Source organism: Bacillus sp. FSL M8-0277, assembly GCF_037975305.1.
Lineage (GTDB): Bacteria > Bacillota > Bacilli > Bacillales > Bacillaceae > Bacillus > Bacillus pumilus.
Map to the genome: position 1 here is coordinate 2,358,054 of NZ_CP150255.1, position 57,671 is coordinate 2,415,724.

The following is a 57,671-nucleotide window of genomic DNA, read 5'->3' on the forward strand; positions in this document are numbered from 1 at the left end:
AGTTCGTCGTAAAAGCATTGTAGCCGCCTTCATCTAAAAAGCGTTTGATAGCGATTTCATAGCGCGCTTGCACCTTAACACTTTTTTCCCAATCTTCAACTGAATACGTTCCATAATCCACATCATATTGCGTTAAATACTCTGCAAATAATGCATCTACCTCTGCTTCTTCTACTGCACTCACATATTCGACAAGATCGCCTATGCCAAAGTAATCAACGGTCCACCCTAACTGAATCTGGGCTTCGATTTTATCACCTTCTGTTACAGCCACGTGGCGCATGTTGTCACCAAACCTAGCCACTTTGATCTGAAAGCTTTCATGATAGGCAGCTGCCACGTCCATCCAATCAGCGATTTGCTGCTGCACATCCGGCTTAGACCAATGACCGGCAACAATTTGATTTTGTTTATTTAGACGTGCATTGATATAGCCATATTCTCTGTCTCCGTGTGCCGATTGATGAAGATTCATATAGTCCATGTCGATCGTGTCCCACGGAATCTTTTCATAATACTGTGTGACAAGATGCAAAAGAGGCTTCTGCAAAAGATTGGTCCCGCGTATCCACATTTTTGCCGGTGAAAATGTATGCATCCACGTCATCACGCCGACAACTTCATCACGATAATTGACCTCTTTCATCAGCTTTGTGATTTGATCCGCGCTGACAGCTAGCTCCTGCAAGATCACTGGATAAGGAAGTAAACCGCTCTCATTTAAGGCATCCGTCATTTTTTGTGCATCTGCTTTTACTTTCTGCAGTGCTTCATCTCCGTATAAATGCTGTGATCCGACAATAAACCAGCATTCTTTATGTTGACTTGTTAACATAGATATCCCTCTTTTCTTTATCTTGAAGGTTTTTGTCCGTAATACGCATGTTCGCCGTGTTTTCTTAAGTAATGTTTATCTAAAATTCGCTGCGGAAGAGGTTCTGCGTATTCATTTAATTGCTTTGCGAACAAATTCATTTTGGCAACTTCATCTAAAATCACACTGTTTGTGACCGCACTTTTTGCATCTTTCCCCCACGTAAATGGACCGTGACCTTGAAGCAATACACCCGGCACCGCCATCACATCTAGGTTTCTTTTCTCAAACGTTTCGATGATCAGCCGGCCCGTCTCTACCTCATAACCACGATTCACTTCATCTTCTGTCAGAAATCGAGCACACGGAACAGCGCCGTAAAATGTATCGGCATGTGTTGTGCCCATTGCCTGTAAATCGAGACCTGCCTGCGCCCAAACGGTTGCCCACATGGAATGGCTATGTGAAATACCGCCAATTTCCTCAAAGTGTTTGTAAAGGACAGCATGTGTTGCTGTATCTGATGAAGGGCTGTATTCCCCTTCCACTACTTCACCGTCAAAGTCGACCACAACCATGTCTTTAGCTGATAATTGGTCATACGCTATACCGCTAGGCTTAATAACGAATAGACCGCTGTCACGATCACACGCACTGACATTGCCCCATGTGAATTTCACAAGTCCATATTTCGGTAAATCTAAATTGGCTTCGTATACTTCTTCTTTTAAGCGTTCTAGCATACGGTTGTCACTCCTTTCTTTGGTATCAGATGTGCTACTGCCGCCTCTTCAATCGGAAGGCCGTCTTGATAGCGCTTTAAAAATTCGCCAAAGCCTTTGACATCAAGCGGATCGGGTTCTATCAGTTCTTCTGATGTATGGGCAAACACTTGATGCGTGAGAAATTCAGCCAATGTTTGCTTTTGATGATGGACCATATAGGAAGCAAGGACAGCCATTCCAAACGCACCGCCTTCTCCCGCAGTGGAAACGACTGATACAGGTGTATCAAGCGCTGCTGCCACCATTTTTTGACCAACGAGCGGTGTTTTAAATAACCCTCCATGTGCTAATAAACGATCAATCACAACCTGTTCTTGTTCTTTTAAGCGATCCATCCCTATTTTCATTGCGCCAAAAGCAGAAAAAAGATGGGTACGCATGAAGTTAGCCAGATTAAAGCGGCTTTCAGCTGATCTGACAAAAAGAGGTCTTCCTTCTGGCAGTCTTGTAATATTTTCACCAGAATAATAGCCATAGCTTAAGAGTCCGCCGCCATCTCGATCTGCTTCTAACGCCTGCTGCAATAAGGCTTCGTATACCTTTCCTGACGACACTTGCACGCCTAGTGCGTCAAATGCCTCTCTGAAGATATTCATCCAAGCATTTAAGTCACTTGTACAGTTGTTCGCATGAACCATTGCGACTGGCAGTCCGTCCGGCGTTGTGACCATATCCACTTCTGGATACACACCCTTTAGCTCCTGCTCTAGCACAATCATGGCAAAAACAGATGTCCCAACTGAAATGTTCCCTGTCCGTTTTTCTACACTGTTTGTTGCCACCATGCCCGTTCCGGCGTCACCTTCCGGGGGGCAAAATGGAATGCCTGGCCGCAAATGTTTGCCTTGATCTAAAATGGCTGCTCCTGCTGCCGTTAACACGCCAGCCTCCTCGCCTGCTAAATAAACACGCGGCAGAAGGTGACGGAGCTTCCACGGATAGCCTTTTTCTGCGATCAAGTCTTCAAATTGATGGAGCATTTCTTCATTGTAATCTTTCGTTTGTTCATCAATTGGGAACATGCCTGACGCATCCCCAATGCCAATGGCCTGCTTTCCTGTTAACAGCCAGTGAATGTATCCTGATAGAGTGGTTATATATTCTAAACGGGAAAGGTGTTTTTCCTCTTCTAATATGGCTTGATACAAATGGGCAATGCTCCATCTTTCTGGAATATGAAATTGGAAGACATCCGTCAGTTTTTGACTCGCCTCAATGGTTGTTGCATTCCGCCATGTGCGAAACGGAACGAGGACCTCTCCTGTATGATCACATGCCACATAGCCATGCATCATAGCTGATACCCCAATTGAGCCAATGGTTTGAATGGTCACGCCATACCTTTGCTCGACTTGCTCTTTCATCTCTCGGTACGCTACTTGAAGACCTGTAATGATATCAATTAAGTTGTACGTCCAAATTCCTTCCTGGAGAGAACTTTCCCACTCAAATGCACCTTGGGCAATTGGCTGAAACGCTTCATCTATTAAAATGGCTTTAATTCGTGTTGAACCAAATTCAATCCCTAAAGATGTCCGTCCTTCTTTTAAGGCTTTGGTCGTCTCTTCATGATTCATTCTGCGTTCACCTCCATGAATGATAACGGTTTCAATTTTCGTTTTCTAGATTCATTGATTCTCTGTGCACATTCACAATATAATATTTGTACGTACATATGTCAATAATAAATATAGTTGTACATACACAATATGACAAAAACCTACACTTTTCTAAAGCTGGTACGACAGAAAGGGGAAGCGCCTGTTTTTGATTCGACAACCATGTTAAAATATGTCCATACAATTTCTTCTCAATCCGAGTAGATGATCAACTGAGAAAGAAGTGAAACGATGAAAAAGAAGTACCAGATCATTATCGATGATATAAAAAGCAAAATACTCACAGGGGATTACCGGATCGGGGAACGTATTCCAACTGAATCAAGCCTGCAGGAGATGTATCAAGTGAGCAGGCATACGGTTCGAAAGGCCATCTTAGAATTGTCGAGTGAAGGGTTTTTGCGAAGTGAAAAGGGTTCAGGCACATTTGTGACCAATCAATATCAAACAAAGCCTGCTGGACATACGCATATGAGAACGATTGGGGTTATCACGACATACATATCCGATTACATTTTCCCTTCCATCATTCGAGGCATTGAAAGCCGATTAAACGAAGAGAACTATTCTTTGTTACTGGCGAGTACGAATAATGATGTAGAACAGGAGAAAAAAGCGCTCGAAATGATGCTGTCCTTTGGTGTGGACGGACTCATTGTCGAGCCGACGAAAAGCAATTTATACAACCCGAACATCTCGTACTACCTATCTTTTAAAGAACAGGATGTACCGCTCATTATGATCAATGCCTATTATGAGCAGTTAGAGGTTCCTTTTCTCTGTTTGGATGATGTGAAGTCCAGCTATTTAGCCACAAAAGAGCTGATCACCTCGGGACATCAGCAAATCGGCCTGATCTCAAAAACAGATGATTTACAGGGAAAGTACCGAATGAAGGGCTATATCCAAGCGCTCGGTGAAGCCAAGCTTAATTTCCTGCCTGAGCACGTACTCTTTTTCGATACAGAATCGAAGCAGCATTTGGGGGATGATATTAAAACTTTCTTATTAAAGCATCAGCATGAGCTGACTGCCCTTGTTTGCTATAACGATGAGGTTGGATTAGAAGTTGCCAATGTATGCAGTGACATCGGTCTGTCCATTCCAGAGGATCTTTCCATTATTGGACAGGATAATTCGTATATTGCCCAGAAAAATGCCCATGTGAAGCTGACAACACTGACGCACCCTCAGGAGCAAATGGGCCGGGATGCAGCAGACTGGATGATTAAAAAGGTGCAAGGGAAGAAGAATCTCCCTCATCAAACCTTTTACGAACCTGAATTGGTTCCAGGTGAAACGATCAAACAAATGAATGCAAGAAAAAAATGAGCCCTTTTTGGAGAAGGCTCATTTTTTATATGGTTAGATCTCTTCTTTAGGGGCAGGCACTGCGCATACGCCATCTGCACATGCTGCTTCAAATGAATTGGCAGCCTCTTTCTCAGCTTGAGCTGCTTCTTCTGTCCAAGCCGTTTCAAGTGCACGCAGGAAGGTATCGGCTGGCTGTGCACCTGCCACTGAATATTTGCCATTGATCAAGAAAAACGGAACAGCATTGATACCAAGCTGTCTCGCTTCTTGTTCGTCTTTTCGGACATGATCTGCAAACTCTTCGCCGCCTAGAACTTGCTGTACTTCCTGCAAATCAAGACCTGCTTTTTCTGCAATATCTAAAAGGGTTTGACGATCACCAACATGCTTTCCATCTGTGAAATATGCTTGAAACAGCTCTCCCATGACGAAATCGCCTTTTCCCATTTGACCAGCATATTGCGCCAGCTGGTGGGCATCAAAGGTGTTTGTCAACACGAGTGGATCAAATTGAAAATCGATTCCTTTCTCTTTGCCGGCCTGCTTCACCTGCTCATTCATCGCCATGGCCTGGCTGCGGCTCATCCCATATTTTTTAACGAGCATATCATGGACATCATAATCGACCTGAGCAGGTGCATGTGGATCAAGCTCAAAGCTTTTAAACTCGATTTCTACCTGTTCCTTTTGAGGGAATTGTTCAAGCGCTGTTTCTAGTTGTTTTTTTCCTATATAACAAAAAGGACAGGCGATATCTGACCAGATTTGTACTTTCATGTTCATCTTCCTTTCGTGTTTACGCTTTTTCTTCAACGATGTAACAATTATAGTTACATCAAATCGGTTATGTCAAGATTCTGATCTTGATTGAAATGAAAAAAACCTCTCCTTTTAAGAAAGGAAAGGCTTTGAAAATGACTATTCTAAATTGGCATGGTGACCGTACATTTTATGAGTGTCGAGTTCTTTTATTTCCATTAAACGTAAAATGACCGCATCGTATGTCAGAAGTAGCGCTTGCTCAAATAGCGAGCCCATTGGCTGAATGGTATGATGGCTTCCTTCCTGTTGATCCTTTGGTGCACCTGACAGTAAGATGACTTTATCCGATAGATCAGCTAGAGGTGACTCAGCAGAAAGCGTGAAAGCTGCCACTTTTCCGCCAATTGCTTTCGCCTTTTTTGCAAGGACAAGCAAAGTCTCTGTTCGGCCAGATCCGCTCCCCACAATCAAGAGATCTTCTTCAGTAAAGGAAGGTGTATTGGTCTCACCGACCACATAAGCCTTGACTCCAATATGCGAGAGTCTCATGGCAAATGATTTTCCCATCAAACCAGACCTGCCAGCACCTGCCACAAAGACCTTTCTTGCAGTTAAAAGGCTTGAGACAAGCCGCTCTGCTTGTTCGTCTTGAATAGCGGGCGAGTGCTCAGAAAGCTCATTCAAAATGGCTTTCACATAGTCACTGGTCTTCATGATTGTGCGATCAGCTGCTTCATTTGTGCGGCCACTTCTGCTTTATTGTCCTGGCTTGCGATACCGCCACCGACAATGATCAAATCAGGGTTTAATTTCACGACTTCAGGTAACGTATCAAGCTTAATTCCGCCTGCAATGGCTGTTTTCGCTTGTTTGACGACTTGTTTAATGGTCATAAGGTCAGCAAATGAGTTTTGTCCAACCGCTTGCAGGTCATAGCCTGTGTGCACACAAATATAATCGACTCCTAGCTCATCCAGCTCTTTTGCACGGCCAGCGATATCTTTGATACCAATCATATCCACTAAAATCTGTTTCCCTCTTGCTTTCGCTTCTTTCACCGCTCCTTGAATGGACATATCTTCTGCCGCTGCAAGAATGGTCACGATATCTGCTCCAGCTTCGGATGCCTGCTGCACTTCATAGCCGGCCGCATCCATAATTTTCAGATCAGCGAGTACACGTAAGTTTGGAAATGCCTGTTTGACTTCTTTGACAGCACGCAAGCCTTCGTTGATCACAACAGGTGTTCCAATTTCGACTACATCAATCGATCCTTCTACTTCTTTGATCAGCTCAATCGCTTCTGGTATATTCACTAAATCTAACGCTAATTGTAATTTCATGAACGTTCACTCCCGTTTTTTCATCTCATCTTCAAGAGCTCCGTGAATAGGGCTTCTTGAACGATGAAATGAGTATAACAACAGGATGGAAGCAATCCAAGTACGCACTTTTTTTTTACATACTATACTTTTTCGCATATGGTTACAAAAAAGATACTGTCTTTCGACCAGTATCTTTTGCATGTATTACTATTTATCATCCTTTAAAAAATTGCTGTCGAGATACTGTTTTCCCCAATCATACATCGACTCTAAAATCGGCATTAAGCTTTCTCCTAGTTCTGTCAGAGAATACTCAACCTTTGGCGGAACGACAGGATAAACCTCCCGATGCACAATGTGATCTTCCTCTAATTCTCTTAGCTGATTGACAAACATTCTTTGCGTAATCCCAGGCATTAACGACTTTAGCTCACCAAATCGTTTTGTCCCTTCTCTGCCCAGGTGCCATAAAATCAGCATTTTCCACTTACCGCCGATAATATTTAGCGTCAGCTCTTTTTCGCAATTGAACACTTTATTTTCCATACGTGATGACAACAACATACACTCCTTTGGTACAAACCATTTACGTTTTATCATATACTGCGGCAAAATGGATTGTCGAGCATACAGTCTTTGTTATTGATTTTGTTTGTTCACAAATGTCATAACAGACTCTGTCATTTTTTGCGCTTCTTTTGGCGCCCTCTCTGATCCAAACCATTTATTCAAGTCACTGTGGCTCAGCGAATGGACCCGAAACACAAACTTAGAACCTTTATCATGGTTCAGTTTTTCTGCAAATCGATACACCTCAGGATTTTCCCACCCCGTCACCAAATAAACAGGCGGTACATTCGCTTGATTCATATAAGTGACAGGTGATGCCTTTGTCCAGTTCTTCTCCTGTTTACCAAATACTTTTTTATACGATGGAATGGCTTGGATAAATTGATTGATGTTTAACGGACCATCTAAAATCACGATAGAATTGATCGTTTTTGGCGACAGCCCCACACGTTTTAAGTAAGTCGAATCTGTGGCCACCAATGCCGTCAAATGACCGCCCGCTGAGTGACCCATGACATTGATTTTTGATGAATCAATTTGATACTCATCTGCATGATCCTTGACCCATTTGATGGCGTTTGCCGTATCATCTGCCATCTGCTCATAGTTGGCATCAGGGTGAAGCCTGTAATTCATCGAAACAAACACATACCCTTGACCAGTAAAATAATCCGCCTTTGAAGCGACTCTATTCTTATCTCCGCCTGTCCAGCCGCCGCCATGGAGATAGATCATGACTGGATGCTTCTTCTTTTTGTCTTCTTCTTTTCCCTTTGGCATATATATATCCAGTGTTTGCTGTTTGTTTTGTGTGTCTGCATAATGGATGTTTGTCGTCGGCTTAGGCTGGTTGAAACGGAACACAAAGAATGCGCATACCAATAAGCCAGCGATGACTGCCGCAAATAAAAGCCATTTCATCATTCGATTCAATGTCATTGCACCTTTCTATGTTGGGATGGAGAAGCTTGATTCGCACATATGTAAAGAGACTAGCCCGATTCATTTGATACGACTTGTATGACTTGTACCGTTTGACAATAAAAAGAAAAATACTGTTCTTCAAAATCTTCGACAAAGTAATTCAAATTTCCCCAGCCTCTATCCAAAAACTGTATGTCCAATAAAATATAGTCATCGTTTGTTAACTCCAAATTTTTGATTTGAACAGAAGCGACATTGGTGAATTTTAGATGAATGTCTGCTTGTAGATTCGGGGATTCATATGGGATGTGCAGAACAATACAGTTGATCAAGTCGTAATGTTCATTATACTCTTTAAAGTAGTGAAATTCATTGATTTGCTTTAGATAGTTGATATTGAAATCTGGGATTTGTTTTTGGATTTTTTCATCTAAAAACCATGTCATCGTTTGTCCTCTAAAAGGTTATTGTATAAGTGCAATCATTCGTTTTCTTGTTTCTTCATGGTATTGAACATAGGAATGCAATAAAGGATACGATTCAAGGATCTGTTGATACGATTTGATTTGGGGATATTGCTCTTCAAATGACTGACGTAGCACGTTTAACTGTTTTTTCGGTATTCGTTTATGATCGATCACATAACTTAAGCTGCCTGCAACAAGTGAAAAAAACATATAAAAATCATCTGAACATATACCAGTTTCTTCTTCAAAAGAGACGATCTCATCTGGATAAGCTGAATCTAATAAGTATTGATAACGTTGTTTTAAATCATCGAATAAATCTTGTTTATCACGGCTGATTTTCATGGACCTTTCCCCAATCTCTCATTGTTTTAAATTCTTATTTAGACGCTAATGAGATCTTCCTATACACTGCAGATAAATTCTTGTGAATCGAAACATACGTTTTTCGATTCTATTGCGAGTAACATCCCATTGATGTTAAATAGAAAATTTGCATTTGCTTCAAATTCTTCAAGTAGTTCATTGTTCAAGTTCCCTGTATCATAAAGATGAAAGACAGATTTAAAATTTTCTATTTTACCCCTTCTGTTATTAATTCTTCAAATCTAGAATTACCTTACCACATTTATAAATCGTATTTCATGATGAGTGACATTTTGTAATTTTGATTATTTTATTTTCAATTATTCTCTTGAATTACTTTTTACTTATATTTGTAGAATAATTTTTAATTCTTGGACTTCTTTTGTATTACCTCTATAACAATACACTTACTTTAACTTTCGTAAAAGTTTATAAGGTTTCATAAAACTATATACCCTTTTGGCATATCTTCTCATGTTTAAAATTTGGGCAACAAATAAATAACAAAAAATGCGCCTTATAGTGAATAACATACTAAAAGGCACATTTCTACTAAAGCTATTTATATTTTCTTATCCATTCTTCCAAATCCTCTTCTGTGTGGAAATAGGAATTGGGAGCATCTTTCAAATCAATTCCACTTAGAAGAATCAGCATATCCCAAACTTTTTCATCATCGACTTCAGGATCATCTGCACTAACATAAATCTCAGCCCAATCAGAAACTTCTTCTCTAGTCATAGTCCCATTTAAGACTTTTTGTATTTTATTTATACAGTCTATCATTTCTGGTTCGACCATAAATTACCACTTCCCTATATACTGACCTTTACTGTTAAAGCGGTAATGCACTTTAACTTTACCATTTTGTGGTCTTACTTGTCTTACTTTACCACGATGATCAATAGTTTCATGCCATGTTCTCTTTTTTCCTGTTTTATAATTCCATTCTCTTACTACTCTTCTGCCCGCCATTTCCCCTTTTTTCTTAGCCGGTGTTACGTGGCCATAGTAACGGTAACGTCCCCCAGATAAATGCCTAACTTTTGCCTTGCCATATTTTTGTGATTGCTTATAATGTTCTTTTAATTTGCTATGCCTAGCAGCATTGTGGGCAATATTTGAAGATCGTTTAGCACGCTTTACTACTTTTAACACCTTGAATACCTTCCCAGGTCCAAAATTCGATGCTGCTGCTAAAGCTGCGCCTTTCCAGCCCTTGCCCGATTTATAAGCTTTGTATCCATCATATACTGCAAATCCTGCATTGACAACAAACCATACCCAATGGCCGTCTGGGTCTACATTCATGACTGGGTTGTTGTTTCCATAGGTATATCCGTTTTGATCTAGTGAATCTCCATCGCTTCCTGGATCTGGGTCAAGTGATAGGAATACGCCGTTTCTTGGTTCATAGTAGCGTGCGATTAAATAGTACAGTCCTGTTTCTTCGTCGAAGCGGTAACCAGCATAGCGATATGGGTTGCCTTTTACTTCTTCATCTTCTTTTACCTTTGTTGGAACGCCCCATGTATCGTATTCGTACTCAGCAACGATTTTTCCTGCACTATTTGTGATGGCCATGACATCACCGTGTGCATTGTAGTGATAGAAATATTTGTTTCCATTTTGCGTGAATGCAAGGAGTTGTCCACTGTCACCGTATGTGTATGCTTTTGTGACTTCGTTGTCTCCATCTGTTTCGTATAAAACATTCAGGCTGTCGCCGTCATAAAAGTAATTGGTGACTTTTCCATTCACTGTTTTTTGAATTCTGTATCCACGCTCATCATATTTGTAAGTGACAAATGGCTTGTCTTCGCCTTTTTTCGTGATGGCCGTTATGTTATCTTCTGCATCCCATTCATAAAGGAATTGTCCGTCAGACGTTCGGTTGCCATTTTTGTCATAAGTTAAAGTCTCATCATTTACCTTTGTCAGTTGGTTCATGATGTTGAATGATGCGTTGATTGTTTTTTTAGTGCCATTTTTTTCAGTCGTAACTGTTTTTCTGTTTCCAAACCCATCATATGTGTACTCAATGACCGTGCCATCTGGATGACTTTCTTTGATCAATTGATCTAATTTTCCATATTCATAACGAATCTTCCCGTTGCTTCCTTGATCAACCGTTATTCTGTTTCCATTTTGACCATATTCGTAAGCTTCGTTTAAGATCGTCGTGCCTTGGCTTGTTCCAATGTGCAAATCATTGATTAAGTTGCGCTCATCATAAGCAAAGCTAGCACCACTGCCGTTACCTGTAATAAAGGACTGAACATTTCCATTTTCATCATAATCAAACGAATACGTAGAACTCGAATCCTTCATCTGCGTCATTTGATCAAGCTTATTGTAACTAAATTGGTTCTTCCCTTTTTGATTTCCGTGTGTCCACTCAAAGGATTTCAGTTTATCTGAATCGGCTGGATACGTCCAAGTTTGGCTGCTGCCACGCTCTGTTAACTTTGTGATGCGATTTTGTTGGTCAAACGTGCGATTTTTGGTTGTGTTTTGTTCTTTGTTGACAACCGTTGTTTCGTTTCCGTTTTTATCATAGCTAAAGTGATATTTTTCTGTTCCATTATACGACTTTGATTTCACTCGGTCTGTTCCATCATACGTGAGAGACACTTCATGTCCATTAGCAGAAATGGTTTTGATTAAGTTGCTATTCGCATCATATTCACTTTTTAACACATTTCCTAAAGGATCAATGGTTTTCGTCAATTTGCCCATCAGGTCGTATTCAAATTGATACGTCTGATCTGACTCTGCACGAATCGTTTTCGACTGTTCATTGCCCTCTTTATCATACGTTCTCACAATGGATGTCCCGTTAGATAAAGTGATTTTCTTCAGCTGATCAGCCTGGTCATATTCGAATGTTGTTTTTTCGCCTTTCGCATCTGTTTCAGAAAGCTTTTTGCCCGTTTCGTCGTAGGCAGATTGAGATGAGTAACCAAGTTCATCCTCTTCTTTAACAGCATAGTTCCCTTTCTCATCGTAAGTGGTTTTCGTTAACAGACTACCTTCTACTAGACGGATATCATCAAACCAAGCCGTTCCAGTCGCGCTTTTTTGGAAAACAATCTGAACGTCGACTTTTTTCAAAGGTTTTGTTTTTGGTATGACAACCGCCGCTCGGTTCCACTCTTGTGTACCGGTTGGGAATTTCGCATTAAACGTTCCTGTTGTGCCATCTGTATATGTAACGGACGCTTGAAGTGAGTAATCATTCTCAATTGAGGCTTTGACATTTTCAGCCTTAGACATCCCAGTCAATGTGACATACACAGATTGATCATTCACACTTTGTTCAATCGGTACAGATTGTTTATAGATGGCATTTGCTTGAGTTGTAGAGGTTCTTGTCATTTTTAACGAAACGTCATCGTTAAAGCCTTCTTCATTATCTAATGAACCACCTGTTCCGCTCCAGCTTGTTGTTTTATCCGTAAAGGAATTATTTTTGACTGGATTATAACTTGATGAAACTTCTCCTTTTTCTAGCTGAATCTCATCGAACCAGGCTTTTCCTTTTCCAGCCTTATCTCGATGATCCACTTCCATATAGATTACAGCTTTGCCTGCATGAGATGGCGTCGTAAACGTGACTTGGCGTTTTGTCCAATCGTTTTTGCCTGATAATGTGCTGTAGCCGTTGCTGATCCATTGAATTCGTTTGTTATTTGTATCTCTTAAATCGATGTTAAAAAATGCTCTTGCTTTCGTTAGCTCTGTCTTTATTTTTCCACTAAGTGTATAAGTCGTATTTGGCTCTAGTATTACTTCTTGAGTAGCAGAAGAATAGCCAAGTTCTGTTCCTTCAGTTGTCGATTGTGAACTGATCTCTAATACTCGGCCGCCAGATAAAGCACCACTTTTCCCAGCTGTTTGTGCTAGTTTCCCGTCATCCTTAGATGAGGTAAGCTTCCAGCCAGTTAGCGTATCTTCAAAACTGCTATTTTTTAATATACTCGCACCTGAAGCAAGTTCTTTACTCGTTTGTACCAAATTCCCGTAAGAATCATAAATACTTGCTGAAGACATATTTCCACTTTGATCTGTCTCAGATACAGCATCTAATCCATCATAGGCGATATCTGTGATATCTCCTTCTGTATCTTTCACTTTAGTGACATCATTGTTTTTGTTATACTCGTAGGTTTCTGTGCCATAAGCATCTTTCGCCTGAATGACGTTGCCATTTTTGTCATACGAATAGCTTTCTGTAGCTTTTCCTTTTTCTACATCATTTGGGTCAGTTTCTTCTACGATTTGGTTGCCTTCATATTTCGTTTTAGTGGTAATTTTAAGCCCTTCCGCATCATCTACAACTTGAATTGGATTGGCTGCTTCGTTATACGTATACTGTATTTTCCGACCGTTTGGCTGCGTCAGCATGAGTGTCTTTTTAGATAAATCATATGCGTACTCAAAGGTTTCTTTTTTTGCATTGATTGCCTTGACTAAACGATGATCTTCATATTGGTATTCTGTAAAAACAGGCTGATCTTCTGTGCTGTTTTGAGAGAATTGTTTAATCAGTTTGCCATCTTTGTCGTATTCATACGAGATGCTCGTTCCATCTGAATCAATGATTTTCATTAGGAAGCCTGCATCATACTCATATGAAAGCTTTTTTCCTTTTGGTCCTTGAACCGAGATGATATGACCATCTTCATCATATTCCATTGTTATTTTTCGGCCAGATGCATCTTCTATTGATGTGAGCTGATTGTTTTCGTTATATTTGTATGTCGTTGTATTTTTATGTCCATCTACAACCTTGGTGATTTTCCCACCATTTTTACTAAAGTGTGCAAAGGTTTGATCCTTCGTTTTTAACATGTATTCATCTTTTGATTCCGTTAATTCAAGGAAAATACCTGTTGGTGGTTGATACGTACCATCTGTTTTTTTTGTAAAAACATGAGTTGTGGCATCTTCATCAAGATAGATGGCACCTTCTTTTGTTGGCGTGATACTCGTTTCTACATCTGCGTACCACCCTTGACCAAACAGGTGGTCAGCTGCATCTAAACTATTGTATGTGCGACCAATTCCAAGTCCCGGTCCTCTTCCATCAATCGACATTTCTTCTTCACTGACAATCACATTACCAGTCGCACCATTTAGCTGGCCGTCTGGTATATCAATAATCGACCAGTAATCCTCTGTTCCAAGGAATTCAGCCCCTTCATGGAATGTCGGGTTAAAGGCTGGTGTCGGAATGGTTTCTCCATTTGCATCGTAGGCGGAAAGAGTAAAGGAGTAGTTCTTGCGTCCTTTATAATTTCCATTCGCATTTTCATATACTGGTGATGGGTCTAGCGCTAATTCTCCGCCCTTTCCATCTGTATGAAGCACATATTTCCCACTTTTAACTTCAGTAGGAGTCGGCCAAATGTTCTTGTTTTGTGTAGTCCAATGATCGACATCACCAACATCAAATGTTTGATATGCCTTACCATTATAGATGTTAATTTTATACCCTTTTGCATTTTTCACTTTGTCCCAATGTAAATTGATATAACCTGTTTGGCTCTCTTTTGTATTGGTATAAGCATATCCAGATAAAGCTTTCGGTCTAGATAAATCAGGTAAAGTTGGTCCAGCTGGCGGTGAAGCAATGGCTTCTCCATCTTTATTATAGGCAATCACTCTGAAGGAATAATGTTTTTGAGCCCCATCTCCTCCAGCATTTTTGTAAGTCGCACCAGGATGAATTGGAAGCTCAGCACCTTTTCCATCTTGGAGGTGCAATGCATATTTACCTGCTTTAATCTCAGCAGCTGTCGGCCATACTTTTTTCCCTTTTGTTGACCATGATGTTTGATTCCCAAGATCCAATGTCTCATAGCTTTTCCCATTAAACATTTGTATTTTATAACCGGTCGCACCGGATACTGAATTCCAAGAAAGATCAAAGTAACCTGTTGCGTTATTATTATTGAATCCTTTTGTACTAGGTGCTTTCGCTCTAGCCACATTCGGCACGACAGGTTTTACTTTTGCGGACATTGCGCCTTCACCTTGGTCAAAAATCGCACTTACAGCTACCCAATAATTTTTACTTGCCGCATAATTGCCGCCTGAGTTTTTGTAAACCGGGGAAGGATCAACTGCTAATTCAGTCCCGCCTTTTCCATCTAAATGGAGTTTGTATTTTTTTGCTGCAATCTCGCTTGCTGTCGGCCATATATTCTTTCCTTTTGTACTCCATGATGCCACATTTCCAACTGAAATGGCTTCATACTCTTTTCCGTTGTACAGCCATACTTTGTAGCCTTTTGCGCCAGACACCTTTTTCCAACTTAAATTGAAGTAGCCTGTCCCATTTCCATTACTAAAACCTTTTACAGTTGGTGCATTTGCCTGCGGAATGGTATACGTTACTTCAATGACTGGTTTATTGGTAGAGTTTGTTGATGAGATTATTTTTTTCCAATGGTCTTGCCCATTTCCATTTGCATGTAATTTAAATCCATAGTTAGCTGTTCCGCTATTCCAAGCTTTGATGGTCGATGTCACATCATAGCTCGCCCATTGTCCTTTATATACATTGGCTTTGCCGATATTTTTGGAGCTTGGTTTATTATTCCATGTTAGTTTTGTATGATCATAGTTGGCATTCACTGTATCCAGCCAAAGACCAGTAGCCTTCGTCCCGTAATATGAATGAGCAACATACGTTTTGAGCGTCGCTTTCGTTACATTCATATTTTGAATCGGCTTGAATGAATTAAACTTCATAAACGCATAGTTTGTACCAGTTGTTTTATCATAATAACCTGTTTTCAGTACATAACTTTTAAGTTTAGCATCCCATTTTTGCGTAGAGGATGAATAATTTGTTGTTGGGTATTTACTCATGATAAATGTGTCTGCTGACACAGATAAAGAAGTCGAAGGATCGATAGACACAGGATAAACTCGTTCAGGATCTTTTAGCCATTTTTCATCTGCTGTCACACGAAGTAAATAGCCATCATCTTCTTTTTCTAATTTAAAGCTCACATCTTCTGAGCGAGCCACTTCACCTGACTTTTCATCTAAATTAGAATCAGTCATAAACGGTTTTGGGACTTGAAAAATGGTCCGTTTCTTCTGATCATGAAATGTGATAGAACCGTCTTCCTCGATTTCCCCAGTTAGATCAGTCTTTATTTTAAATGTAAATGAATTGTAGCCATCATATCGATTGAGTACAATATCTTCTTTGATATTTTCATTAAAGGTAAATGAACGTAAATCTATATTTGGAAATACCTCTTCATATGTAAGCTCGTTGGTGTTCTCTTTAAATTGTGCAGATGAATCTTTGGAATCGATTTCTGATTTATTTTTCCCTGAAGCTTTTAAAATTGAAAATTCAATTTGATGCTTCTTGTGTTCAAATGTGGCATATAGCCCTTGTTTCATTTGCTTTTGAAAAGTTGATTCTAATCTTGCATTTTCTGTTTCTATTTCTTTTTTCGAGCTCGTCTTTAATTCAGGAGAGATATCCTCCCACTCAGCATCTGGGGTCTCTTTTATATGAATTGGATCAGGATATACCTCTTGTGTAAATACACCCTCTCCTTCATAAAAAAGCTTGCTGTTTTCTGTTCTTTCTGAAAGAATTTCTCCGTCTTTTCCAATTTCATCTTCGTCAATACCTGCCATTTCTAGGGCTTTTGAATTATCTAATTCTTCTAAGCTGTTATGACTTGGTTTTGTATTTTCGTCATGTTCTTCTGCAAAAATATCAGAAGGAAACATTGATAAAAGCATCACAAACGATAGTAGTGCTGCAATATTCTTTTTCCAATTTACTTTTCTTTTTAGATTCATATTAATCTCCTTATCATATATTTGTAACATTTGTAACATTACGCCATATATAATAATACATTTGAAATGATACTTCAATATATTTCAATAAATATATCATTCTTTCAAACTAAACCATATATCATCAACTTATCAATAAATCCCCTTTTTCACATAAAAAAAGCACCCTAAACGGATGCTTCAATCAAATGATATTTTTTCAAAATGCGATAGGTGATGTCTTTTGCTTCTATGCCGGTGCCTTCGATATTTGTGGCGAAAATGTAGGTTTTATTTTCATGTTTGATGAAGCCTACGTACCAGCCGATACCTGATCCAGAGCCTGTTTTTCCGTATAGGTTGGCGTGTTTCTCTTCTTCTTGTACCATCATTCGTTTAACTGTTCTCATGTTCTTTAGGTCAAATGGAAGAGTCTCTTCATATAGCTGTTTGAGGAAACGAACTTGTTCGATAGGAGAAATTCGCAGGGTACTGCTTAACCAAAATTGATCGATTCCGCCAGATATGTCTTTGTTCCCATAATGAATGGCTTTCACCCAATGATTCATACGTTCTTCTCCAATGTCACGTGCCATGGCTTGATAGTACCAGACGACTGAATCTCTCATGCCAGATCCTAATGTATGATCCCTATTCCAGCTGTCAATCTCTCTTTTTACGCCATCCCAATATTTGATGTCGTATTCATCTCTCACTGCGCCCGTTTGGAGTCCGATTAAAGCATTTGCTACCTTAAATGTCGATTGAGGTGCAAAGCGCTCTTTCGTTCTATTTTTGTTATACACCCAAGGAGACTTTTCTTTTACTTCTTGAATCACAAACGTGCCTTCCCGATTTTTAAAGAATTCATCTACTGACCACGCTGGTGATCTTGCTTCAGTTGATGAAGGCTGGCTGATACAAAGTGCCATCAGCATGATGCTAGAAAACAGCCATTTTATATACTTTTTCTTCAAGACAACCGCTCCTTTTCCCATGATTGCCATGATTGTAGCATGTTTAAGCGATGGGATATAAGGTACGCTTGTCCTCTTTTCTTTCAAATAAAAAAAGCCGGTTTATATCCGGCTTTTTGCTATATATATTAGCTCTCTTTTTTCTCTTGAATGGCCTGTTTCGCCATTTTTGATATCGTCATATCGTCCATTGGCGGGTTATGGAGCCCGGCACGAATATCTCGATAGTAACGCTGCAGTGGACAGTCTAGGCTTAAGCTTTTCGCACCCACTAAACGCATAGCTTTATCGACAACTTGCAAACTATGATTAACGACGGTATGCTTCACAGCACCAAATTCATTGATTAACAGCTCTCTTTTTTCTGGCTTTTCATACAAAGTGGTCGTTGAGTAGATGACGTGGCGTGCTTGCTTTAATAGTAAGTCGATTTCGCCAATCAGTGTTTGGACATTTGGCAGATCACTAATTGTGCCGGTGATGCTGTTCGGTGAGTGTGTGATGGCATACTGAACAGCATAGTCTCTTGCCGCTTGCGCAATCCCTAAATAGCAGGAAGGAATATGTGCAATCCAAGGATTTAGCGTAACACCCCGCGGCCCTTTTTGCACCTCCACAAGCATGTCATCTGAAACCTTCACCTGATCTAAGATTAAATCATGACTTTCAGTTCCTCTCATGCCCACAACATTCCACGTTTCTTCTATTGAAACACCTTCTGTCTCACGATGAATTAAGAAGAAGCCCATGGCCTCTTTTTCCTCGATCCATACGCCGACTAAAAAGTATGTAAGCGCCGGTGACATCGTTGTGAAAATTTTACGTCCATTGATGATCCACTCATTACCTGATCTAGTGGCTGTTGTCCCAGGCTTCCCGCCTCTTGTTGGACTGCCTGTCTGCGCCTCGCTCACGGCACGGTTGACAAGGGCGCCCTTCTTCACTTCTTCCGCAAAGAATTGCAGCTGCTGCTCATTCCATTGTTTCTTTTCGTAAATTTCGCCTACAACCCCTTGGTGCCAGCCGATTGATAAAGCGGTCGCTCCGTCCATACTGCCGAGCGTCTCTTGAAACAGAACCATATCCTTCACAGATTGACCTCCGCCTCCATATTCAGCAGGAAGAGACAACGTCGTATAGCCCATCTCTACTAATGATTCAATATTTTTTTCAGGAAAATAAGCGCCTTCATCATGTTCTTTTGCCGTTTGTTCGATCGTTTCACGAAGAGATTCTAGTTGATTGAGCCATGTTTTTTGAAAATCGGTATCGACAAATAATGCTTTAGACAAAACGTATCCAACTCCTCTATATCTCACAATCTATCATATCTGATTTTTCCAATCGGAATAAATAAAACACACTTTACTTATAGGATTTAATGTGTTAAATTTTATCAATATTAAGTACATATGTCAAAGGAACGTGATGCTTTTATGATTTCAGCTACTAATCTACATAAATCTTATGGGCAGACCCATGTGTTAAAAGGCATTGATTTCACCGTACAAGAAGGTGAAGTGGTCGCCATTATTGGACCGAGCGGGTCAGGAAAAACAACACTTCTTCGCAGCTTAAACAGCCTCGATATTCCAGACAATGGTGAGCTGACGGTTGGTGAAGCCACGATTCAATTTGAACGATATCATAAAAAAGATCTGCTAAAACTCAGGCAGCAATCCTCCATGGTGTTTCAGCATTATCACTTGTTTCAGAATAAACGAGCACTTGAAAATATTACAGAAGGATTGATCGTGTCTCAAAACATGTCTAAAAAAGAAGCTGAAAAGGTAGGGGAGCAATTTTTAACGCGGATTGGACTGCTTCATAAAAAAGATGCATTTCCGAGTGAATTATCCGGCGGTCAGCAGCAGCGAATTGGCATAGCCCGCGCACTTGCGATGAACCCTTCAGTGCTTTTGTTTGATGAACCTACGTCGGCACTGGACCCAGAGATGGTAGGAGAAATTCTAGAAATGATCAAAGATATTGCAAGTCAAGGCATGACGATGGTCATTGTGACGCATGAAATTTCTTTTGCAAAGGACGTGGCGGATACGGTGATCTTTATGGCAGATGGCGAAATCGTTGAAAAAGGCTCACCAGAAGACGTCCTATTGAAGCCACAGCATGAACGAACGAAACAATTTTTATCAAGAATTCATCGCGGCATGTGGCAAGAATCGGAGAAAGACAAATGAAACAAAAGACAGCATTCATGATGTCCGGTGTCCTTCTGCTTTTTCTTTCTCTGATGGGCTGCAGCAGTGTGAAAACCACGACCGACGATGGCAGAAAAATTGTAAAAGTCGCACTGAGTGCAGAGGTCAATCCACCCTTTTTAGCAACAAATGACCGAAACGAACCGATTGGCTATAACATTGATTATTTAAATGAAGTGGAAAATAGACTTCCTCACGTACATTTTGATTACATTTTTGGCGAGGAAGAATCGAATTTAATTGGTGTAGGCGCAGGGAAGTTTGAAATGGCGGCTAATTGGTTTTTTAGTAATCCTGAACGTGAAAAGCGTTTCCTTTACCCTAAGGTTCCGTATGGTTATTCGATGACAGGTTTAATTGTGAATGAATCAGACAAAGAGATTCGATCGCTTGATGATATGACATCTAAAAAGCTGGCTCCTGTCAGCCCTAGCGGAGGCTTGCGTTCGATATTAAATCAATATAATAAAGAGCATGATCCGGATATTCCGCTGACGACTATTGAGAGTCCTTCAAATGAACTTAACTTAAAGCGCGTTGAAAGCGGACGGTCCGATGCAGCTTTTATGAACATTTCAACCTTTGATACCATTCAAAAACATTTAAACCTAAAGGTCAAAGTTGGCGGCATTGTGTCAAAGGAACCTATCTTTCTTGTCTTACAGCCAAGCGAAAAGCAGCTTGCAGCAGATTTGGACCGGATCACACAAGAGATGATTGATGATGGAACACTGCCTAAGCTGGCGAAAAAGTGGTTTGGGATTGATTTCTTTCAAGATATTGATGACATCTCAGAGCAAGGCGATCAAAATGAAGGAAGGAATGAAGCGTCATGACGTTTACAGCTGGAGATTGGCTGCGCATTTTTTTACAGGTGCTTGAACGCCTGCCACTCACTTTTCTCATTATTATCGTGTCATTGTTTTTTGCCATCATCATCGGCTTGCTATTTGCATGTATTCGCATCAAGCAAATCCCAGTGCTGAAGCAATTGGCTGTTATTTATTTATCTTTTACACGGAGTACACCTTTAATTGTTCAGCTTTTCTTGATTTATTTTGGACTGCCTCAGCTTTTGCTTGTGGCAGGGATTCAAATCAATCATTGGGATCGTGTGTTATTTGTGATGATGACGTTTTCTTTACATACGGGCGCTTATTTATCTGAAGTTTTTCGCAGTGCGTATTCATCTGTCGGGAAGGATCAGCTGGAGGCCGCCTACATTGTTGGGATGACAGATACACAAGCGTTGATTAGGATCATTATCCCGCAGGCCTTCCTCATTGCACTGCCGAACCTCGGAAATTACACCATTGATCTCGTCAAAGACACGGCAATTGCCTTTACAATCGGACTCATTGATATCATGGGGCAGGTGAAGATCATTTTAGGAAATAACTACGGAATCGGTCTGTTTGAGGTGTATGTGATCATTGCGATTGTGTATTGGCTTATTTGCATGAGTATTGAACTGATCACCATGCTGCTTGAAAGGAAATTTGTAAAAGGCCGCACCAGCCTGTCACGTTAAGGAGGCGATTTGATGCAAACCATTGATATTCAATTTGCGATTGACCAAGTACCTCATATTCTAAAAGGCGTTCCTTTTACATTATTGATTGCACTCGTTTCCATGGCTGTAAGCCTGATGATTGGATCTGTTTTTGCTTTCATTCGTCTCTTCCGCATTCCTGTACTCAGGCAGCTTGTGACGCTCTATGTCTCCTTTTTTAGAGGAACGCCTCTTATTGTTCAGTTGTTCGCTTTCTTTTATGGACTTCCTTTTGTTCTAACCAAAGTGAGCGGTACATTCGGGCTGACCTTTCATCCAGATATGGTCTCTCCATTAGCTGTTGCCCTTATTACATTCAGCCTTCATTCAGCCGCCCATTTAACAGAGGTCGTTCGGAGTGCACTTCTTGCGGTAGACAAAGGACAGCTTGAAGCGGCAAAAATTGTGGGGATGACGACACGCCAAGCGATGATGCGCATTATTTTGCCGCAGGCATTTGTGGTAGCCCTGCCAAACTTAGGCAATCAGCTCATTCAGCTATTAAAAGCCACCTCTCTTTCGTTTACGATTGGAGTACTTGAGATCATGGGGATTTCCCGAATCATTGCGAACGACGGCTATCAGTTTTTAGAAACGTATCTCGTCTCTGCTTTGATCTATTGGCTGCTGAGCATTTTCTTTGAACTCGCTTTTGCCTTGTTAGAGAAACGAGTCAGCGTGTACGGAAGATCTCTTGGACGATAAAAAAGTCGATCAGGCACGAGAACCTGATCGACTTTTTTTGATCCATTTATTCACCTTTTTTTAAGTGTGTTAAAGGAAATTGTCCTGCTCTTTCCATTGATTGATCACTATGAATAGAAAAGAGAATGGCTTTTGCCATTCCCCTTCGTTGTCTTACTATTCAGCACTAACTAAAATTTTCACTTGATCTTTTTCATTGATTAATGCATTGAAGCCATCCTCGATTACATCGTCAAGCTTGATTTTTTTCGTAACGAGTGTATCAGCAGAGAAATAGCCTTTTCTCATTAAGTTTAATACAGATGGGAATACGTCTCTATAGCCGATGATCCCTTTAACTGTACGTTCTTTAATGACGATGTCATTTGGCATAATTTCTGCGCCTTTTTCCCAAATGCTTACAATGACTGTTTCACCTGAAATTCTAGTTGATTGGATTGCTTGCTTCAATACAACAGGTACACCTGTCACTTCAAAAGAAACATCGACGCCACCGTTTGTACGGCGTGCAATTTCTTGAACAACATCTTCATATTGAGAAGGATCAACAATGATCGCTCCAAGCTCTTTCGCTTTTTCTTGGCGTTCTTTAGATAATTCTACTGCGTAAATATCAGTAGCACCAGCTGCTTTTAATGCTTCAATAACAAGCAAGCCAATTGGTCCGCAACCAAACACAGCCGCTGTATCCCCAGCTTGTACTTTACTAGAACGAACCGCATATAAAGCAACTGCTGAAGGCTCTACAAGTGCCCCTTGCTCATATGAAATTTCGTCTGGTAATAAATGAAGTAATTCTTCATCGACAGATACATATTCAGAGAATCCACCGCCGCCTCCGGCAAGTCCTAAAAAGCCCATGTTTTCATCTAAGTTGTAAGCACCTTGATGTCCGTGAGTTGCAAAAATAGGCTCAACAACCACTCGGTCGCCTACTTTGTAATTGCTGACGTCTTCTCCTACTTCAACAACCTCACCAGAAAATTCATGCCCCAGTGTAATAGGTGCTTTTTCTTTTGTCAGTGGATGAGGTTCATTCACTGGAATGAAGATAGGTCCTCCTAGATATTCATGTAAATCACTACCACAAATGCCGCACCATTTCACTTTAAGTTTCACTTTTCCTGGAGCAACTTTTGGTTCATCAATTTCCTCTAGTCGAATGTCCTTTTGATCGTGCCAGCGTAGTGCTTTCATGTGTAAGACTCCTTTTCTCATCAATTTAATTAACTTACTTAAATAATCATAACATAATTTTTTTAATTTTCTAAGTAGGATGCACTATCTTTTTGCCAGTCAATGGACGAAAGATGACAAAACATAGCAATAAACAGACAAGAAGCATACATAGACTCCCGGTGACAACGGAGGTTCGGATTGATAAAACATGTGCAAGCCCACCAGAGACACCTGTCAGCATGATCGTCAGAATGGCTTCAACTAAAGCATAAAAACTGGCTACCCTCCCCATCACCTCTATCGGGATATTCGTTTGATAGAAAGTCATAAAACCTGTGTTCGCAAATGCTAAAAAGAATGCTAATATAAAAAATCCAACAGCGGCTATAAACAATGTGCTGGAAAAAGCATAAATGAGATAGCCACATGCCACCAACAAACTGCCAATCCCAAGCATGATCGAAACAGGCAGCCTCTCCACAATCACCGAATTGAGACCTGCGCCTGCGATAATGCCTGCCCCAGCTATACTCACAAGAAGACCATATTGTGTATCAGTTAGCAGAAGCACTTCTTTTGCAAAGGCTGTTTCAAGAGAGTCAATGGCAGTAGGAAGTACCGTGATAGCGGCACTAAATAATAAATACACCGCCATAATTTGGCGTGATGTCAAACTAAATCGAAGAACAAGCCTCGCATCCTCTTTTAACATTGAAAGGGTAAAACCCTTTTGGCCAGCATCTTGTTTGAGCAAATTCGGTAAACACATTGTTAACAGAGCAGATACCAACAAGCAGATCGCATTTATATAAATTGAAAAAACAGGTGTACCGACTAAAAAAAGCAGACCTGCTGCAGCGGGGCCAAGTAAAAACCCACCCGATTGTAATAATGAGCGAATGGCATTAAACCGTTTTCGGTTATTCGCCGGGATCAATCCTGTCATATAGACCATCGACGCTGGATGAAACATCGCTTGTGCCATTTGAATGAGAAACACCATCACATACAGGATGAGCAGATGTCCTGAAAATAACGCAAAGGCTATGCATGCGATCAGGATAGCTCGGCTGATATCTAAGCTGATCATCACTTTCCGCTGATTCAGCCTGTCAATCAAACTGCCAGACCAGCTGTTTGTCAAAAGAGCCGCAGCCGGTCTCAGCATATAGACAGCTGTTACAGCCAGCACAGAGCCCGTTTCTTGAAAAATGAGCAGATGGAGAGCAATCATATAAATCCATTCTCCTATGTTCGCAATTCCGATGGCTCCAAGCAGCAAACTCATATCCCGCCAATGTTTTTTCATCACTTTTCCCCCTATTTGTCATAAAAAAATCCCGCCCCCAAGACATTTCTGTCTTGAGGACGGGATTTACTCCGCGTTGCCACCTCAGTTTATTCATCTGTTGCCAGATGAACCTTAGCAGGTCATCATGAACCCATCTCTGTAACGGGAGAATATCGCTGCACCATCATCTGAAGGAATCCGGTGCAGAGCTAAGAGGCTTGGTTCCATCATGCTGCCCGGCTCCTTCTCAGCTTCACGGAGTTCTCTGTGCGGGACAGCTCATGATGTACTCTTCTCTATTTGCGCTATGTCTTTATTTCATCACGATCTTCAGTTGAATTGTTACATATTGTACTGCGCCTTGATCAAAGCGTCAATGTTTTTTCAAGTTAATCAGCATAGATCATCTTTCTGGTCATGCCGCCATCAACGACTAAATCTGTGCCGGTCACAAATTGATTCTCCTCATCGGTTAAATAAAAGCAGGCCTTCACAATATCCTTTGGCGTGCCGACTCGATTGGAAAGATGCTGTTGGTGATCGATCTCTCGAAGATTCTCCTCATCCTTCGTTTCAATCCATCCAGGTGAAATGCTATTCACCGTGATATGATCCGAACTAAAAGAAGCCGCTAAGGCATGAGTCAGCGCAGATATTCCGCCTTTTGATGCGGCATATGCTTCTGTATGAGGCTCTGACATGGTCGCGCGGGTGGATGAAATGTTCACAATAGAACCGCCTTTTGGATTCTCTTTTATATAACGTGCTGCTTCTCTTGCACATAAAAAAGTCCCTCTTAGGTTCGTCTGTAACACACGATCCCACTCATCAAGCGTTAATTCATAAGGCGATACTGTGCACATGACACCAGCATTATTAATGAGAATATCAATCGTTTTACAGCGCTCCGCCGCAAACGACATGAACTGCTGAATCTCCTTTTCTTGCGTCACATCCGTTTTCTTAAAATAAGCTTCTAATGATTCTTTTTTTAGCTCTTCCTCCAAGCGCTTACCCTTTTCTTCATCTATATCCGCAAGCACCACTCGTGCTCCTTCTTTTGCATAGCCCCAGGCGATCATTTCACCAATTCCATTGGCTGCGCCTGTGATGATAACGGTTTTATTGTGAAATTTCATTGTTTATCCAACCCTTTCTCCATCAGATGTTGTCGTCTATCATACCACTCATATATAGACGATACCTAGCCACATGAAACATAAAAGAACACCCTCCAAGTGATCGTGTCATGAAGAGGGTGTTTCTTTGGAATTCATTGATTCTATTTTTCTATATGGTGATTTTAAAAAGCAGCCTTTAAAATATCTAAGTAGTCGGCTTTCGTAACAGTACGAACATTGCTTGATGTAGAGCCGTTTTGTTCTGCTAATTCAGCCATTTTTTCAAAATCCTCTTCTTTTACATAAGATAAATCTTTTAGTGCTGGAATACCTAATTTTTTTGTGAATGTATACATGCCATCAATTAATTTTTGAATCGCCACATCATCTGAATCCGTTTTATCTGCAAAGCTCATTATTTTGGCAAGCTCTGCGTGTAATACCTTGTTTTCGACTGCATTGAATTGCATAACATAAGGCAAAAATACCGCGTTTGCGATACCATGAGGTGTATCATAAAGACTACCAAGTGCTTCTGCTAAGCAATGAACGGCTGCGACATCGGCTGAACCGAAGCATAAGCCGGCTAGTAAGCTCCCTTCCTGCATTTTGTATCTCGCTTCTAGATCAGATCCATTTTCATATGCCTTGGGTAAGTATTTCACAATTATCTCCATTGCACTTGAACCCATTGCTTTGGAAATAGGATTTGTTACTTTACATGAATAGCCTTCAATAGCATGTACCAATGCATCCACGCCTGTTGCGGCTGTTATGCCTTTTGGCACCGTCAATGTAAGAGCAGGATCTAAAATCGCAATGGTTGGCCGAAGCAAGCCATGCTTTAATGTGATTTTTTTATGTGAAGCAGCTAACGTAATGACAGATGAACGGGTCACCTCAGAACCAGTACCAGCCGTTGTTGGAATACAAATTAATGGAGATAGATTAGCATACGCCTTCTTTCCTGATATATAATCTTCAGGAATGCCGCCATTTGGACCTAATAAAGCAATCGCTTTCGCCGTATCCATTGGACTTCCGCCACCAATCGCAATGACCGCTGATGCTTGTTCTTTTCTAAAGAGCTCTGCACCAGCTAGACATTCACTATCTCTAGGATTTGGAGATACTTGATCAAATACAACGACAGGATAACCAGCTTCCTGCAAATACGCTTCAATAGGCTGAACGAGCCCTGCGCTCTTCACACCAGAGTCCGTCACCAGCATAACTGTGGCACCCGGCAATACAATATCTTCTACTATAGAACCGATTTCTTTTGATTGACCAGTCCCCATCATCATTTTTGTTTGGCAATGATATTCAAAATTCATCATGATTTTTCTACTCCTTCATTTGTGTTTATGGAGTTAGCAGTTTGTTTTTCTGCTCCCCACCATTCTATTTCTTTTAAACCTGGTATGCTAGATGCATAAAAGACAGGATCTTTGCCTAACAATCTTTGTTGAATGTAATCATCCAAAGCGGCAAAAGCGAACTTGCCTAGAATTGCAATCGCAATCAAGTTGACAATTGCCATAATGGCCATCGACAAGTCGGCCAAAGTCCAAACGATTTGTATGTTGGCCACAGCCCCAAACATGATCATCATTAATACCATAATTCGATACATCAATAGCGCTGTTACACTTTTATGGATAAAACCGATATTGGCTTCACCATAATAGTAGCCACCTACAATAGAACTAAAAGCAAAAGTAAATATAGCAAATGCTAAGAAAATACTAGCCCAAGATCCAAAATGCTGTGCCATTGCTGCTTGTGTAATTTCGATACCAGATAATTCACCAGCTGTTTCTACTGTCGATAGCATAATAATAAAGGCAGTACAGCTACAAACAACTAATGTATCAAAAAATACACCTAATAATTGAACAAACCCTTGTTTTACTGGATGCGAAACATTAGCGGCAGCAGCGGCATTTGGAGCACTTCCCATTCCTGCTTCATTGGAAAAGAGCCCACGTTTTACACCGTTCATTATCGCAGCACCAATCCCGCCCCCAACGATTTGCTCTAACCCAAACGCACTTTTCATAATACTTGTTAATGCCGCGGGTACAGCACCGATATTTGTGACAATCACATAAAGTGCTAAAATGATATAAAATGCCGACATAATTGGCACAATGATTTGTGTAAAATTAGCGATTCGCTTGACACCACCAAAAATGATGCAAGCAGTAAAAATTGTGACAAATAGCCCCATGGCAATTGGGCTGATCCCAAATGAATATTGAAAGGCATTTGTAATTGTATTCGTTTGTACAGCGTTAAAAATTAAGCCGAAACTAAGAATAACAGAAAAGGCAAAAACCCTGCTTGGCCACTTCATTCCGAATTGCTTTTGAATATAGTAGCCTGGTCCCCCTTTAAATCCATCATTTGTTCTAATTTTATAAATTTGAGCTAGTGTACTTTCAACAAACGCAGAAGCTCCCCCTAAAACGGCCGCAAACCACATCCAGAAAATAGCTCCTGGACCGCCCACTGTGATGGCAATCGCAACGCCTGCCATATTTCCAGTACCAATTCTTGTAGCAGCTCCAATAAAAAAAGCTTGCATAGATGAAATTTCATGACTTCCCTTTTTGGTTTTGGGCGCTTTTTCAAAAATAGAACGGAAAATCTCTTTTAGTAAGACAATTTGCATAAATTTCATTCTCACTGTAAAGTAGATTCCTATGCCGATTAACATGACTACTAAAATATATGTCCATAAAAAATCATTCACTGAATTGACAATCATTTCAAACAAAGCCATCTCCCCTTTGCAAATCTGAATATTTGAAATAACACAACTTGCAAGCGCTTACTTTTATGATAGTAAAAATGTTATGATCAATCTATAGAGGTTTTCTGATGATATCAATCGGCTGATCCGATTTAGGGAGGCTTGAAGTTGGAGATCAAACAACTGATGATGTTCCAAACAGCATCAAAAGTATTAAACTTTACAAAAACTGCACAAATGCTTGGTTATGCTCAATCTAGCATCACAGCAAATATTGTTGCACTGGAAGAAGAGCTAGGAACCCCTCTATTTGAAAGGCTTGGAAAAAGGGTGGTCTTAACAGAAGCTGGCAAACAATTTCAACATTATACGGATAAAATTTTAGGCTTAACTGGGGAAGCATTAGAGGCTGTTGGCGGAATGAATGAGCCAAGCGGCATTTTGAGAATATGTGCATCTGAAACACAATGCACCTACCGGCTTCCTCACATTTTAACGGACTTTCAAACAAAGTATCCAAAAGTCGAACTGATCTTCCGCCCAGGAATAGCGGAAAAGGATGTTCTAAATCTATTATTAGAAGGACAAATTGATGTCGCTTTATTGTCCATGAATCCTGTAGTATCCTCACATTTACTTGTAAAAGAATTAAAAGATGAACCGATGGCCATTGTATGCTGCCCAACAAATCCTTTGAGCAAAAAACAAAAAGTATATCCAATTGATTTGAACGAGCAAAGATTGTTGTTAACTGAAGACTGTGATTATCGCTACGCCTTTGAACATTCATTAACACAAGCGGGAGCAAAACCGAGAAGTAAACTAGAATTAGCAGATGTAGAAGCCATAAAAAAATGTGTAATGGCTGGCTTAGGAATTGCTGTACTTCCTGAAATTTCTGTGAAAAGAGAAATTTTAGAAGGCAATATCATCAAAATCAATTGGGTGGAACCCAGTTTCTCAACAAAAATTCAACTATTTTGGCATAAAAACAAATGGATGTCCCCTGCTTTAAAAGCATTTGTGGATTTAACAGAGGACTACATACTCTTGCATGGCTAGCAGAGATCAACTCTAGATTAAATAAAAGAAGGACTGTTATAACAACTTACTGAGAGATTTGATCATTCTAAATAACTAAACAAAGCTAATCAGTGGCTGTGTAAGTTTTGTTTCTTATATTTAGAATGGAAACCTCTGAATCTTAAAAGTCTATTTACACAAAAAAACTTACAGGATATAATCTCCCGTAAGTTTTTTCGATTATTCTCATTGATTCATTATTTAGAAATCACCCCATGCGGGTCAATGACAAATTTCTTCGCTACACCGGAATCAAAGTCGCTGTATCCTTGAGGGGCTTGATCAAGGTTAATGACGGTTGCATTCACCGCTTTGGCGATTTGTGCTCTTCCGCTTAAAATGGATTTCATTAGACTGCGGTGATATTGCATGACAGGGGTTTGGCCTGTCACAAAGGTATGGGCTTTTGCCCAGCCGAGTCCAATTCGCACTTTCAGTGATCCAACTTTTGCATCAGCATCCACTGCACCTGGGTCTTCTGTGACGTAAAGCCCTGGGATTCCGAGTTTACCGCCAACTTTGGTAATATCCATAATTGTATTTAAAACGGTTGCAGGCGCTTCTCCTTGATCTCCATGACCTGAAGCCTCAAAGCCAACACAATCGACGGCACAGTCTACTTCTGGCTCTCCTAAGATATTGGTGATTTGTTCGCCGATTCGATCATGTTTTCTTAAATTGATCGTCTCACAGCCAAAGCTTCTGGCCTGCTCCAGCCTTTGTTCATTCAAATCACCGACAATGACCGTAGAAGCGCCAAGAAGCTGAGCGGAATGCGCTGCGGCAAGACCTACTGGCCCTGCACCGGCAATATATACGGTTGAACCAGGCTTTACTCCAGCCGAATATGCACCGTGAAAACCTGTCGGGAAAATATCGGAAAGCATCGTCAGATCAAGTATTTTTTCCATCGCTTGATCTTTGTCTGGAAATTTCAGCAGCTGGAAATCTGCATACGGCACCATGACGTACTCGGATTGGCCGCCAACCCATCCGCCCATATCGACATATCCATAGGCAGAGCCTGGACGGTCCGGGTTTACATTTAAGCACACATGGGTTTTTTGTTCCTTACACATGACGCATCGTCCACAAGCAATATTAAAGGGAACGGACACAAGGTCTCCTTTTTGAATAAACTCCACATCTCGTCCAACCTCAACGACTTCACCTGTAATTTCATGACCAAGGACTAGTCCTGCAGGCGCAGTGGTACGACCTCTCACCATGTGCTGGTCACTTCCGCAAATATTCGTCGTCACTACTTTTAAAATGACGCCATGCTCACATTTGCGCCCCACATTGGCTTTCGGTACACCCGGGCCATCTCTTAAAATCAAATCAGGGTATCCAATATCCTCAACTGCTACATTTCCTGCTCCTTTATAAACGACACCTTTGTTTCCCGACATATTTTCATTCCTCCCTTTTTGTTTAAAAATGAAGTCTCTACAATTTTCTCTACTTCTGAAGCAATTCCCTGCTCCAAATGGCACAATTGATAAAAAAAAGCGAAAAATGTCTATCACGGAGAGAAAAATGTATCTTCCAGTCAAATAAAAAAGAAAATATTGAAAAAAAAGCTAAACTTTTGAAGAACGGTGTCGATATAATAAATAAGCCAGACAGGTATCCTTAATCGACAAACAAATTCCTTATATATACTATCATTCCTTACACACCTGGCTGGCGCCTACATCATATACAAAAGTCTCTTCTGGTGAAGAGACTTTTTTTTAATTCGTTCAAACATGATTCAATGACACGCAAAGAAGCTCCTCTCACGAAGAGCCTCTTTTAGAATGCTTGTTCATTACCTGGGAAATATTTTCATCATTTTAACGCTTTGATACAGATGTATGTATCATAGTGATAAACCGAAACTTCTCTAAAGTGATACGCTGAAAATAGGCGGCTGATCTCTTGTTCACTATACGATGAAAAAGAATGTGACCGCTTTTGTTCCTTCATCAGTTCCTGCTGTTGGAATGATAAGAATACTTCTCCATCCACTTGAAGAACGCGGTACACTTCCTTCATGACTTGCTCAATATCCTTCAAGTAATAAATGGTCTGCACCGTAAATAATTTATTGAATGATCTGTCTTCAAAAGGTAAATGCTCGGCTTTACCAAGAGTCACAAGGGCTTTATCCTGTTCCACAAGCTTCTTATGTTTTCTTTTTGCATATTTGATCATATGGCGAGAGGCATCCACTCCATATACTTTACCGCGATCAAGTTTCTCTGCTACCTTCGATAATGTCATGCCTCTTCCAGTACCGATTTCTAAAATCCGGTCATTTTCTTGTATATTTAAGAGTTGAATCGTCCATTCATTGATATTATGATGATTTTTTTCCATATAGCGGGCAACCCATTTTGAGAACAAGCCTTTTGGTTCCCTCATTTGTTTTCCAATCCAGCTTTGAATCAATGTTAACACCTGCTTTGCACCAGTAAATAAAACTATTTACGAATTTTCTTACTTTTCATATCGGCTCACACCTAACAAAGTTTAAGACCTAGTCCTAATCATTTGTTATTGATTAGACGGCATCTTTTCAGAAAATGTTTCGCAGAACTTCAAAAAATTTAATCCGAATAGGCGTTTTCATTAATTGTGCTCAGATTGATTTCGTTTTCTGCATGAGCTGCATATTTTATGAATGTATCTTGATTAGATAAAGGTGGTGCTAGATTATGGGCTTTGGTGGAGGTTATGCTGGAGGCTGCGGTGGTTACGGTGGCGGCTTTGCAGGCGGATTCGCATTGCTTGTTGTACTGTTCATTTTGTTGATCATCATCGGTGCAAGCTGGATTTGCTAATGTAAAAGGAGCAGGAAACGATAACGTTTCCTGCTCCTTTTCTTTAATACCAATAAGCTCGGTACTGATACATATATTGTCTGAGCATTTCCTCTTGCTCTCTTTGCATTCGGTACGGATTGCCGTATCCATGCTTTAAGGAATGCGGAATGGATGCATATCCGTGCCCCACTGACGGAAACCTCATATATGGTGACATCGACATTCGTTGATCACCTCACAATCTCCTTTTACGGATATCATATGTGCAGATGATCAATGTGGAGCGTGTCTAAACCTGGTCCTTCTCCATAGTATAACAATCAAGTATTGCAAGCATCATAAACATGTCAATCTCCTCCTTTTCGCATTTTTCTTTTCGTATTTTAGTTCATGTACTTTAGTTGTTTCTGCTTCATTTCTTCATAAAATGTTTCGACTTGTTGTTCATAAAGAACTGTTTCAATGTCTTTGTATTTTCGTCGGATCGTCAATGTGATAAAAAATAAATGGATTGTCATATACGCTCACCTCCCTTCAGTTCGCAGCACGCGAAATAGCCCGCAGATCTTCTTTGTCAGTTGACCTGTGGGCACACAAAAATGCAGATCAAAAGACAGTGTCTTCCAACCTGCAATGGATGATACGTAAAATCCTCGTTTACTTTAACAGTTTTGAAGCGTGTGCACCGTATAAGGTAAAGGAAGGACACGAGCTCTTCCACAGGCTGATGACATGATGAAATTGTTGGTTGAATTGTTCACAAGTAGATACGAATAACATATTCTTCAGCCTCCTTTACGTTTTTAATTACTTTGTTAGTATATCCAGCAAGCACCATTTTGTAAACCTGTTTTTAGTAAAATAGATGATTTTTGTGTGTTTGACTAAATTTCTACATTTATTCTTGTCCGATTGTCCAATACAATCAAAAAAGCCCCCTCACGTATATGAGGAGACTTTTCGAATTAATCTTCATCTAGTTCTTGCAGTTTCTTTTGAAAAAAGATCGCGCGTCTCACACAAAGAAAAGCTGCTAATAAGAAAATACAATCAATTCCCATCATCAGCATTTTTGGAGATGCTTCGATGTGTTGGCTTGGTATGATCGTACCAATATATAAAAAGGTGCTGACAGCAAGCAAAATAAAAGCGTACTGCTTGTAATCTGTCACTAAACCACTCCACTTTTTCTTCACTTGAATCACCTTCCTGTTTAACATGTCTATTGATAGCTTAACATAGTAAAAGAAAGGTAGTGGCATGTAAATCTATCCATTCACTAGTGCGTTTAGCCCCTGCTTCATATCATTCAGTAAATCATCCACATCTTCAATCCCGACGGATATACGAATTAACCCATCAGTGATGCCAAGCTCCTCGCGGCGGTCTTTTGGAATGGACGCATGAGTCATTCGAGCAGGAACAGAGATTAAGCTTTCAACCGCTCCAAGGCTTTCTGCGATCGTAAACAGCTTAAGCTGACTTAAAAACACATCGACATGTTCTTCTTTTCCAATGTCAAAAGAGATCATGCCGCCGTAGCCTGATGCTTGCGTTTTTGCAAGTTCATGTCCAGGGTGAGCATCAAGGCCTGGGTAATAAACACGTGTGACTGCTGGATGTTGTTCTAAAAACTCAGCGATTTTCTGTGCATTTTGCTGATGTGCTTCCATTCTTAGTCCAAGCGTTTTGATTCCTCTCATGAGAAGCCATGAATCCTGCGGTCCAAGAATTCCACCAGTAGAATTTTGAACAAAATGCAGTTCTTCCCCAAGCTCTTCCGTCGCTGTTACAACTAGCCCGCCTACGACATCACTGTGGCCGCCTAAATATTTAGTGGCACTATGCAGGACAATGTCCGCCCCATATTCAATCGGCCTTTGGAAATAAGGTGTGAAAAATGTATTATCAACAATCATTAAGATGTTGGCTTCTTTTGTCAATTGGCCGATCGCTTTGAGATCAGTCATTTTCAGTAAAGGATTGGTTGGTGATTCAATGTAAACCGCTTTTGTTTCGGGTAAAATCGCCTTTTTCACTGCTTCAGGATCACTTGTGTCAACAAAGGTCGCTTGAATGCCAATACGGTTGAGTACCTTTGTGATGACGCGGTACGTTCCGCCGTATACGTCATCTGTCAGGACAATATGATCTCCGCTGTTAAACAGCATCATCACTGCCGTAATGGCAGCCATTCCTGAACCAAATGCGTAGCCGTTTGCTCCTCCTTCAAGGTCACGAATGACGGTTTCTAGTGCCGTTCTTGTTGGATTCGCAGTTCTTGAATATTCATATCCTGTATGTTCGCCTGCTTTCGGCTGCTTATATGTGCTCACTTGATATATCGGCACAGACACAGCGCCCGTTTTTTCATCACCAGTTGTTCCGCTGTGTATCATCATTGTTTTTCGTTTCATTTTATTTTCCTCCCTCATAAATTCCTTTACTTAAATACCGTTCACTGCTGTCAGGAAAAATGGTGACGATGACTGTCCCAGGTGCTGCCTTCTTCGCTTCTTCTAAAGCGGCAAATAACGCTGCACCCGAAGAACTCCCGATGAGAACGCCTTCTTTTTCAGCAGCTACTTTCACCATTTGGAAAGCATCATCATCACTGACGGTATATATCTCATCGAATAAAGCAGATTCCATATAATCTGGGATAAATTCAAGGCCGATTCCTTCCGTTCTATGCGGACCCGGATCTCCTCCATTTAAAATCGATCCTTCAGGTTCGACAACAACTGTTTTTAACGCAGGATGCTGCTCTTTTAAATAGGCAGCACACCCTTGAAAAGTCCCGCCAGATCCCGCTCCTGCCACGAATACATCGATATTTCCTTGCAAATCGGACCATAATTCTGGGCCAAGTGTTTTATAGTAAGTCAATGGATTTACTTGGTTTTTAAATTGTAAAACGCAATAGGCATTGTCAAGGCTTGCCTCTAGTTCAAGGGCTCGATCAATCGCACCCTGCATGCCCTCTTTTCTTGGTGTATGAATAATCTCTGCACCGAGCGCTTTCATGAGCTGTTGTTTTTCTTGACTAAAATGTTCTGGTACGCAAAAAATGGTCCGCAATTGATGCTTTCTTGCACTGAGGGCAAGCCCAATTCCTGTGTTTCCAGCAGTTGCTTCAATGATGGTTCCACCAGGGCGCAATTTGCCAGATGCTAATGCTTCTCTTATGAGCATATCACCTAAACGATCTTTAATACTTCCACCCGGATTCATCATCTCAAGCTTTGCATATACCTCTACACCTTCCGGGATGCCGATTCCTGACAGTTTTAAAAGCGGTGTGCGGCCAATTAATTCTGTAATATCCTTTATGACAGCCATATGATTCCCTTCCTTTGTATGGAAAAGAAGGGGGAATCCCCTTCTTTTATTGAGTTTGCTTTATCATACGCAAGACAAGGTCGGTTGAGTGAATCGCTGCTTGTTCAAGAAATTGATCAAATGAGACATTGGATTCTTTCCCTGCAATATCAGATAGCGCTCGAACGACAACAAATGGCGTTCCAAAGAGCTGGCAAACTTGTGCAACGGCTGCGGCTTCCATTTCCACCGCATATAGCTCTGGAAACTTCTCTCTCACAAACGCTACACGATCCGGATCATTCATAAATGAATCTCCGGTTGCAATCGTTCCTTTTGCCACTTGGATATGATCGATCTCTAAAGCCGATTCCTCTGCCAGCTTCACAAGCTTTTCGTCTGCAACAAAAGCAGCTGGCAATCCTGGTACTTGTCCGTATTCGTAATTAAAGATCGTGACATCCACATCATGATGTCTAACATCAGTAGAGATGACAATATCCCCTACATTTAATGTGTGATGGAAACCGCCAGCTGATCCTGTATTGATCACATAATCCGGCTGAAAGCGGTCAAGCAGAAGTGTTGTGCTGACCGCTGCATTCACTTTTCCAATCCCTGATTTTAATAAAATCACTTCTTTATCTTCATAAACACCTGTTGTGAATTCACACCCAGCGATGTTTTCTTGTGTAGCATTCTTTAGTTGATCTCTTAATATCGTCACTTCTTCTTCCATTGCACCTATGACTGCGATTTTCAAATCAAAAACATCCTTTCATTCCCTTTTCTTCGCTTCTACGATCCAAACAAAATCATTCATTTGATGAAAGGACGTACTAAAACCTTCTTCTTCAAAGATTTGCTTTAGCACATCGATGGATGGATAATATTCTGTTTCTAAATCTTCAGCAAGCTGATCGAATCCTGCCGCTTTCGCTTTGTCAATTTCAGCTTGATGTGCTGCTTGATTTTGAAACATTGTATCAGCAAAGACTATTTTACCATCTGAGTGAAGGATGTTGCTATAGGTGTGAATGGCTTGTTTTTTTTCTTCGTCCGTTAAATGGTGGAAAGCATATGAACTGACGATTGTATCCGGCTCAAATGGCAGCGCTGGAAATGATAAAAAATCCCCATCATGAATCACATCGGGTATTCCCTTTTGAAGAGCCGCTTTCTTCATGGCGTCTGAAGGTTCAACGCCAAATACGTTCTTATCAGCTGCGAGCAGTGCCGCTGTTAAATTCCCCGTGCCGCTTCCAAACTCAAGAACATCTTGACCTGCACGCAGAACAATTTCTTTTAAAATAACCGGATACCGGCGAAACACTTCTTCATACTGCTCATCATGACCACTTACCGTGTCGTCATAAGAGTCAGCCCAATGATCAAATAAAGAAAGAAACTCACGTCCCATTTTCTTTCCCTCCACTTTATCTATTTATTCCTATGCGTATAGTATGTTTTAATCCGTCGAACAGTTCCTATCCTACCACATCTTCAGTTTCTTTCCTACTAAAAAATACTGGGAGGGGTAGAAAAATATTTGCTCTTTTAGAGGAGAGAGATTAAGATGAATGAAGAGTATGGAGAGGTGAATCAAATGGATTTCCAGTTGGATTTTCTAAAGGATAAAATTGAATTCTTTGAAGCATCGTCTTTAAAAGAACTTGAACAAAAGATCCAAAAACAAATTGAACATAATCAGGCAATCTTGCTGACCGTTCATTCTGTCAGTCATCAAACGACTGTGATCGATGACCGGATTTTGTATACAGCGGTTGTTCATTTTAAGGCGAATATCTAAAAAAAGATAGCATGGCTGCTATCTTTTTTTCATGTTTATTTTAATTTTTCAACCTTTACAGGTTTCCAGCCTTTTTCATCTACCCATGTGATTTCCACGCGGTAGCGTTCGCCTGTTGATTTGTCACGGATGGTTCCCTTTGCATCTTGAGGGCCCCCGTTATTTCCTAACCAAAGAACTGTCATTTGATCTTCTGAAATTCCCGTTGCATAGGACATGGCTTTCATCATTTCTTTCCAGTCTTTTGAGTTAGAATCATAGGTTGCTGTATGTGAACCGGATTGCTCTGTTCCTACAGGCTCCCAGTCATCGCTTTCGTATGTTTTGTCTACGTCACTCGTTTTGCCGCCATCTGTTTCTTTGGCGTCTTTTAACGCATCTTTATTAGGCTCTTTTTCATCATCTGACTTCTTCGCATCGTCGTCTTGATCAGATGAGTCATCTTTTTTTGCATCTGAATCATCGGATGTGTCTTTCTTTTGATCTTTCACATCTTCATCTGATTTTTGTTTATTTTCACTTGTTGCAGGCGCTGTTTTAGATGGTTCTTTCGCTACATCTGTGTCTTTCGGTTTATTAAAAATTAATAAACTCGTTGCGACCACCAAAATAAGCACCACAACGATACCAATTAATATGTTAAGCACCATATTGGCCTTTCTGCGCTTATCACGATGTTCAAATCGAGAATTTCTACTCAAAATCTCTGCACTCCTTTGCCTCTGTTCCCTAAGTCGTTACTATTTTAACATGACATGAAGGGATGTTCTATGTCTGTTTCTTTTCAATTTCGTTGACCTTTTTTACAATATCATAAAACGCATCATTTGTCTTAGCCCGCCCACTTGTCTCATCAAGGTGAACAACGACAAGAGCATATTTTGGTTTTTCCACCGGAAAGTATCCAGCAAACCACTTATGATAAAGCGGATTCCCCTTTTTATCTTTACTGCCAGTTTGGGCAGTGCCTGATTTCCCCGCCACATCAAATGGAAGGTCTCGAAACCTTCTTCCTGTTCCTTTGTCAGACGTTACCACCTGCCTTAAGTACTTTTGCAGTTTTTGTGCTGTATAGCGGTCAATACTGCCCCCTTCTGGTCGTTTGTTTTGAAAGGTTAGCATCGTTGTTCCGTTTTGATACAGCACTTTTTCAGCGATTTTCACTTCTTTTCGTTCTCCGCCTCTTGCAATCGACGCCATCATATTGGCCATTTGCAAAGGAGTCGTTTTGACATTTTTTTGCCCTATTGCGGTTTGGGCAATAGCCTTTTTAACATGCTTGTCTCTTTTATCCCCCCACACATTGCCGGTTTCTTCACGATCAAACTGTTTGAAATGCTGCTTATGATAGACATCCCCTTCCCAGCCAGCTCGATCAATGAGTCCAAGCTTTGCAGCCGTCTTTTCAATGATTTGATCATCTGTTTGGATCAGCTTGTCAGCAAGTGTTGCAAAGGTATAATTACAGCTCTGCGAAAAGCTCTCAGACAGATTCAGCACTTCCTGCGTTCCTTCTGGCTCTCCATATAAATTCTTTCGACAGTCATACATCGTTTGTGGCTGGTCGAGGTTTTTTTCGATTGCTGCGGCAAGTACAGCGGTTTTAAAGACAGAGCCTGGTGCCATGGCAGTCAGCATGTAATTTCTTGCTTCATGCCGGTTTTTGCTTGTGACGTTTGGCATACTTGCCATCGCCAGCACACTGCTGCTTTCAATGTCGAGCAGAACGGCCCCGCCTTTTTCGACGCCCTGGTCTTTCAGTACCTTCTCCATTTCAGCTTGCATGTTTTCATCAATTGTTGTTTGAACTTGAAGAGGATAAAATGAATGAGCCTCTGCTGTATATTTGACGTCCATCCCAAACAAAGGGTTTCCCCTTCCGTCCACATGATATAACAATTTTGTGTCTTGCTCGGGTAATAAAAATTCGTCAAAGGTACTTTCCAGCCCAAAAGTGCCGATTTCTGTACGGATGGAAAGCTCTTTTTTGTCAGGATAACGCTTTCTGAGCAATTCTGGATTCTCGCTCGTGAAGCCTAATGTGTGGAAGGCAAGTCTTTTTTTGTCCTTCTCTTTCATATATACGCCGTACACACCTGAATATTTCATATCATTGATGTCTTTCAGCTTTTTTTTCGTGATGTCATCTTTGAGAATCAGAGGTTTTTTGGTTTCTGTCAGCTGTTTTTTGAGTTCATCTTCTTCCATCTCAAGAATAGAGGCGGTTTGTTTTAAATGAGGAAGATCATATTGCAGGAAAGGAAATAAGATCACCGCAGGCTGTTCTTTTGTGAGAAGCGCCTCGCCGTTTCGATCTAAAAATTCACCGCGGCCATCTGAAATGACCACTTCTTCTGTACGCTGTTTGACACTTTCTTGTATTAAATTGATATCAAGCTTTGAAAAAGATTCTGTGAAAAACAGTTGAATTTCTGCCAGTCTGATGAGAAGACCGAGCAGCAGCATAAATATAATAGCACCTGTCCATTGAATTCTACGTTTTTTGCGCATAAAAACACCTCGTCCCTATTGTGGACGAGGTGTTTATCGTATAAACGTGATTATGAAATTTTTACAATTTGGACGAACATTTCTCCGCCAGGTGTTTGAACGGTTACTTTGTCGTCTACTTGTTTGCCTAATAGGCTTTTTGCAATTGGTGAATCGTTTGAAATCTTTCCTTCGAACGGATCAGCTTCTGCACTTCCAACGATTGTGTAAGACTCTTCTTCTCCGTCTGGTAATTCAACGAAAGTGACTGTTTTACCAAGTGAGACAATATTTGAGTTTCCTTCATCTTCGATAATTTTGGCATTGCGAATCATATTATCAAGCGTAGTGATACGCCCTTCTACAAACGCTTGCTCTTCTTTAGCAGAATCATATTCCGAGTTTTCAGAGAGGTCTCCAAAGCTTCTAGCAATTTTAATACGCTCTACAACCTCTTTACGTTTAACCGTTTTCAAATGTTCAAGCTCTTCTTCTAATTTCCGTTTTCCTTCTTCTGTCATTGGAAATACTTTCTCTTGTGCCATGAATCATTCACTCCTTCTATTAATCCTCATCATACATACTTTCTGCACGTGAGTAACGACTGAAATATACAAGAATGAGGACTTCTTCATGCCCTCATTCCTTCTGTCCCATATTTGTAAAAGTCCATCTTACATGGCGTCCCTTTTAGATGCAACTATTATGCCTTTTCTCAGATAGGACCATCCGCAGCGGTCAAAAGATGATCTATCTTATCGCACAAACTGTGGAAAGGCACAGGAAGCTCCTGTACCTCGTTCGCCATTTCGATCATATGTAGAAGAATAGCTTATCCATTCTCCATCTTCCCAATACATAATATGGTCAGTGTACGATATGTCTATGCTATATTATTACATAATTGCTTTTTGATCAAGAATTGTTTGAAAATTTGTGATGATTTGTTTGTCGTTTTTTTAATATACTTTTACAAAATCGAAACCACTTCAATATTCAGCTTGAAAACGACATTTTTCTACATCTATTTCACATCATTGTTTTCCTATCATATCAAATCTTTCATTCAAAGTGTTACTTCTTAAAATATTTAAGCAGCTTCTACTTTTAGAAACAAGTGAAATATGGTATTTATTCTCTTTATTATGATGTTGAAAAGACCTTTACAATGTAAAGGTCTTTTTCTCCTCCACCATTTACTCTGCTCGGTTTTGAAGAATCGTTTGAATTTTTGTCACCATTAAATCAATCGCCACATGGTTTTGGCCGCCTTCTGGGATGATGATGTCAGCGTATCGCTTTGTCGGTTCAATGAATTGATTATGCATGGGTCTGACAACAGATACATACTGTTCAATCACAGAATCGATTGAACGGCCTCTTTCTTTCGTATCGCGTAAAATGCGGCGAATGATGCGAAGATCTGCATCTGTATCGACATACAGTTTAATATCCATTAAGTCTCTTAGACGTTCGTCTTCTAGTGCAAAGATGCCTTCAACAATGATAACATCCTTTGGTTCAACATGGACAGTCTCTTCTGAACGTGTGTTGAGCTTGAAATCATATATTGGTTTTTCAATGGATTCGTACTTTAAGAGCTGTTCCAAATGCTCAAACATCAGGTCATTGTCGAATGCGAGCGGATGATCATAGTTCGTAAGCAGACGCTCTTCAAATGGCATATGACTTTGATTTTTGTAATATAAATCTTGCTGAAGCATGAGGATGGAATGTCCTTTAAATTTTTCATAGATTGAATTGGTGACGCTCGTTTTACCTGAACCTGAGCCGCCAGCAATTCCAATGACAACTGGTTTACTCCTCATGTGCCTGTTATTTCCCCTTTCTCATCATGTTGCTAGGGTATACTTTTTGATCGAGCTTGAAGTTGACGATTTGTAGCGGATGACGAGCGGCATCTAGTTCATTTCCTTTTTCATCCCAAATCGTCTCAATTTTGCATGTGAAATTCTCAATTTCTGGTCCGAAAAATTCGACTTCGTCACCAGCTTTAAAGAAGTTACGCTGCTGCAATGTGACGATTTGTTCTTTTTCATCATAATGAAGAACGAGACCTGCGAAATCAAAAGTCGTTTTCTTTCCATGAATGCCAAACATTTGCTCATCCGTTCCTGGTACACCTTCAAAAAAGGCTGGTGCTGTATCGCGGTTTGCACATTTATCTAATTCATCTAACCATTCCTGCTTAATGACAAAATTGTCCGGGTCTGCACAATAGGCGTCGATGACTTTGCGATACACACTCACGACAGTTGCCACATAATGAATTGATTTCATTCGCCCTTCGATTTTCAAGCTGTCAATTCCCATTTCGATCATTTGAGGAATGGATTCGACAAGCTTTAAGTCTTTTGGACTCATCGCAAATGATGCGTCTTCCTCTCCAAATAATGGCGCTTCCTCAGAACCTTCTAGTTTATAAAGATCATAATCCCAGCGGCAGGACTGGCAGCAGCCCCCGCGGTTAGAATCTCTTGCCGTCATATGGTTACTGAGCACGCAGCGGCCAGAGTAAGCAATACACATCGCACCGTGAATGAACGTTTCAATTTCAATATCGACCTTTTCTTTCATTTCTCTAATTTCAAGCGCACTTGTCTCGCGAGCCAGCACCACACGCTCAAGCCCTTCTTCTTTCCAAAACTGAACAGCTTTCCAGTTCGAAAGAGATTGCTGTGTGCTTAAATGGACTTCAAGCTTCGGTGCGACACGTTTACACGTTTCAATGATCAGCGGGTCAGCCACAATAATGCCCGCTACTCCAGCGCCTTCAATCCCTTGAAGGTATTCCTCCAGCCCGTCCATGTTTTCGTTGTGGGCAAAGATATTCGTTGTCACATAGATTCGTGCACCGTATTTTTTTGCAAATGCAACACCTTCAGCCATTTCCTCAATCGAAAAGTTGTCGGCATTTGAACGAAGTCCAAATTCTTTTCCGCCTATAAAGACAGCGTCTGCTCCGTAATGTACAGCAATTTTCAGCTTTTCCAAGTTTCCTGCTGGTGCAAGCAGTTCTGGTTTTTTTGTAATGACACGTTTCCCGTCAATCATTTCAGAAATACCATCTATCAATAGTGCCATTTCCTCTGCCTCCTCTTATATTAATAAACCGTTTCTTTAAAGAAGAACCCTGTATCAATTGAACGATTCACTGGCTGAATCTCTTCAATCCGCTTCACCCAGTCCTCTTTCTGATCTTCATACGCGTCTTTGTCAGTCGCTAATAAATCAATTGCTTTTCTATATAGAGACGTCACCTCTGTCATATAAGAAAGTGACTTTAAAATTCCGTCAATTTTAAATGAGTCAATGCCTGCATCAACAAATTCCTCTAATTCATCAATCATACACACATCATTTGGACTCATAATATGAGTGCCGTTTGCATCCTCGAAAATAGGGTATTTGTTTTGACGCTCTTGATCATGAAGGAATAGTCCTTCCTCCATATTTCTGCCTTCGACGTCCATTTGTTTGCCCTGATATTCAAAGTAGTTGCCAATGAGCGTACGTTTTGATTGGAACATACATGTCATGCCATGGACTTGAATTTCGATTTCCACCTCGGCATTTTCTTTGATGTCTATGACACTGTCCATATTCAGTTCTTTGGCAAGAACAGCACGCGTTGCACCTTTTCTGCCCCAGTAGTTACAAGTGTAGTAGTTTGTCCCAGTCGTTTCTGTACTCCAGTGGAGATTCAGGCTTACCCCTGCTTCTTTGGCGGCCATGATCACAGCTGGGTCTCCAAAGACGACGCCGTCTACGTTTAACGCGTCGAGAAAGGTTAAGTAATCTCCAAGCAGCTGCACACGATCATTATGAAAGATCGCATTCATCGCCACATACACTTTTTTGTGATGCGCATGTGCAAGCAGAGCCGTCTGTTTCACATCTTCTCTTGAAAACTCGCCTGCAAGACGAATACCGTATGTTTGTTCGCCTATTAAGAATGCATCAGCTCCCGCCTCGATTAATGGCAGTACATCTGACACCTTGCTTGGCGTCACAAGCAATTCTGGTTTTTTCATGATTGGTCACCTCTTTTTGTACTAATGGCGATCCCGTCCCCCACTGGAATAATGCACGTTTGGAAATCGGGGTTTGACATAAGCCATTGATTGTATCGATCAATTTTTCCAATTAATTGTTTTTTTCTTTTATCTTCTATTTCTTCTTCATAGTTCGTTGCCACTAAGCCTTTAAATAATACGTTGTCTGTAATAATCATTCCGTCATGAGCAAGCATCGGTTCAAACAGCTCAAAAAAACGTTTGTACTGCCCTTTTGCGGCATCAATAAAGATCACATCATAGGGCGCCATCGTTTGGACTGTTTTAGCCGATTCCATGGCATCACCAAAGAACACGTGTATTCTTTCTTTTAACTTTAATTCCTCAATGTTCCGTGTCGCTTCTTCATAGCGTTTCGCATTTCGCTCAATCGTAAAAATTTCAGCAGCTGGTAGAGCTGTCGCCATTCGAATGGCGGAGTAGCCTATCGCTGTCCCAACCTCAAGAATTTTCTTCGGCTTTTTCATCGACAGCAGCTGCAGTAAAAGCTCAATGCTCACCTTTTCCATAATTGGCACATGATGCTCTTTTGCATATGCCTCTAATTGAGCGATTGCATGAGGACTTGGGTGAATTAAATGTTCAATATAATCATTCATTTGATCATCTTCGATAGTCATTATTTGTCTAGCTCCTTCATGACCTGAAAAAGAAGAGTCCTGCCTGTTGCAGCTCTCTTTCTCGTCAATCTTTCGTTCATCTAAGTAAAACAACCCGATATATTTTACCACAAAGAAGTGGTAATTGCGAACCTATAAAATGGATATTCCAACGAAAAAAACTGCAGGCAATCTTGTATTGTCTACAGTCTTTTTCGATTCACATGTACATTAATTGCTGCCTGTGATGTATTTGGCTTTCGCTTTGTTGTGCTCATTTAACGTTTTTGTAAAGACGACTTCTCCATCTTTCTTCGCAAGGAAGTACACATAATCTGTTTTATCTGGATGCAGTGCGGCTTTCCATGAAGATTCGCCAGCATTTGCAATAGGTCCAGGCGGCAGTCCCTTGTTGTTATACGTATTATAAGGAGATTTCACCTTAAGGTCTTTGTAATAAACACGGGATTTATGCTCACCTAGTGCATAGAGAACGGTTGGATCGGTTTGAAGCGGCATGTCCTTTTTCATCCGGTTATAAAAAACACTGGAGATTTTTGCGCGATCCGTCTTTTCCGTTGCTTCCATTTCAATCAGTGATGCCATCGTTAACACATCATGTATGGACATGTTTCTCTTTTTCATGTCTTTTTCATACGTTTTCACGTATTGATCTGTTTGTTTAATCATTGTTTCAATGATCGTTTCGAGTGATTCATCCTCACGATAAAATGGATACGTCGCAGGGAATAAATAACCTTCTAACGGATGTTTCACCTGTTTGCCATTTACCTGTGAAGTCACCGTTTTCGGATATTTTTTCATTAACGTTTGAATAAACGCTGGATCATCTAGCTTCGCTTCCACTTCCTTCGCTGAAAAATTCGTCTGGTTTGCAATAACTGCCGCAATATCAGACAGCTGTTTTCCTTCTGGAATCACAAGCTGAAAGGCGTAGTCTGTCCCTCCAGATGTCAGCTTTTGAATCAGCGTGTCTGCGTCCATCGTTTGTTTCAAATGAAAGTATCCTGCTTTAAAGCCGGACGCATTTTTGTATTTTGCATAATAAGTAAAAATCGTGTCATTCGAAATGAGCCCATTTTCTTTTAAAATGCCCGCAATCTCACGGACTGATGTCCCATTAGGAATATGAATATTAATCGTTTGTTTGCTTTTTTGATCGACCGGTCCAAGTGCTGATTTAACATATAAAAAGCCTGATAATGCTGCAATGATGATGACAGCAAGGACAGATAACAGGACGATCCCCATTTTCCTTTTGAAAAATGGTCGTTTCTTTTGTTCTGAAAACATGCATGGCCCTCCTCACATCTAGCTTTTATAGTACATGATTCGACGGAGTTCGGCAATTACTTGCTCATGCATGTCATGACAGAACTTGACATAATACGGCTAAACCAACGCCGCCACCGCTCCCAATAGCAGCCATGACATAGCTTCCAATCGGTAAGGTGCGCGCTTCGTAAAATAGTCTCACCATCATCGCAGCGCCCGATGCGCTATATGGATGCCCAAGACAAAGTGCACCGCCTCTTTTATTGATTCGGTCATAAGGAATATCCAGCGTACGAGCAATCAGCGCTATTTTCAGAGCAAAAGCTTCATTGATTTCAAACAGTGCGACATCCTCTGCCTTGATTTTCTCTTGATCTAGAAGTTTCTTCATCGCATCAATCGGCACAGCAGCTGGAAAATCGGGATGCATCGCCGCCACAGCACTTCCGGCATATCGCAGCATTGGCTGAAATCCATTCGCCTCCGCTAGCGCTCTTTCCATCACAACGACCGCTGCTGCACCATCTGCTTCTTTGCAGCTATTGGCGGCAGTCACAGATCCTTTTCCCGGTGAAAATATAGGCTTTGCCCGCTGGATCAGTTTCGCCATCGGTCTTATTTTCGCGGCCGCTTCATCTATGCTCAGTCCGTCAATCGAAACGATTTCTTCAGAATATGTACCACGTTTGATTGCGTCTATACTTCTTTCCCAGCTTAAAAGTGCATAGTCATCTTGTTCTTTTCTTGTGACGGAAAATCTAGAAGCCGTTAGCTCTGCTGCTTCTCCCATAGACGGATCTCCTATCCACTCCGGAGAAAAGCGTGCTCTTTCTTTCATTGGTGATCTGGATATGCTCTCAGTCCCGCCAGCGATATACATTGAGCCTTCTCCTGATCGAACCATGACGCAAGCTGTTCGGATTGCTTCTAGACCAGAGGCACACTGCCTATCAACCGTCATACCGGGCACTCCTAAAGAAAGCCCTGCTTCTAATGAGGACAGACGGGCCATATTTCCGCCGCCTCCTACAACATTTCCTAATATGATGTCGTCCGGTGTCATCCCTTTAGACAAATACTGAATAAGAGGCGCGGCTAATTGCTCTGGACGATAATCCTTCAGCATCCCGTTTTTATCACCGAAGGGTGTCCGTTTTGCTTGTACGATTACTGCTTGCATGACATCTGCTCCTCTGCCCACTTTTTCATGCTGGCACGTGCTATTTTTCCGCCGGATGTTTCAATTATTTGATCAATGACAAGCCATTTTTTAGGCACCTTGTAGGCCGCCATTTTTTCTTTGACAGCTTGCCGAACCGTTTTTGTGTGCTGTCCTTGTTCAATAATGGCAACAGGGATTTCACCCCAATACGGGTCAGGAACGCCAACTACTACTGATCGCTTCACCTCTGGCTGTTCATTTAGCACACGCTCAATTTCCTCTGGAAAAATATTCAGCCCTCCATAGACGATCATGCCATTTTCACGGCCGCTCATATACAAATAGCCGTCTTCATCCAGCCAGCCCATATCATAAACGGTTATCCACTCTTCCGGCGGTTTCACCTCATGTAAGTAGCCTGCAAAAGACATCGGGCTCTTCACATAAATTCTTCCTGTCTCATTTGGCTGGCAGACAGTTTGATCAGCTCGCCTCACTTCAATTTGAATGGGAGAGAAAGGCCGTCCGACAGAAGAAGGCTTTTGTAGAAAGTCATTTGAAGATAAGTAGGAAACAAAGCTTAGCTCTGATGTGCCGTAAAAATCAAAAAATGTCACATGCGGATAGTTGGTCACGAGTTGTTTCTTTGAAGGAATGCCCCAATCTGCTCCAGATGATATGACAAGAAGCGAATTGTCTTTCGCAAAAGCGTCTATTTTCAGCAACGATTCTGTCATTGTCGGGACAGTATACATCACAGTAATGTCTCCTGTCTGTAAGGTTTTTTTCGCTTTCACTGGCGTAAATTTTTCTAAAAGCGTCACTGTGCCGCCAAAGTATAATGTACTGATGGCACCATATAAAAAGTGAGAGGATAAGAGTGTGCCTGCTATCAGAACATGATCTTGATGAGTGATTCCAAATGTATCGGCTGTCGTTCGAAAGCTTTCGATCCATGACTGCTGACACCTGATAAAGGCCTTAGGCGAACCCGTTGATCCTGACGTAAATCCCATATAAAAGATAGGGTCGATCTCGCTGTCGCATTTGTTAAATGGACCTTGTGTGATGAGGCTCATTTTTTCCTTCCATTCAGATAAAGAAAGAACATGCATGTCTTCGCTGTACTTTTCAAATCTATTTAAATATCGATCCTCGATAATGACGAGAGCTGCCTCACTTAACAAAAGCTTTTCTACACATTCTTCATGGCTCCATCTCGGATCAAGCGGGATAGCTGTCCACCCTGCAGAAGCAGCGCCAGCAAATATTTGGAGAAAAGAAGCACCATTTGATAATAAAAAAGCGACTCTTTTTTGCTCATGAGCCGTTTGTTGTAACCATTGCGCCGATAGCCGGACACGCTCATACCAATCTTGATAAGTGATCCTTTCTTGTCCATCAATGATGGCGATATGATCTGGGTTCATTTCTGCATGTGATGCATAGCATTCCGTTATTCTATTCAAACTGCACGCCTCCCTTTATGCACATCCCTTTTTCGATATGACATGGCCGAAATGATTTTCACCGTGAGAACGGCACATATGCCCGCTTTGATGAGATCACCTGGAATATAAATCAGACTAAGAAGGGCTACCTGAGTGACCTTGATATCCATCATTATCGCTTGAAAAGGAATGCCGCATACATACAAAATTCCGATACTGCATACCGCAAAGATCATAAAAAAACGCAGAGCGGTCACTTTTTTTAGTCGGTTTATCCACAAACTAATCATGAGTGCAGCTACTGGATAGGCAAGTAAAAATCCACCGCTTGGACCAAAGAAGACCCCTATTCCGCCTCTCCCACCTGACAAAAGAGGTGCGCCTGCTGACACAACCAAAAGAAACAGAAGTAAACTGATCAGTGCATGTTTTGGCTTTAACAGACCCCCAGCAAGCAAAAGACCTGCCGTTTGCAATGTGATGGGTACAGGTGTAAACGTAAGTAAAATCGGCGGGATCAATCCTAACATCCCGATAACCGCAGTCATTAGCGCCATTTGCATCATGTCTTGGATTTTCAATATTCATACCCCTCACTCAATTCATTGTTAAAAATAGAGTAAAAGGTACGACTTATTATGTCAACATAAAATAAAATAAAGTTAACATATTGATCGTAAAAAAAGACCTGTGAAGAAAGATCACTAAGATCCGTTCACAGGCCTTTTATTCGTTCTATTCTTCGTCTTCTTCTTGATCTAAGAACGTATTTAACGTTTCTTCAATCATGTCCCACTCTTCATCCGTTTCAATAGGCTCTAGCTCGCCATCTTCACCGTTTTCGTTCGGCGTGAAGCTTGATGCATGAATTTCAATTTCTTCATTGTCTTGCTCAGAAATTGGGTAGTAAAGAACATATGATTTGTTAAAATGGTCGCTTTCAAAAGTAAATAGTACTTCGCAAAGCTGTTCATTTCCATTATCATCAACGATTGTAATTTGCTTTTCTCCGTGTTCCATTTGATTCACCTCATTTTAATTTAAGCTGTCTAAGTACCCTTGCAGGATCATAACAGCCGCCATTTTATCAATGACTTTTTTACGCTTTTGTCTGCTCACATCTGCAGAGATGAGCATTTTTTCCGCTGCCATTGTCGACAGACGCTCGTCCCAAAGCACAACAGGAACATTGTACGTGTTTTCTAACACTTTCGCAAATGATTGGCTGGCTTCGCCTCTAGGACCGACCGTACCGTTCATATTTTTTGGAAAACCAAGTACAATTTTATCCGTTCCATATTGCGAGACGATTTCGGACAGGCGGCTGAGACCGAAGTCTCCGCCTGCTTCATTAATTTTAATTGTTTCAATCCCTTGCGCTGTCCAGCCCATTTCATCACTGATCGCAACACCAAGGGTTTTCGTGCCTAAATCTAAGCCTAAAATTCTCATGTTTTACGCCTCTTTATGTGTCTCTAAGTACGATTTAACCAATTCCTCAATTAATTCGTCTCGTTCTAGTTTACGAATTAGGTTGCGAGCATCCTGATGTCTTGGAATATAAGCAGGGTCGCCTGACAGCAAGTATCCGACAATTTGATTGATCGGGTTGTATCCTTTTTCTTGGAGTGCGTCATGTACTTTAATGAGCACTTCATTCACATTGGTTTCAGCTGAATCATCAGAGAAGTTAAACTTCATTGTCTTATCAAATGAACTCACTGCTTCTTGCACCTCTCTTCCAACATTCTACTAGCAAGCTTTTTTCTAACCGCTCATCTAATACCATTATTCTACACTACATCGCCTGATTATAAAACGGATTTGACAGATTCTTCGACAATTGCCAGTGCTTCTTCTAGCTTTTCCGGTTGTTTTCCGCCTGCTTGTGCCATGTCTGGGCGTCCGCCTCCGCCTCCGCCGCAGATTTCAGCTGCCTGTTTCACAAGTTTCCCTGCATGCAGACCTTTTTCGATGACGTCTTTTGTCACTCCTGCTGAAATGTTTACTTTTCCGTTTTGAACGGCTCCGAGCACAATGACAGCTGATCCTAATTTGGCTTTTAAGTCATCAACCATTGTTCTTAAATGGTTCATGTCTTTCGCGTTTACTTTTTCAGTTAACACTTTTACTCCGCCGATTTCTGTCACTTTCTCTAAAATAGAGCCTGCTTCAGCCTGGCTTAATTTTGCAAGAAGAGATTCGTTTTCTCTTTGAACCTCTTTTAAATCTGCCTGCAATGAAGCGATACGTTTTGGTACATCCTTCGTATTTGACTTCAGCTCACTCGCTGCCTGCTCTAAAATCGTCAGCTGGTCATTTAATTCTTCGTATGCCCCTTTACCAGTCACCGCCTCAATCCGGCGTGTTCCAGCACCAATACCCGATTCAGATGCAATTTTAAACAACCCGATTTCCGCAGTATTTTGCACATGACAGCCGCCGCATAGCTCGATGCTGTAATCGCCTACTTGGACAACTCGGACAATATCACCATACTTCTCGCCAAAGAGCGCCATTGCACCCATTTCTTTTGCTTCAGCAATCGGCTTCAGGTCAATAGCAACAGAGATGCCTTCCCAGATCTTTTCGTTCACAATTTTTTCAATCTGAGACAATTCTTCTTTTGTGACTTGTCCAAAGTGAGAGAAGTCAAAGCGAAGTCTATTTTCATTCACCAATGATCCTGCCTGGTTCACGTGGCTGCCCAAAACGTCTTTTAGCGCCTGATGCAAAAGATGTGTCGCTGTATGGTTTTTCACAATGCCTTTTCGAAGAGCTGATTCCACTTCCGCAGTGACTTCAAGTCCTTTTTTGGCTGTACCGCTTACGACTACTCCTTCATGAACATGCTGACCATTTGGCGCCTTTTTCACATCTTTGATGTCAATGATCACTTCAGCGCTTTTCAATGTCCCTTTATCAGCCACTTGTCCGCCGCTTTCCGCATAGAAAGGTGTTTCATCTAACAAGATTTGTACTATATCGCCTTCATGTGCTTCTGTGACAATTTCACCATTTTGAAGCAATTCGACGATACGGGCATCTGCCGTTAGATTTTCGTAGCCAACAAATGTGCTTTCTACTTTAATATCTCCTAAAGCGCCACCTTGAACCTGCATACTGCCGACATCTTGTCTCGCATTTCTTGCACGTTCACGCTGCTTCTCCATCTCAGCCTGAAAGCCTTCTCGATCCACTGTCATGTTCTCATCTTCTGCGTATTCTTCTGTGAGCTCGACAGGGAATCCATACGTGTCATACAGCTTAAATACATCTTCACCTGAAATCTGCGTGCTGCCTTTGTCTCTTTCTTTTTTGATGACCTCTGACAAAATAGCTAAGCCTTCGTTCAGTGTTTCATGGAAGCGTTCTTCTTCATTCTTGATGACTTTCGCAATAAATTCTTCTTTCGCTTGTACATCTGGGTAGAAATCCTTCATGATTTCCGCCACAACTGGAACTAGGTCAAACATAAACGGGCGATGGATGTGAATGGTTTTTGCATAACGCACGGCACGGCGAAGCAAACGTCTTAACACATACCCGCGGCCTTCATTGGAAGGAAGCGCTCCATCACTTACAGCAAAGGCAACCGTTCGGATGTGGTCCGCAATGACTTTGAATGCTGTATCCTTTTCCTTTGTCTCGCCATAGCTTTCTCCAGAAATGGTCTCAACTGCACGAATAATTGGCATGAATAGATCTGTATCGAAGTTCGTAGGCACGTTTTGAATGACAGATACCATTCGTTCAAGACCCATCCCTGTATCAATGTTTTTCTTCGGCAGCGGCGTGTATGACCCATCTGGATTATGGTTAAATTCAGAGAACACTAGGTTCCACACTTCTAAATAACGCTCATTTTCTCCACCAGGATATAATTCTGGATCGTTCATGTCGTCACCGTACGATTCACCACGGTCATAGAAAATTTCTGTATTCGGTCCACTTGGGCCCTCGCCAATATCCCAGAAGTTGCCTTCAAGGCGAATAATACGTTCTTCAGGTACACCGATTTTATCTCTCCATAGAACATACGCTTCTTCGTCCTCTGGATGGACAGTGACAGATAACAAATTCGGGTCAAAACCAATCCACTCGTCACTTGTGAGGAATTCCCACGCCCATTCGATCGCTTCTTCTTTAAAATAATCACCAATAGAGAAGTTGCCGAGCATTTCAAAGAACGTATGATGGCGTGCCGTTTTTCCTACGTTTTCAATATCATTTGTACGAATCGATTTTTGCGCGTTGCAAATACGCGGATTTTCAGGTACGACGCGGCCATCAAAGTATTTCTTTAATGTTGCCACGCCGCTGTTGATCCACAAAAGTGTCGGATCATCATGCGGTACGAGTGATGCACTCGGTTCTACAGCATGTCCTTTTTCTTTAAAAAAGTCTAAAAACATTTGGCGTACTTGAGCTGAAGTTAAAGTTTTCATTCAAAAAATCCTCCCTTATCATTCATCAATCTCCACACAAACGAAAAAACATCCCGCCCTATGCAAGCACAAAACGACTTACACAGGGACGAGATGCTCTCGCGGTACCACCCTGATTATAGACCTATTCCGTCTATCACCTTCACATCCGATAACGCCGGAAGAGAGCGGCAGTGTTTATCTGCACTCGGGACTAGCTTCCGTTAAAGGTCTGATAAGGCTTTTCTCAGCAAAATAAAGCCTCTCTCTGCAACAGCTTTTTAACGTACTCGGGTCCGTCATTGAATTCAGTATGTAGTATGAATCGAAATTATTATAGACAACTCGGCTTCTCTTGTCAATGAACGCTTCGTCTCATGAGGATATATTGCACAATGATCACTCTGATGATAGCGGCAGTTGGTACGGCTAAAATCATGCCTATTAAACCAAATAACTCTCCTCCTGCTAGCAAGACAAGCATAATGACGACAGGATGCATATGAAGACTTCTTCCTACGATGATCGGGCTAAGGACGTTGCTTTCTAAAAATTGCAGCACCGCTACTGTAATCAGCACAATCATAACCGATTTAACCGAGATGGTAAACGCAATAAAGACAGCGGGAACCGCACCGATAATCGGTCCAAAATACGGAATGACATTCGTTGTGCCAATCAGCATACCTAGGACAAGCGGATACGGGATATGAAACAGCCAAAGCACAATGGCTGCTGCACCTCCAATTAATGAACAGACAAGCAGCTGCCCTCTAATATAATTACCAAGCGATTCATCAACTGCCTTCACAAACGCATGTCCCCTCTTCCGAAATGATCGCGGCGTCAAATACCATGCAGCCCGCTTCATCGTATTCATGTCCTTCACCATATAAAAAACAAGAAAAGGAATGAGCGCTGCAACTAATGCGTAATCAAGTAATACTTTACAGCTAAGAATCATTCGCTCCGCGCCGTTAGCTGCATATGTCTCCGATTGAACAATTAAGCGATCCAAGCGGTCGTGAAGTCCGTCGGGCCAATGGCTTGTATGATGATGAATATGTGATAAAGCGCCATTATACGTTTCCGCAAGCACAGGAATTTGTTCTGACAGCTCATTTAACTGCTTGATCATGACAGGCGCTCCTTTATAAACCGCAAGCCCAATCCCGCCAAAAAACAGTACATAAATCAATAAGAGACTAACAGTCCTCGGTAAGCCCCCCGCGTGCAATTTTTCCACTATCGGATAAAGCAGATAAGAAATAAAAATGGCAATGAGCAGCGGAATTAGAACCGCCTTTAACAACAAAAAAATAGGCATCCATAACTCGTCGAGCTGCAGTAAAATGAGCAAGGATGCAAGGACAAGCAGGACCCCTGCAGCATATATCAGAAATTGGACCGGACGTTTCTTCACCTTTTTCACCTCTTTTCTTATTGTTTATCCATCTTCTGTAATTATCCATGTAAATAAAATTTGTCCTAACTTTGTTAAAAATGAATACACATGAAACATACAGCTCCATCCAAAGTCACTAAAATGTCTACACTGAATATTCCATCATGTACAAGAGGAGGTTCTTCATGATCACATTCGAAGAAGTCAACAAGCATTACGGCCAGTTCCATGTACTTAAGGACATTAACCTACATATTCAAAAAGGTGAGGTTGTCGTGATCATCGGTCCTTCAGGATCAGGTAAAAGCACGATGCTCAGATGCATCAATCGTCTTGAAAGCATTGATGAGGGAAAGGTACTCGTCAACGAAGTGCCTGTTCAGCATCCGAAGACCAACATCAATCTTGTCAGGCAAAATATTGGGATGGTGTTTCAGCATTTTCACCTCTACCCGCATAAGACGGTGCTTGAAAACATTATGCTTGCCCCAATGAAGGTGAAAAAGGTGAGCAAGGAAGAAGCGAGGGAAACAGCCGAATTTTATTTACATAAAGTCGGCATTCCTGATAAAGCGGACGCCTACCCTTCAAGACTCTCAGGCGGACAGCAGCAGCGTGTTGCGATTGCAAGAGGGCTTGCGATGAAGCCAGAGGTCATGCTGTTCGACGAACCGACATCGGCTCTTGACCCAGAGATGATCGGAGAGGTACTAGATGTGATGAAGCAGCTCGCCCGAGAAGGAATGACCATGGTTGTCGTCACACATGAGATGGGATTTGCCCGAGAGGTCGCCGACCGTATTGTCTTTATTGATGAAGGCAGAGTTCTTGAAGAGTCAACACCGGCTGCATTTTATGAGAAACCGCGTGAGAAACGCGCTCAGCTCTTTTTAAGCCGTATTTTAAATCACTAGGGGGAATGATTTGATGAAAAAAATGAAACGCTTTGGCCTACTACTCTTTATGACTTGCTGTATTGCTGCATTGGCTGCTTGCGGATCTGCTGAAAAAGGCTCGACTGATGCAAAAAAAGGAAGCTCTTTAGAAGCCATTCAAAAAGACAAAAAAATCATATTCGGGGTCAAGAATGATACACGTCTCTTCGGTCTAAAAAATCCTAGCAACGGAGATATCGAAGGGTTTGATATCGATATTGCAAAAGCCATCGCAAAGGAAATGCTCGGCGATGAAGGAAAAGCAGAATTCAAAGAAGTGACATCAAAAACGAGAATTCCTCTACTGCAAAAAGGAGATATTCATGCGATCGTCGCAACTATGACGATTACCGAAGAGCGTAAAAAAGAAGTCAATTTCTCAGATGTTTACTTTGAAGCAGGACAATCATTGCTTGTGAAAAAAGGAAGCGACATTCAATCGATTGATGATCTTAAAAAAGGAACGAAAGTGCTTGCAGTGAAAGGATCTACTTCTTCTCAAAATATCCGCGAAAAAGCACCTGAAGCGTCTGTATTAGAATTTGAGAACTATCAGGAGGCTTTTACAGCTTTAAAATCAAACCAAGGGCAAGTGCTGACAACTGATAATGCGATCTTATTTGGTATGGCAGATGAGGATTCAAATTACGAAGTCGTCGGCGGCACCTTTACAGATGAGCCTTATGGTATTGCTGTAAAAAAAGGTGATCAGAAATTAACAGCTGCGATCAATAAAGCCCTAAAAACCTTAAAAGACAATGGAGAATATGACAAGATTCATCAAAAATGGATCAAAGAATGACCGTTTGACGTGTGAAGAATGATTCTCTCAGGGTGAGCCGCTCATTGGCTCACCTGTTGATCAGGAAGGAAGTGAACTGATTGCTACGGTTTTCCATTCTTATTGAAAATTTTCATCTTTATGTAGAAGGCTTTAAATATACCATTGGTGCAAGTGTCATTGCTTTGATTGGAAGCTTTTTGATCGGTACACTCATTGCCATTATGAGAATTGCGCCACTTAGGCCGCTCAACTGGTTAGGAACGGCTTACGTGGAGTTTGTTCGGAATATTCCGTTATTATTGATTACATTTGTCTTCTTCTTTGGATTACCCGTGCTAGGCATTGTAGCAGATGGCTTCACCGCTGGCACAATTGCCCTTGCCATTTATACGTCTGCCTTTATTGCTGAAGCCATTCGCGCAGGGATACAAGCTGTACCGCTTGGACAAATGGAAGCAGCCCGTGCTTCAGGTCTATCCTATGGCGGGACGATGCGGTATATCATTTTGCCGCAGGCGATTAAAATCGTCATTCCCCCTCTTGGGAATCAATTTATTAATCTTGTCAAAAACTCCTCTATTTTAGGTGTCATTGCAGGGTTTGATCTCATGTATCAAGGAGACCTCATCGCTTCTAGAACATTTGTGACATTTGATGTCTACATCTTTGTTGCCATGTTCTATCTGCTATTAACGATTCCGCTCAGTTTAGGCGTTGGTTATTTAGAAAAAAGATTAGCAAGAAGCCACTAGAAAGGAGGAAACATCATGGATTTTCTAGGTGCCTACCAGCCTGATCATCTCGCCTTTTTACTTGAAGGATTTGCTGTCACCTTAAAAGTGGCTTTTATCTCCATCATTTTGAGCTTTCTCATTGGATTAGTCATTGGCACATTGCGGTTCGCTCAGATTCCGGTTTTATCAAAGATACTTGCAGTCGTCGTCGAAACCATTCGAAACCTGCCGCTGTTATTGATCATCTTTTTCACATATTTTGCACTGCCCGAAATCGGCATTAAGCTGAGCATTACAGCTTCGGCTATTGCAGCTTTAACCGTATTTGAATCAGCGATGCTGTCAGAAATTATTCGAAGCGGTTTAAAATCAATTGATAAGGGGCAGATCGAAGCAGCTAGGTCTTCTGGTTTAACCTATATCCAAACGTTAAAAATGATTATTATGCCGCAGGCTTTACGCCGTATGGTACCGCCAATTGTTAGTCAGTTCATCTCTCTTTTAAAAGATACGTCACTAGCTGTTGTCATTGCCCTTCCAGAGCTATTGCATCACGCTCAAATATTAAACGGTCAGAGCCAATCTTACTTACTGCCCATTTTCCTATTAGCAGCGATGTTGTATTTTGTCGTCAATTTCAGCTTATCATTACTCGCGCGCCGATTAGAATATAGGCAGGCATAAAAAAGGACATCCGC

At 41.2% G+C, this 57,671-nt stretch carries 55 protein-coding genes, 1 pseudogene and 2 other annotated features (1 of these 58 only partly in view); of the genes and pseudogenes, 12 read left to right on the top strand and 44 right to left on the bottom strand.

Annotated elements, in window-relative coordinates:
* The 3 genes in view from araA to MKZ05_RS11915 are tightly spaced (at most 17 nt apart) and all read right to left on the bottom strand, a layout consistent with a single transcriptional unit that may run on beyond the window.
* On the bottom strand, window positions 1–835 hold the 5' portion of the coding sequence (araA, locus tag MKZ05_RS11905) for an L-arabinose isomerase (RefSeq protein WP_339160218.1). It extends 587 nt beyond the left edge of the window; 835 of the gene's 1,422 nt are visible here — the first part of the coding sequence; it begins with the start codon at window positions 833–835; its stop codon lies off the left edge, out of view.
* Between the two features lie 17 nt (window positions 836–852).
* Window positions 853–1,557, bottom strand: coding sequence for an L-ribulose-5-phosphate 4-epimerase (locus MKZ05_RS11910; protein WP_003216476.1), 705 nt, complete (start codon window positions 1,555–1,557; stop codon window positions 853–855).
* On the bottom strand, window positions 1,551–3,176 hold the full coding sequence (locus MKZ05_RS11915) for an FGGY-family carbohydrate kinase (RefSeq protein WP_268459481.1): 1,626 nt from the start codon (window positions 3,174–3,176) through the stop codon (window positions 1,551–1,553). The genes MKZ05_RS11910 and MKZ05_RS11915 overlap by 7 nt, the downstream gene beginning before the upstream one ends.
* A gap of 273 nt (window positions 3,177–3,449) precedes the next feature.
* On the opposite strand from MKZ05_RS11915, the gene MKZ05_RS11920 reads away from it, so the two are divergent.
* Window positions 3,450–4,550: a GntR family transcriptional regulator gene (locus tag MKZ05_RS11920; RefSeq protein ID WP_003216759.1), complete on the top strand. Its 1,101-nt coding sequence runs from the start codon at window positions 3,450–3,452 to the stop codon at window positions 4,548–4,550.
* Between the two features lie 33 nt (window positions 4,551–4,583).
* Here MKZ05_RS11920 and MKZ05_RS11925 read toward each other — a convergent pair whose 3' ends face one another.
* The 11 genes from MKZ05_RS11925 to MKZ05_RS11975 all read right to left on the bottom strand — a co-directional run bounded on the left by MKZ05_RS11925 (window position 4,584) and on the right by MKZ05_RS11975 (window position 19,033).
* A complete protein-coding gene (locus tag MKZ05_RS11925; RefSeq protein ID WP_137054950.1) occupies window positions 4,584–5,309 on the bottom strand; it encodes a DsbA family oxidoreductase in 726 nt (241 codons plus the stop codon).
* Between the two features lie 141 nt (window positions 5,310–5,450).
* Window positions 5,451–6,008 (bottom strand): 6-phospho-3-hexuloisomerase, encoded by a 558-nt coding sequence (hxlB, locus tag MKZ05_RS11930; RefSeq protein WP_137054949.1) that lies wholly within the window; start codon window positions 6,006–6,008, stop codon window positions 5,451–5,453.
* Complete coding sequence (gene hxlA / locus MKZ05_RS11935; RefSeq protein ID WP_003216301.1) at window positions 6,005–6,637, bottom strand: 3-hexulose-6-phosphate synthase; 633 nt, start codon at window positions 6,635–6,637, stop codon at window positions 6,005–6,007. The genes hxlB and hxlA overlap by 4 nt, the downstream gene beginning before the upstream one ends.
* A 189-nt stretch (window positions 6,638–6,826) precedes the next feature.
* A complete protein-coding gene (locus tag MKZ05_RS11940) occupies window positions 6,827–7,183 on the bottom strand; it encodes a winged helix-turn-helix transcriptional regulator (protein ID WP_339160223.1) in 357 nt (118 codons plus the stop codon).
* 75 nt (window positions 7,184–7,258) lie between these two features.
* A complete protein-coding gene (locus tag MKZ05_RS11945; RefSeq protein WP_339160224.1) occupies window positions 7,259–8,128 on the bottom strand; it encodes an alpha/beta hydrolase in 870 nt (289 codons plus the stop codon).
* 53 nt (window positions 8,129–8,181) lie between these two features.
* The gene (locus MKZ05_RS11950) at window positions 8,182–8,559 is read right to left on the bottom strand and encodes a hypothetical protein (RefSeq protein WP_251190282.1); all 378 of its coding nucleotides are present in this window, start codon (window positions 8,557–8,559) and stop codon (window positions 8,182–8,184) included.
* 18 nt (window positions 8,560–8,577) lie between these two features.
* Window positions 8,578–8,925 carry a YxiJ family protein gene (locus MKZ05_RS11955; RefSeq protein ID WP_003216235.1) on the bottom strand — a complete coding sequence of 116 codons (348 nt, stop codon included), beginning with the start codon at window positions 8,923–8,925 and terminating at the stop codon, window positions 8,578–8,580.
* A 579-nt stretch (window positions 8,926–9,504) separates the two neighbouring features.
* Window positions 9,505–9,747, bottom strand: coding sequence for a DNA-binding protein (locus tag MKZ05_RS11960; RefSeq protein ID WP_050943707.1), 243 nt, complete (start codon window positions 9,745–9,747; stop codon window positions 9,505–9,507).
* A gap of 3 nt (window positions 9,748–9,750) precedes the next feature.
* Window positions 9,751–16,785 carry a DNRLRE domain-containing protein gene (locus tag MKZ05_RS11965; RefSeq protein ID WP_339160227.1) on the bottom strand — a complete coding sequence of 2,345 codons (7,035 nt, stop codon included), beginning with the start codon at window positions 16,783–16,785 and terminating at the stop codon, window positions 9,751–9,753.
* Window positions 16,786–16,952: 167 nt separating this feature from the next.
* Window positions 16,953–17,741 (bottom strand): BPU family class D beta-lactamase, encoded by a 789-nt coding sequence (blaBPU, locus tag MKZ05_RS11970; RefSeq protein WP_309216999.1) that lies wholly within the window; start codon window positions 17,739–17,741, stop codon window positions 16,953–16,955.
* Between the two features lie 128 nt (window positions 17,742–17,869).
* Complete coding sequence (locus MKZ05_RS11975; RefSeq protein WP_339160229.1) at window positions 17,870–19,033, bottom strand: acyl-CoA dehydrogenase family protein; 1,164 nt, start codon at window positions 19,031–19,033, stop codon at window positions 17,870–17,872.
* 144 nt (window positions 19,034–19,177) lie between these two features.
* Here MKZ05_RS11975 and MKZ05_RS11980 point away from each other — a divergent pair, with 144 nt between their 5' ends.
* Genes MKZ05_RS11980 through MKZ05_RS11995 form a run of 4 tightly spaced genes read left to right on the top strand, consistent with a single transcriptional unit; the run spans window position 19,178 to window position 22,220 of the window.
* Window positions 19,178–19,942: an amino acid ABC transporter ATP-binding protein gene (locus tag MKZ05_RS11980; RefSeq protein WP_339160231.1), complete on the top strand. Its 765-nt coding sequence runs from the start codon at window positions 19,178–19,180 to the stop codon at window positions 19,940–19,942.
* The gene (locus tag MKZ05_RS11985) at window positions 19,939–20,799 is read left to right on the top strand and encodes an amino acid ABC transporter substrate-binding protein (protein WP_339160233.1); all 861 of its coding nucleotides are present in this window, start codon (window positions 19,939–19,941) and stop codon (window positions 20,797–20,799) included. Before MKZ05_RS11980 ends, MKZ05_RS11985 begins: the two co-directional genes overlap by 4 nt.
* Entirely contained in the window at window positions 20,796–21,494 is a 699-nt protein-coding gene (locus MKZ05_RS11990) for an amino acid ABC transporter permease (RefSeq protein WP_137054937.1), read from the top strand. The genes MKZ05_RS11985 and MKZ05_RS11990 overlap by 4 nt, the downstream gene beginning before the upstream one ends.
* A gap of 12 nt (window positions 21,495–21,506) precedes the next feature.
* Entirely contained in the window at window positions 21,507–22,220 is a 714-nt protein-coding gene (locus MKZ05_RS11995) for an amino acid ABC transporter permease (protein WP_050943701.1), read from the top strand.
* Between the two features lie 156 nt (window positions 22,221–22,376).
* Here the strand turns inward: MKZ05_RS11995 and MKZ05_RS12000 are convergent, their stop codons facing one another.
* From MKZ05_RS12000 to MKZ05_RS12020, 5 genes are all read right to left on the bottom strand, one after another.
* Window positions 22,377–23,417 (bottom strand): 2,3-butanediol dehydrogenase, encoded by a 1,041-nt coding sequence (locus tag MKZ05_RS12000; protein WP_050943700.1) that lies wholly within the window; start codon window positions 23,415–23,417, stop codon window positions 22,377–22,379.
* A 70-nt stretch (window positions 23,418–23,487) separates the two neighbouring features.
* A complete protein-coding gene (locus tag MKZ05_RS12005; protein WP_321999411.1) occupies window positions 23,488–24,708 on the bottom strand; it encodes an MFS transporter in 1,221 nt (406 codons plus the stop codon).
* 52 nt (window positions 24,709–24,760) lie between these two features.
* Window positions 24,761–25,002: a binding site (T-box leader), on the bottom strand.
* Window positions 25,003–25,079: 77 nt separating this feature from the next.
* Window positions 25,080–25,829, bottom strand: coding sequence for an SDR family oxidoreductase (locus tag MKZ05_RS12010; RefSeq protein WP_339160236.1), 750 nt, complete (start codon window positions 25,827–25,829; stop codon window positions 25,080–25,082).
* A 164-nt stretch (window positions 25,830–25,993) separates the two neighbouring features.
* Window positions 25,994–27,151 (bottom strand): iron-containing alcohol dehydrogenase, encoded by a 1,158-nt coding sequence (locus MKZ05_RS12015; RefSeq protein WP_339160238.1) that lies wholly within the window; start codon window positions 27,149–27,151, stop codon window positions 25,994–25,996.
* Window positions 27,148–28,599 carry an alanine/glycine:cation symporter family protein gene (locus MKZ05_RS12020; protein ID WP_217012241.1) on the bottom strand — a complete coding sequence of 484 codons (1,452 nt, stop codon included), beginning with the start codon at window positions 28,597–28,599 and terminating at the stop codon, window positions 27,148–27,150. Before MKZ05_RS12020 ends, MKZ05_RS12015 begins: the two co-directional genes overlap by 4 nt.
* Before the next feature lie 138 nt (window positions 28,600–28,737).
* Between MKZ05_RS12020 and MKZ05_RS12025 the strand changes: the two genes are divergently transcribed.
* The gene (locus MKZ05_RS12025; RefSeq protein WP_339160241.1) at window positions 28,738–29,631 is read left to right on the top strand and encodes a LysR family transcriptional regulator; all 894 of its coding nucleotides are present in this window, start codon (window positions 28,738–28,740) and stop codon (window positions 29,629–29,631) included.
* Between the two features lie 218 nt (window positions 29,632–29,849).
* Here the strand turns inward: MKZ05_RS12025 and fdhA are convergent, their stop codons facing one another.
* Both fdhA and MKZ05_RS12035 read right to left on the bottom strand, forming a co-directional pair.
* The gene (gene fdhA, locus MKZ05_RS12030) at window positions 29,850–31,064 is read right to left on the bottom strand and encodes a formaldehyde dehydrogenase, glutathione-independent (RefSeq protein WP_339160244.1); all 1,215 of its coding nucleotides are present in this window, start codon (window positions 31,062–31,064) and stop codon (window positions 29,850–29,852) included.
* Window positions 31,065–31,485: 421 nt separating this feature from the next.
* Window positions 31,486–32,088 (bottom strand): methyltransferase domain-containing protein, encoded by a 603-nt coding sequence (locus tag MKZ05_RS12035; protein ID WP_339162418.1) that lies wholly within the window; start codon window positions 32,086–32,088, stop codon window positions 31,486–31,488.
* Window positions 32,089–32,405: 317 nt separating this feature from the next.
* On the opposite strand from MKZ05_RS12035, the pseudogene MKZ05_RS12040 reads away from it, so the two are divergent.
* Window positions 32,406–32,480: pseudogene (locus MKZ05_RS12040) on the top strand (YjcZ family sporulation protein); the annotation flags it as partial.
* 43 nt (window positions 32,481–32,523) lie between these two features.
* Here MKZ05_RS12040 and MKZ05_RS12045 read toward each other — a convergent pair.
* From MKZ05_RS12045 to MKZ05_RS12075, 7 genes are all read right to left on the bottom strand, one after another.
* Complete coding sequence (locus MKZ05_RS12045) at window positions 32,524–32,679, bottom strand: hypothetical protein (protein ID WP_223251167.1); 156 nt, start codon at window positions 32,677–32,679, stop codon at window positions 32,524–32,526.
* 166 nt (window positions 32,680–32,845) lie between these two features.
* Window positions 32,846–32,980: a YrzI family small protein gene (locus MKZ05_RS12050; protein ID WP_012010698.1), complete on the bottom strand. Its 135-nt coding sequence runs from the start codon at window positions 32,978–32,980 to the stop codon at window positions 32,846–32,848.
* Between the two features lie 447 nt (window positions 32,981–33,427).
* The gene (locus MKZ05_RS12055; RefSeq protein WP_003216296.1) at window positions 33,428–33,658 is read right to left on the bottom strand and encodes a YrhC family protein; all 231 of its coding nucleotides are present in this window, start codon (window positions 33,656–33,658) and stop codon (window positions 33,428–33,430) included.
* Window positions 33,659–33,730: 72 nt separating this feature from the next.
* Window positions 33,731–34,879 carry a bifunctional cystathionine gamma-lyase/homocysteine desulfhydrase gene (locus MKZ05_RS12060; RefSeq protein WP_003216259.1) on the bottom strand — a complete coding sequence of 383 codons (1,149 nt, stop codon included), beginning with the start codon at window positions 34,877–34,879 and terminating at the stop codon, window positions 33,731–33,733.
* A 1-nt stretch (window position 34,880) separates the two neighbouring features.
* Window positions 34,881–35,804 carry a cysteine synthase family protein gene (locus MKZ05_RS12065; protein WP_137054929.1) on the bottom strand — a complete coding sequence of 308 codons (924 nt, stop codon included), beginning with the start codon at window positions 35,802–35,804 and terminating at the stop codon, window positions 34,881–34,883.
* A gap of 46 nt (window positions 35,805–35,850) precedes the next feature.
* Window positions 35,851–36,546 carry a 5'-methylthioadenosine/S-adenosylhomocysteine nucleosidase gene (mtnN, locus tag MKZ05_RS12070; protein WP_050943689.1) on the bottom strand — a complete coding sequence of 232 codons (696 nt, stop codon included), beginning with the start codon at window positions 36,544–36,546 and terminating at the stop codon, window positions 35,851–35,853.
* 15 nt (window positions 36,547–36,561) lie between these two features.
* Window positions 36,562–37,203: a class I SAM-dependent methyltransferase gene (locus tag MKZ05_RS12075; RefSeq protein WP_050943688.1), complete on the bottom strand. Its 642-nt coding sequence runs from the start codon at window positions 37,201–37,203 to the stop codon at window positions 36,562–36,564.
* 186 nt (window positions 37,204–37,389) lie between these two features.
* Between MKZ05_RS12075 and MKZ05_RS12080 the strand changes: the two genes are divergently transcribed.
* Window positions 37,390–37,593, top strand: coding sequence for a YrzA family protein (locus MKZ05_RS12080; RefSeq protein WP_034620637.1), 204 nt, complete (start codon window positions 37,390–37,392; stop codon window positions 37,591–37,593).
* A gap of 35 nt (window positions 37,594–37,628) precedes the next feature.
* Here MKZ05_RS12080 and MKZ05_RS12085 read toward each other — a convergent pair whose 3' ends face one another.
* From MKZ05_RS12085 to MKZ05_RS12160, 16 genes are all read right to left on the bottom strand, one after another.
* On the bottom strand, window positions 37,629–38,294 hold the full coding sequence (locus MKZ05_RS12085; RefSeq protein ID WP_050943687.1) for a YrrS family protein: 666 nt from the start codon (window positions 38,292–38,294) through the stop codon (window positions 37,629–37,631).
* Window positions 38,295–38,361: 67 nt separating this feature from the next.
* Window positions 38,362–40,104, bottom strand: a complete 1,743-nt coding sequence (locus MKZ05_RS12090; protein WP_339160247.1) for a penicillin-binding protein 2 — start codon at window positions 40,102–40,104, stop codon at window positions 38,362–38,364.
* Between the two features lie 50 nt (window positions 40,105–40,154).
* The gene (greA, locus tag MKZ05_RS12095; RefSeq protein ID WP_003216248.1) at window positions 40,155–40,628 is read right to left on the bottom strand and encodes a transcription elongation factor GreA; all 474 of its coding nucleotides are present in this window, start codon (window positions 40,626–40,628) and stop codon (window positions 40,155–40,157) included.
* 651 nt (window positions 40,629–41,279) lie between these two features.
* Complete coding sequence (gene udk, locus MKZ05_RS12100) at window positions 41,280–41,912, bottom strand: uridine kinase (RefSeq protein ID WP_050943685.1); 633 nt, start codon at window positions 41,910–41,912, stop codon at window positions 41,280–41,282.
* Window positions 41,913–41,919: 7 nt separating this feature from the next.
* Window positions 41,920–43,188: a U32 family peptidase gene (locus tag MKZ05_RS12105; protein WP_339160248.1), complete on the bottom strand. Its 1,269-nt coding sequence runs from the start codon at window positions 43,186–43,188 to the stop codon at window positions 41,920–41,922.
* 20 nt (window positions 43,189–43,208) lie between these two features.
* Window positions 43,209–44,138 carry a peptidase U32 family protein gene (locus MKZ05_RS12110; RefSeq protein WP_050943683.1) on the bottom strand — a complete coding sequence of 310 codons (930 nt, stop codon included), beginning with the start codon at window positions 44,136–44,138 and terminating at the stop codon, window positions 43,209–43,211.
* Window positions 44,135–44,800: an O-methyltransferase gene (locus tag MKZ05_RS12115; RefSeq protein WP_310426378.1), complete on the bottom strand. Its 666-nt coding sequence runs from the start codon at window positions 44,798–44,800 to the stop codon at window positions 44,135–44,137. Before MKZ05_RS12115 ends, MKZ05_RS12110 begins: the two co-directional genes overlap by 4 nt.
* Window positions 44,801–45,010: 210 nt before the next feature.
* Complete coding sequence (gene mltG / locus MKZ05_RS12120) at window positions 45,011–46,093, bottom strand: endolytic transglycosylase MltG (RefSeq protein WP_339160252.1); 1,083 nt, start codon at window positions 46,091–46,093, stop codon at window positions 45,011–45,013.
* Window positions 46,094–46,166: 73 nt separating this feature from the next.
* On the bottom strand, window positions 46,167–47,255 hold the full coding sequence (locus tag MKZ05_RS12125) for an acetyl-CoA C-acyltransferase (protein ID WP_339160255.1): 1,089 nt from the start codon (window positions 47,253–47,255) through the stop codon (window positions 46,167–46,169).
* A complete protein-coding gene (locus tag MKZ05_RS12130) occupies window positions 47,243–48,706 on the bottom strand; it encodes an acyl-CoA synthetase (protein ID WP_339160256.1) in 1,464 nt (487 codons plus the stop codon). The genes MKZ05_RS12125 and MKZ05_RS12130 overlap by 13 nt, the downstream gene beginning before the upstream one ends.
* Complete coding sequence (locus tag MKZ05_RS12135; protein WP_339160259.1) at window positions 48,703–49,269, bottom strand: biotin transporter BioY; 567 nt, start codon at window positions 49,267–49,269, stop codon at window positions 48,703–48,705. The genes MKZ05_RS12130 and MKZ05_RS12135 overlap by 4 nt, the downstream gene beginning before the upstream one ends.
* 154 nt (window positions 49,270–49,423) lie before the next feature.
* Window positions 49,424–49,708, bottom strand: a complete 285-nt coding sequence (locus tag MKZ05_RS12140) for a DUF1292 domain-containing protein (RefSeq protein WP_003216483.1) — start codon at window positions 49,706–49,708, stop codon at window positions 49,424–49,426.
* 15 nt (window positions 49,709–49,723) lie between these two features.
* Entirely contained in the window at window positions 49,724–50,140 is a 417-nt protein-coding gene (ruvX, locus tag MKZ05_RS12145) for a Holliday junction resolvase RuvX (RefSeq protein ID WP_310024366.1), read from the bottom strand.
* A 3-nt stretch (window positions 50,141–50,143) separates the two neighbouring features.
* Window positions 50,144–50,410, bottom strand: coding sequence for an IreB family regulatory phosphoprotein (locus MKZ05_RS12150; protein ID WP_034620648.1), 267 nt, complete (start codon window positions 50,408–50,410; stop codon window positions 50,144–50,146).
* An 89-nt stretch (window positions 50,411–50,499) separates the two neighbouring features.
* Window positions 50,500–53,136 carry an alanine--tRNA ligase gene (gene alaS / locus MKZ05_RS12155; RefSeq protein ID WP_339160265.1) on the bottom strand — a complete coding sequence of 879 codons (2,637 nt, stop codon included), beginning with the start codon at window positions 53,134–53,136 and terminating at the stop codon, window positions 50,500–50,502.
* 81 nt (window positions 53,137–53,217) lie between these two features.
* Window positions 53,218–53,427 (bottom strand) — a binding site (T-box leader).
* A gap of 46 nt (window positions 53,428–53,473) precedes the next feature.
* Window positions 53,474–54,538 carry an AI-2E family transporter gene (locus tag MKZ05_RS12160; protein ID WP_339160268.1) on the bottom strand — a complete coding sequence of 355 codons (1,065 nt, stop codon included), beginning with the start codon at window positions 54,536–54,538 and terminating at the stop codon, window positions 53,474–53,476.
* A gap of 167 nt (window positions 54,539–54,705) precedes the next feature.
* On the opposite strand from MKZ05_RS12160, the gene MKZ05_RS12165 reads away from it, so the two are divergent.
* From MKZ05_RS12165 to MKZ05_RS12180, 4 genes are all read left to right on the top strand, one after another.
* Window positions 54,706–55,434: an amino acid ABC transporter ATP-binding protein gene (locus MKZ05_RS12165; protein WP_050943677.1), complete on the top strand. Its 729-nt coding sequence runs from the start codon at window positions 54,706–54,708 to the stop codon at window positions 55,432–55,434.
* A gap of 13 nt (window positions 55,435–55,447) precedes the next feature.
* Window positions 55,448–56,257: a transporter substrate-binding domain-containing protein gene (locus tag MKZ05_RS12170; RefSeq protein ID WP_050943676.1), complete on the top strand. Its 810-nt coding sequence runs from the start codon at window positions 55,448–55,450 to the stop codon at window positions 56,255–56,257.
* Between the two features lie 80 nt (window positions 56,258–56,337).
* A complete protein-coding gene (locus MKZ05_RS12175) occupies window positions 56,338–56,991 on the top strand; it encodes an amino acid ABC transporter permease (RefSeq protein WP_003216507.1) in 654 nt (217 codons plus the stop codon).
* Between the two features lie 15 nt (window positions 56,992–57,006).
* A complete protein-coding gene (locus MKZ05_RS12180) occupies window positions 57,007–57,657 on the top strand; it encodes an amino acid ABC transporter permease (protein ID WP_339160269.1) in 651 nt (216 codons plus the stop codon).
* The last annotated feature ends 14 nt before the right edge of the window (window positions 57,658–57,671 follow it).

What these genes read in the sequence shown, in the direction of transcription:
- MKZ05_RS11915 (WP_268459481.1), bottom strand. Translation starts at nt 3,176, where the DNA reads ATGAATCATGAAGAGACGACCAAAGCCTTAAAAGAAGGACGGACATCT.
- MKZ05_RS12140 (WP_003216483.1), bottom strand. Translation starts at nt 49,708, where the DNA reads ATGGAACACGGAGAAAAGCAAATTACAATCGTTGATGATAATGGAAAT.
- MKZ05_RS11910 (WP_003216476.1), bottom strand. Translation starts at nt 1,557, where the DNA reads ATGCTAGAACGCTTAAAAGAAGAAGTATACGAAGCCAATTTAGATTTA.
- MKZ05_RS11945 (WP_339160224.1), bottom strand. Translation starts at nt 8,128, where the DNA reads ATGACATTGAATCGAATGATGAAATGGCTTTTATTTGCGGCAGTCATC.
- udk (WP_050943685.1), bottom strand. Translation starts at nt 41,912, where the DNA reads ATGAGGAGTAAACCAGTTGTCATTGGAATTGCTGGCGGCTCAGGTTCA.
- MKZ05_RS12010 (WP_339160236.1), bottom strand. Translation starts at nt 25,829, where the DNA reads ATGAAATTTCACAATAAAACCGTTATCATCACAGGCGCAGCCAATGGA.
- MKZ05_RS11995 (WP_050943701.1), top strand. Translation starts at nt 21,507, where the DNA reads ATGCAAACCATTGATATTCAATTTGCGATTGACCAAGTACCTCATATT.
- hxlA (WP_003216301.1), bottom strand. Translation starts at nt 6,637, where the DNA reads ATGAAATTACAATTAGCGTTAGATTTAGTGAATATACCAGAAGCGATT.
- hxlB (WP_137054949.1), bottom strand. Translation starts at nt 6,008, where the DNA reads ATGAAGACCAGTGACTATGTGAAAGCCATTTTGAATGAGCTTTCTGAG.
- MKZ05_RS12005 (WP_321999411.1), bottom strand. Translation starts at nt 24,708, where the DNA reads ATGAAAAAACATTGGCGGGATATGAGTTTGCTGCTTGGAGCCATCGGA.
- MKZ05_RS12080 (WP_034620637.1), top strand. Translation starts at nt 37,390, where the DNA reads ATGGATTTCCAGTTGGATTTTCTAAAGGATAAAATTGAATTCTTTGAA.
- MKZ05_RS12110 (WP_050943683.1), bottom strand. Translation starts at nt 44,138, where the DNA reads ATGAAAAAACCAGAATTGCTTGTGACGCCAAGCAAGGTGTCAGATGTA.
- MKZ05_RS12000 (WP_050943700.1), bottom strand. Translation starts at nt 23,417, where the DNA reads ATGAAAGCACTACGCTGGCACGATCAAAAGGACATTCGACTAGAGGAA.
- MKZ05_RS12075 (WP_050943688.1), bottom strand. Translation starts at nt 37,203, where the DNA reads ATGGGACGTGAGTTTCTTTCTTTATTTGATCATTGGGCTGACTCTTAT.
- MKZ05_RS11960 (WP_050943707.1), bottom strand. Translation starts at nt 9,747, where the DNA reads ATGGTCGAACCAGAAATGATAGACTGTATAAATAAAATACAAAAAGTC.
- MKZ05_RS12065 (WP_137054929.1), bottom strand. Translation starts at nt 35,804, where the DNA reads ATGGCTGTCATAAAGGATATTACAGAATTAATTGGCCGCACACCGCTT.
- MKZ05_RS11925 (WP_137054950.1), bottom strand. Translation starts at nt 5,309, where the DNA reads ATGAAAGTACAAATCTGGTCAGATATCGCCTGTCCTTTTTGTTATATA.
- fdhA (WP_339160244.1), bottom strand. Translation starts at nt 31,064, where the DNA reads ATGTCGGGAAACAAAGGTGTCGTTTATAAAGGAGCAGGAAATGTAGCA.
- MKZ05_RS12170 (WP_050943676.1), top strand. Translation starts at nt 55,448, where the DNA reads ATGAAAAAAATGAAACGCTTTGGCCTACTACTCTTTATGACTTGCTGT.
- MKZ05_RS12015 (WP_339160238.1), bottom strand. Translation starts at nt 27,151, where the DNA reads ATGATGAATTTTGAATATCATTGCCAAACAAAAATGATGATGGGGACT.
- ruvX (WP_310024366.1), bottom strand. Translation starts at nt 50,140, where the DNA reads ATGAGAATTTTAGGCTTAGATTTAGGCACGAAAACCCTTGGTGTTGCG.
- mltG (WP_339160252.1), bottom strand. Translation starts at nt 46,093, where the DNA reads ATGTTTTCAGAACAAAAGAAACGACCATTTTTCAAAAGGAAAATGGGG.
- MKZ05_RS12090 (WP_339160247.1), bottom strand. Translation starts at nt 40,104, where the DNA reads ATGCGCAAAAAACGTAGAATTCAATGGACAGGTGCTATTATATTTATG.
- MKZ05_RS12050 (WP_012010698.1), bottom strand. Translation starts at nt 32,980, where the DNA reads ATGACAATCCATTTATTTTTTATCACATTGACGATCCGACGAAAATAC.
- alaS (WP_339160265.1), bottom strand. Translation starts at nt 53,136, where the DNA reads ATGAAAACTTTAACTTCAGCTCAAGTACGCCAAATGTTTTTAGACTTT.
- MKZ05_RS12165 (WP_050943677.1), top strand. Translation starts at nt 54,706, where the DNA reads ATGATCACATTCGAAGAAGTCAACAAGCATTACGGCCAGTTCCATGTA.
- MKZ05_RS12045 (WP_223251167.1), bottom strand. Translation starts at nt 32,679, where the DNA reads ATGTCACCATATATGAGGTTTCCGTCAGTGGGGCACGGATATGCATCC.
- MKZ05_RS11980 (WP_339160231.1), top strand. Translation starts at nt 19,178, where the DNA reads ATGATTTCAGCTACTAATCTACATAAATCTTATGGGCAGACCCATGTG.
- MKZ05_RS11940 (WP_339160223.1), bottom strand. Translation starts at nt 7,183, where the DNA reads ATGTTGTTGTCATCACGTATGGAAAATAAAGTGTTCAATTGCGAAAAA.
- MKZ05_RS12125 (WP_339160255.1), bottom strand. Translation starts at nt 47,255, where the DNA reads ATGCAAGCAGTAATCGTACAAGCAAAACGGACACCCTTCGGTGATAAA.
- MKZ05_RS11965 (WP_339160227.1), bottom strand. Translation starts at nt 16,785, where the DNA reads ATGAATCTAAAAAGAAAAGTAAATTGGAAAAAGAATATTGCAGCACTA.
- MKZ05_RS12105 (WP_339160248.1), bottom strand. Translation starts at nt 43,188, where the DNA reads ATGGCACTATTGATAGATGGTATTTCTGAAATGATTGACGGGAAACGT.
- MKZ05_RS11955 (WP_003216235.1), bottom strand. Translation starts at nt 8,925, where the DNA reads ATGAAAATCAGCCGTGATAAACAAGATTTATTCGATGATTTAAAACAA.
- MKZ05_RS12180 (WP_339160269.1), top strand. Translation starts at nt 57,007, where the DNA reads ATGGATTTTCTAGGTGCCTACCAGCCTGATCATCTCGCCTTTTTACTT.
- greA (WP_003216248.1), bottom strand. Translation starts at nt 40,628, where the DNA reads ATGGCACAAGAGAAAGTATTTCCAATGACAGAAGAAGGAAAACGGAAA.
- MKZ05_RS11950 (WP_251190282.1), bottom strand. Translation starts at nt 8,559, where the DNA reads ATGACATGGTTTTTAGATGAAAAAATCCAAAAACAAATCCCAGATTTC.
- MKZ05_RS11985 (WP_339160233.1), top strand. Translation starts at nt 19,939, where the DNA reads ATGAAACAAAAGACAGCATTCATGATGTCCGGTGTCCTTCTGCTTTTT.
- MKZ05_RS12115 (WP_310426378.1), bottom strand. Translation starts at nt 44,800, where the DNA reads ATGACTATCGAAGATGATCAAATGAATGATTATATTGAACATTTAATT.
- MKZ05_RS11990 (WP_137054937.1), top strand. Translation starts at nt 20,796, where the DNA reads ATGACGTTTACAGCTGGAGATTGGCTGCGCATTTTTTTACAGGTGCTT.
- MKZ05_RS11920 (WP_003216759.1), top strand. Translation starts at nt 3,450, where the DNA reads ATGAAAAAGAAGTACCAGATCATTATCGATGATATAAAAAGCAAAATA.
- MKZ05_RS12060 (WP_003216259.1), bottom strand. Translation starts at nt 34,879, where the DNA reads ATGAAACGAAAAACAATGATGATACACAGCGGAACAACTGGTGATGAA.
- MKZ05_RS12020 (WP_217012241.1), bottom strand. Translation starts at nt 28,599, where the DNA reads ATGGCTTTGTTTGAAATGATTGTCAATTCAGTGAATGATTTTTTATGG.